A 54,430-nucleotide genomic window follows, 5' to 3' on the forward strand; every position below is an offset into this window, starting at 1 on the left:
TTTGACGAGATGAATGCGTTAGGCCATTTCGAAGCCTTCTGCTCCCTTAACGGCCCGCGTTTCTACGGTCTGCCGGTTAATGACACGTTCATTGAGCTGGAGCGCAAAGAAAGCCAGGTTGAAGCGTCGATTGCGCTCACCGACGATACGCTGATCCCCTTCCTGGCCGGTGAAACCGTAAGCTGGACGGTAAAAAGCTAAAAAATTGTCATCCCCCTGTTGTCAAACCGCCAATATAACTGTATAAATAAACAGTATATTACACAGGGGGGCATTTATGCGTATTGAAGTCACCATTGCCAAAACCACCGTCCTGCCTGCTGGCGCACTCGACGCTCTGGCGGGTGAGCTATCCCGACGTATTAACAGCACTTTTCCTGAAAACGATGGCGCCATAACGGTACGTTATGCGACAGCAAACCATCTTTCCGTCATTGGCGGCGCGAAAGAAGACAAAGACCGCATCAGCGAAATTTTGCAGGAAACATGGGAAAGCGCCGACGACTGGTTTATCACTGATTAAAATTTGCTCCCTCATTGTGTTTTTTTGCCGGGTCGCCCCGGCTTTTTTTCGTTTCGTCTCCTGAAAGTTCAAAATATTTCAGTATCTTCTTAGAAAATCGTGAACAAGATGACGTTTTATTGTTCGAACAATCCTAAAAAGCAGAAAAATGTGTTGCTACCCGTTTATTTTTTCCTGCGGAACCCTTATTAATTGATATACTGAAAAAGCTTTCAGAAAAACATGCATTGAACCTCAAAGTCGTTGTCTTCTAACACGCATTAAGGGGGTTATAATGGAAAAGAATAATGAAGTCATCCAGACCCATCCACTCGTTGGCTGGGATATCAGCACCGTAGACAGCTACGATGCGCTGATGCTGCGTTTGCACTACCAGACCCCGAATCAGCTAAACCGTGACGAAGCGGAAGTTGGACAGACGCTGTGGCTTACAACAGACGTCGCCCGTCAGTTTATTTCTATTTTGGAAGCAGGCATCGCAAAAATAGAATCTGGCGACTACCAGGAAAATGAGTATAAACGGCATTGACCTTATGCCCCTTTTCACTCAACAGGCACCCTCGCGGTGCCTTATTTATTTCGCTCTTGTATAAGCCCACATAGTTAATTACTCTGCTAACAAAGCGTTAGTAAAGAGAAGCCTATGAAATACGATTTGATCATTATCGGAAGCGGCTCCGTTGGATCTGCAGCCGGTTATTACGCTACGCAGGCGGGTCTGAATGTGCTGATGATTGACGCCCACCTTCCCCCTCATTCTGAAGGAAGCCATCACGGCGATACCCGTCTTATCCGTCACGCTTACGGCGAAGGTGAGCGCTATGTACCGCTGGTGCTTCGGGCTCAGACGCTGTGGGATGAGCTGGCCGCAGTCACCGAAGAACGCATTTTTGAGCGCACCGGGGTTATTAATCTGGGGCCCGCCAACTCCACGTTTCTGGCGACGATCGAGGAGAGCGCGAAAGCCTACCGTCTGGACGTTGAGCGTCTGGATGCGAACGACTTAATGGCGCGCTGGCCGGAAATTTCTGTCCCTGAAGACTACATTGGATTGTTTGAAGCCAATTCCGGGGTACTGCACAGCGAAACGGCCATTAAGACCTGGATTGATCTCGCCGCCAAAGCGGGCTGCGCACAGTTGTTTAACTGTCCGGTCACGGGCATCACCCACCATGCCGGGGGTTCAACCGTCACCACGTCTGAAGGTGAATATACCGCCGCACGCCTGCTGGTCAGTGCGGGAACGTGGGTGACGAAACTGCTGCCGGATCTGCCCATCCAGCCGGTACGCAAAGTCTTCTCCTGGTTCCAGTCTGACGGGCGTTACAGCAGCCAGAACAAATTCCCGGCGTTCACGGGCGAGTTACCTAATGGCGACCAGTACTACGGTTTCCCCTCGGAAAAAGACGCGCTCAAGATTGGCAAACATAACGGCGGACAGGTCATTTCCTCTGCGGAAGAACGCAAGCCGTACGGAGCCTATCCGCAGGATGGTTCCGAAGCCTTCACGTTCCTGCGTAATATTCTGCCGGGCGTAGGCGGGTTGCTTTATGGCGCAGCGTGCACCTATGACAATACGCCAGATGAAGACTTCATCATCGACACCCTGCCTGGGCACGACAACACCCTGATCGTAACCGGGCTCAGCGGTCACGGGTTTAAATTTGCCTCTGTGTTAGGTGAAATCGCCGCCCAGTTTGCTCAGGGGATTGCGCCTTCGTTTGATCTCAAACCCTTCGCGCTCTCGCGCTTTAGCCGATAATACCGCTACAGGCTCCGAATAACCGGAGCCTGATTTGCGAGAGGATCATGATGCGCAGACTGGTGAATTACCTTATCAATAACATCCGCGAGCATTTCATGCTCTACATTGTCCTTTGGTCGATGCTGGCGATTGTTGACGTCATCTTTATTGTATTCTTCTGAAAACTATCACTGACGTTTATTGACACTCCTTTAAAGTTATTTAACTTATAGTTTTTATAAAAAGTCATCTCAAATTTATTGAACGAAGCGATTGAAATACATTGCGGAAACATATTCAAATTCGCTGAAATAAAATAACTAAATAACATTATTCCTTTTTTTCAGTTGCATTATTTAATTAATCCGGCCATTTTTATTGCTCAGTCATTTGAGAACGGAAATTCATATGCAATGGCGTAACTCCTCCAGCCGCTACGGAATAATATCCATGTGTTTACACTGGCTATTTGCACTTGCTGTCTATGCCATGTTTGGTCTCGGCCTCTGGATGGTGACATTAAGCTATTATGACGGTTGGTATCATCAGGCCCCCGAATTGCACAAAAGCATTGGGGTTCTGCTGATGATGGGTCTGGTTTTTCGCGTGATCTGGCGACATCTCTCTCCGCCCCCTCCTGCCCCCAAAAGCCATGGCCGTCTTACCCGCATAAGCGCTGTTGGCGCACATATCGCACTCTATGCCCTGCTGTTCGCCATTCTGATCAGCGGTTATCTCATTTCGACCGCAGACGGCAAACCGATCAGCGTGTTTGGGCTCTTTGACGTCCCTGCCACGCTGGCTGACGCCGGTTCACAGGCTGACACCGCAGGTGTGGTTCATCTGTGGCTGGCATGGAGCGTGGTGATCCTGTCTGTTCTGCATGGCCTTGCGGCCCTGAAACACCACTTTATTGATAAAGACGATACGCTGAAGCGCATGCTTGGCCGTTCGTCAGTTGACTCTGGAGCATAAAATGAAAAAACGCCTGTTGGGTATCGCATTAGGTTCGCTGTTATTTACCACCGGTTCGGCCATTGCCGCCGACTATAAAATTGATAAAGAAGGCCAGCATGCCTTCGTCAATTTCCGTATTCAGCATCTGGGTTACAGCTGGTTATATGGTACGTTCAATGATTTCGATGGCACATTTAGTTTCGACGAGAAAAACCCTGCTGCCGATAAAGTAAACGTCACCATTAATACTAACAGCGTCGACACTAATCACGCCGAGCGTGATAAACATCTGCGCAGCGCTGAATTCCTGAACGTAGGCAAATTCCCGCAAGCTACTTTCGCGTCGACAGAAGTGAAGAAAGACGGTGATAAGCTCGCTATTACCGGTAATCTTACGCTGAATGGCGTAACAAAACCGGTAACACTGGATGCGAAATTAATCGGCCAGGGCGACGATCCGTGGGGCGGAAAACGTGCTGGCTTTGAAGCCGCCGGCAAAATTCATCTGAAAGATTTTAATATCACCACAGATTTAGGACCGGCATCGCAGGATGTAGAGCTGATTATTTCGGTGGAAGGCGTTCAGCAGAAGTCATAAAACAGGCCCGGCAGGCTTTTACGCCGCCGGGCAATGTTTTACTCCGGGTCCGGAATACCCAGTTTGGTATTCAGTCGGCCCCGGGATTTATTAAAGATCTTATTCCCGTTCTCGCGCCCGGCACGGCGACGACGTTGCTCTTCTTCAGGCAGGATACTCTCTTCACTGCACAGCTCGCTACAGCAGCCATTAAACTTCTCGGCACATGCAGGACACTGAATAAACAGAAGATGACAACCGTCGTTTTTGCAGTTGGTATGCGTGTCGCACGGCGTACCGCACTGGTGGCAGTGAGCGATTACGTCCTCTGAAATTCGCTCGCCCATACGCTCATCAAACACAAAGTTTTTACCGATAAAACGCACCGGTAACCCCTGCTCGCGGGCGCGGCGGGCATATTCAATGATCCCACCCTCAATATGCCAGACTTTATTAAAACCGTTGTGTTTCATCCAGGCACTGGCTTTTTCGCAGCGGATCCCCCCGGTGCAATACATAACGATCTTTTTGTCTTTATGCTCCTGCATCATCTCAACCGCTTTCGGCAGCTGTTCGCGGAAAGTGTCGGCAGGAATTTCCATCGCATTCTCGAAGTGGCCCACTTCATATTCGTAGTGGTTACGCATATCGATGAACACTGCATCCGGATCGTCGAGCATCGCGTTCACTTCAGCGGCCTTGAGGTACTCCCCCACATTCGCGGCATTGAAGCTCGGATCGTCGATGCCATCCGCCACAATACGCTCACGCACCTTCATGCGCAGCACCCAGAACGATTTGCCGTCATCATCCAGCGCAATGTTCAGGCGTAAGCCGTTAAGCGCCGGATCAAAACCATAAAGGAGATCGCGGAAGGCGCTGACTTTGCTTTCCGGCACGCTGATCTGCGCGTTAATACCCTCACGCGCCAGATAGACGCGACCAAACACGTTCAGGGTGGTGAAAGCCTGGTAAAGCGCATCGCGGGTCGCCTGTGGATCGTTGATGGTAAAATATTTATAGAAAGAGATCGTTGTGCGCGGTTCGGTTTCGGCCAACATACGCGCTTTCAACATCTCATTCGAAACGCGGTTGTGTAACACTGGCATGGTGTACAAGTCCTGCAATCGTTGAGAAATAAAAATCGGTCGGCATGATATAGCAAACAAAGACAATTTACATCCACACAATTTACGCTACATTTCAGTCAACCTGATTAATCAGACTTAACACTTGCATATTCTTTCATGTTTCGATGACAGACATTTTGGCTATGCCTCAAAAAATGAGACAATAGCCCTTCAGGACGTTAGAACACAGGACAGACATGACCCAGTTACCGAAATTTACTGCCGCGCTTTTACACCCACGCTATTGGTTAACATGGTCAGGCATTGGCTTGTTGTGGCTAATTGTACAGCTGCCTTATCCCGTAATTTTCCGCATGGGTAAAGGACTGGGCCGCATTGCTCAACAATTTATGAAGCGTCGCGCCAGGATCGCGTATCGAAATCTTGAGCTTTGCTTTCCTCAGATGAGCGAATCTGAGCGTCACGACATGGTGGTTAAAAACTTCGAATCTGTCGGCATGGGACTGATGGAGACCGGTATGGCCTGGTTCTGGTCGGATAAGCGCATGGCGCGCTGGACGGAAGTGGCCGGAACCGGCATGGATCCGGTGCATAATCTCCAGGCCAACCAGACTGGCGTCCTGCTGATTGGCGTTCATTTCCTGACGCTCGAAATTGGCGCGCGCATGTTCGGCATGCAGGCGCCGGGTATTGGCGTTTATCGTCCCAACGATAATCCGGTGATCGATTTGATACAGACCAACGGACGCATGCGCTCGAATAAAAGCATGATCGACCGCAAAGACCTTAAAGGGATGATCCGCGCCCTCAAATCAGGTGAAGTGGTCTGGTATGCCCCGGATCATGACTATGGCCCGCAATCCAGCGTGTTTGTCCCGTTCTTTGCGGTGGAAGATGCGGCGACAACCACCGGGACCTGGATGCTGGCGCGGATGTCCAAAGCGGCTATCGTGCCGTTTGTACCGCGCCGTAAACCAGACGGTTCAGGCTATCAGCTCATCATGCTGGAGCCGGAACTCACGCCGCCGCTGGATGATGCAGAAACCACCGCGCGCTGGATGAATGCTATTGTCGAGAAATGCATTATGCTCGCTCCCGAGCAGTACATGTGGCTGCATCGCCGCTTCAAAACCCGGCCTCAGGGCGTCCCTTCTCGTTATTAATCTGCATGCGGTCTTCCGGGCCGCAAGCTGTTTTAGCTTTAAAAGCTCCCCGTCATTGCGGCAATCATACCCCAGGCGCATAATTAGCAGGCTTATTACCTCACTGGTCACGGTGCCCTGCACCTCATTATGCGGATAGTTATGTCCTCCACAGATGCTCCCATAAACTGGAAACGCAACCTGACGGTTGCATGGCTGGGTTGTTTTCTTACTGGCGCCGCCTTTAGCCTGGTAATGCCCTTCCTGCCCCTCTACGTTGAACAGCTCGGCGTCACCGGCCATAGCGCACTGAATATGTGGTCCGGCCTGGTGTTCAGCATTACGTTCCTGTTCTCCGCCATTGCGTCGCCTTTCTGGGGTGGGCTTGCGGATCGCAAAGGCCGCAAAATTATGCTGCTGCGCTCCGCGCTCGGCATGGCGATCATAATGCTGTTGATGGGGGTGGCGCAGAATGTCTGGCAGTTTCTGATATTACGCGCGCTTCTGGGTCTGCTCGGGGGATTTATCCCCAATGCCAACGCCCTGATCGCAACCCAAATCCCACGCCATAAAAGCGGCTGGGCATTAGGTACGCTCTCCACTGGCGGCGTAAGCGGCGCACTGCTGGGTCCGCTGGCGGGCGGGCTGCTGGCCGACCACTACGGACTGCGGCCGGTATTCTTCATTACCGCCAGCGTGCTGTTCCTCTGCTTCCTCGTGACGCTTATCTGCATCCGCGAGAATTTCACGCCGGTAGCCAAAAAAGAGATGCTGCACGCCCGGGATGTGCTGGCCTCGCTGAAAAACCCAAAGCTGGTGCTGAGCCTGTTTGTGACCACCATGATTATTCAGGTGGCCACCGGTTCAATCGCGCCTATTCTGACGCTCTATGTCCGCGATCTGGCGGGAAACGTCAGCAACATTGCTTTTATTAGCGGCCTGATCGCCTCTGTTCCCGGCGTGGCCGCGTTGCTGAGCGCGCCACGGCTCGGTAGGCTGGGCGATCGCATTGGCCCGGAGAAAATTCTGATCTGCGCCCTGATCCTCTCCGTTCTGCTGCTGATCCCCATGTCGATGGTGCAGTCTCCCTGGCAGCTCGGCGTGTTGCGCTTTCTGCTGGGCGCAGCGGACGGCGCGTTGCTTCCGGCGGTGCAGACGCTGCTGGTTTATAACTCCACCAACCAGATTGCCGGACGTATTTTCAGCTACAACCAGTCGTTTCGCGATCTGGGTAACGTCACCGGGCCGCTGGTCGGCGCGGGGGTTTCGGCCAGTTTCGGTTTCCGGGCGGTCTTTATCGTGACGGCAGGCGTCGTGCTGTTCAACGCTGTTTATTCCTGGCTCAGCTTATCCCGGGCGCTACGCCCGGCGCGCATAACACAACATCGTGACGGCTAATTTACGCATTCATACTTGCACAATCATATAATCAGCTATTCTTTCCCTGAATACCTTCACGAAAAACAGGGAGACACCAATGACAATGTACGCCACGCTGGAAGAAGCTATCGATGCCGCTCGCGAAGAATTCCTCGCCGATAATCCCGGCATTGAGGAAGAAGATGCTGACGTGCAACAACTCAATATCCAAAAATACGTCCTTCAGGACGGCGATATTATGTGGCAGGCCGAATTCTTTGCTGATGAAGGTGAAGACGGAGAATGTCTGCCGATACTGAGTGGTGAAGGTGCGCAGGCGGTATTCGACGGCGACTATGACGAAATTGAGTTACGTCAGGAGTGGCTGGAAGAAAATACGCTGCATGAATGGGATGAAGGTGAGTTTCAGCTCGAACCGCCGCTGGATACCGAAGAAGGTCAGGCCGCAGCGGACGAATGGGACGAGCGATAAGCTCTCGTTACTCGTAAGGGCCGTGGCTGGCATCGATGGGCAGCAGTAGCGTGTCGAAAATCAGCGAAAATGGCAGATCGAGCACGGTGAGATAGCGCCATGCGGAATCACGGACATCCCACTGTACGCCGGGGTAGTACTGATTCCCGTGGCCCTGTCCGGGAATGGTGCGGCTGATGATGCTGCCGCAGCCGCTGAGCAGGCATGCCATCATGACAACAATGATTACTTTCATTTCTGACCTCTAAAAAAATACCGGCGATTAAGCCGGTATTTTATTTGGCGGGTGGCGCTTCGCTTACCCGCCCTACTTAACAACTTACTTCGCCTTCAGGGCCAGCGGATTCATCTTCACGTCCTTGTAGTAATTCACCCACGAAGAGTATCTCTCCGGAGAAGTCCACACGCGGTAGTGAAGCCGTGCCATCGTCACCGGATCGCTCAACAGCACCAGACGACGGTCGCGGTTAAGCTTTTCTGGCGTCTCATTCAGCGCCTGCTCAACGTGGCGATCGCGGGCGATCTCCAGCACCTGGCTGGCGCGGTGACGCGCAGTCGCCATCGCGGTTGCCAGCGCATTGAATGACGGGTTAAACACGGCGTGCATAAAGCCATCATCCAGCGTGCGTTTGCGGTTCTGCTCCAGATAGGTATCGGTATCCACCAGCACCTGCGGCGGAGAATACTCTTCCGGGATCAGGAACAGCTTCCAGCGTTTGGTACGCAGGCCCACCGTAGAACGGCTGGAGATCACCGACACAAATGGCGACAGGATCAGCGAGAAGACGATTGGCGCCAGCCAGAACAGGAAACGCAGATCCAGCCAGGCCATACCAACAGCCCACACCAGGCCCAGCAGCAGCTGAGAGCCGTGGCGCATAAAGGCTTCACTCCATGGCGTAGAGTCATCGTCACGCTGCGGTGAATTCCACACCACTTCCCATCCCAGGAACGCGCTCACCACGAATACCGTGTGGAACAGCATACGCACCGGTGCCAGCAGGACCGAGAACAGCACTTCCAGCAGCAGTGAAAGGGTTACACGGCAGAAACCACCGTACTCCTTCGAACCTTTACACCAGATCAGAATGATACTGAGCAGCTTAGGCAGGAACAGCAGCACCATGGTCGACGCGAACAGCGCAATCGCCAGCTCCGGACGCCACTGCGGCCACACCGGGAACAGCTGGCGCGGTTGCAGGAAGTACTGCGGCTCCGTCAGGGCATGCACAACCTGCAACGCGGTCGAGAGTGCCAGGAACATAAACCACAGCGGCGCAGACAGATAGGACATGACGCCCGTCAGGAACACCGCACGGTGAACAGGGTGCATCCCCTTCACCAGGAACAGGCGGAAGTTCATCAGGTTACCGTGACACCAGCGGCGGTCGCGCTTGAGCTCATCCAGCAGGTTCGGCGGCAGCTCTTCATACGAGCCCGGCAGATCGTAGGCAATCCAGACGCCCCACCCTGCGCGACGCATCAGCGCGGCTTCCACAAAGTCATGCGACAGAATGGACCCGGCAAACGATCCTTCACCCGGCAGCGGCGCCAGGGCGCAGTGCTCGATGAATGGCTTCACGCGGATAATGGCGTTGTGGCCCCAGTAGTGAGATTCACCCAGCTGCCAGAAGTGCAGACCGGCAGTAAACAGCGGCCCGTAGACGCGGGTCGCAAACTGCTGGCAGCGCGCATATAGCGTGTCCATACCGGACGCTTTTGGCGAGGACTGAATAATACCCGCGTTCGGATTGGCTTCCATCAGACGGACCAGCCCGCTCAGACAGTCGCCGCTCATCACGGAGTCCGCATCCAATACCACCATGTAGCTGTACTGGTTACCCCAACGACGGCAGAAGTCATCGATGTTCCCGCTCTTACGCTTAACACGACGACGACGACGACGGTAGAAGATCTGCCCTTCGCCCTGCACTTCAGCAATCAGCTCCATCCAGGCTTTTTGCTCTGCCACGCAGATATCCGGGTTGTAGCTGTCGCTCAGGATGTAGACGTCGAAATGCGCCGCGTTACCGGTCGCCTTTACGGACTCCCAGGTGGCACGCAGCCCGGCGAATACGCGGTCAACATCTTCGTTACAGATAGGCATGATCAGCGCGGTACGGTGCTCAGGATTGAGGGGTTCATCCCCGACCGTCGACGCAGAAATGCTGTATTTGTCACGCCCCATCAGCAGTTGCAGGAAGCCCATCAGCGCCGTCCAGAACCCGGCGGAGACCCAACAGAACAGCACGGCAAACAGCAGAAGGATGCCGCTCTGTAAAATATACGGCAGCAGCTGCATGAAGGAGACCCAGATATCCTGGCCAATCATGTCAGCAGGGTTAATCAATGCCCAGCCCTGGTACGGCAGAATAGTTTTCATGTACCAGGTGGCGACAACCGTCTGTGCCAGCGTCAGCAGCAGCAGAATGTAACGACGAATCGTTCCCACGGTACGCCATTTCTGCTCGGACGCCTGTTGTTCTTTGGTCAGACGTGACAGATAGCGCGGCGTCACGTCACGCCCACGCAGGCGATCCCAGAAGCGACCCACCGGGTTGGTGCGCCACGGATCGGGGAACATAGAGGAACGCGTGGCCTTCGGCATCGCCTGTAGCTGGTCACGCCCTTCGTCATCCTTGATTAACTGCCCTTCTGCCAGCGAGTCTGGCCATGCCTGCTCCAGACGTGCCTTCACTGACCCCAGCGGCGTATCATCATCACGGGAAAAGTGACGATGTTCACCATCCAGCGCGGTGTGAACCGCGCGGATGTCGCTCGCAGGGAGTGCCGCTTTTTCAATGTCCGTTAGCGGCATGGCATCAATATATTCAGATGTATTATTCATTGGCAGGTAGCTGATAGCTCCAGGTTTCACTCAGCGGCTTATCGTTACTGACCAGCGCGGCGCGCATTTCAGTGGTCTGTTTCGGATCTTTCACCTTCACGCGCAGGGTCAAACGCCACCCTTTGGTGACCGGATTGTAACGCACAGCGTTCTCAACGATTTCACCGTTATCGCCAATGCTGGCCTGTGCCGTCACGGCAGTATCCGGCGCCAGTTTTTTCATATCCTGCCCGGTGAAGTCCACGATAAATGCCAGCGTGCCATCCGGCTGACGAATCAGGTTGGACTGCTTCACGTCCCCCGTAGAACGACGCGTCTGCATCACATACGCGTTATCCGGTGCGTGCAGTTTGTCTTCGTCACGGCTGAAGGTGATCGCATACTTGAAGTTCATCTCTTTACCGGCTTCAGGCAGCTGATCCGGTGTCCAGTACGCCACGATGTTATCGTTGGTTTCATCATTGGTTGGAATTTCAACCAACTCAACCTTGCCTTTACCCCAGTCGCCTTTCGGTGTAACCCAGGCGCTTGGGCGCAGATCGTAGCGGTCGTCCAGATCTTCAAAGCGGGAGAACTGACGGCCACGTTGCAGCAGACCAAAGCCCTGCGGGTTTTCCATCGCAAAGCTGCTGACGGCGAGGTGTTTCGGGTTGTTCAGCGGACGCCAGATCCACTCGCCGTTACCAGCATGAATGGAAAGGCCATTAGAATCATGCAGTTGAGGGCGGAAGTTAGTCGCCGGAGACGGCTGATTCGGCCCGAACAGGAACATGCTGGTCAGCGGCGCGACGCCCAGTTTGCCCACTTTATCGCGCAGGTAAACTTTAGACTGCACGTCAACCACCGTGTCACGCCCTGGCATGATCACGAAGCGATAAGCGCCTGTCGCACGAGGGGAGTCCAGCAGCGCATAAATTGTCAGACGTTTGTCGGTTGGTTTTGGACGTTCGATCCAGAACTCGCGAAAACGTGGAAATTCTTCACCTGATGGCAGCGCGGTATCAATTGCCAGACCGCGCGCAGAAAGCCCGTATACCTGCCCCGCGCCAATCACGCGGAAGTAGCTGGCGCCAAGCATGCTGACGATTTCGTCGTTTTTATCTTTGCTGTTAATCGGGTAAAGCACCTTGAAGCCTGCGAAGCCGAGGTCTTTCACCGTGTCTTTATCGTGTTGCACATCGCCAAAATTGAAATAATCCGGGCTGTACTTGATTTTACGTACCGCGGTCGCCGTCACTTCATTGATGGCAACCGGCGTGTCGAAGTACATACCCTGGTGGTAAAATTCAAGCTTGAACGGGGTTTTAATATTGTTCCAGTACGCTTTATCGTGATTGAACTGGATCTGCTGATAGTCCGCGTATTTCATGTCGCGGAAAACGGAGGGCAGGTTACTTTTTGGCGCTTCGTAGCTCTTGCCCGCCATCGATTTAGCCTGTTTTGCGACATCATCGATGTTAAAGGCCAGTGCAGATGAGGTATACAGTGACAACAGCACTGCTACACCCAACCAACGCATTTTCATCATTTGTGGTTTATGTTTCATAATAAGTAAGCACTTCCCCCTTTGTGTGCTTATATCGATCCGATCCATTTTAATGGAAACTCAGGCAATCCGACAACATTATCACTGCTTTGTTCAGCTCGCTGGCTCATGGATTAAGCAAATGAAAGAACCCGCTTTTCACTTTGCGTGCTTATCCTGGAGACAGGGTGTCGGTCTTGGTGTAGGGTTGGCTCCGAATGTAACCATTATGAGCCTTAGGGATAAGGCGAAAAGTCTGAGAATGCGCAAAGTTATATGAGCACAACCCCTGTACAACGTGAATATTTCCTCGACTCGATCCGCGCATGGCTCATGCTATTGGGGATCCCTTTTCATATTTCACTGATCTATTCCAGCCACACCTGGCATGTGAACAGCCAGATGCCCTCCTGGTGGCTGACGCTGTTCAATGATTTTATCCATGCCTTCCGCATGCAGGTGTTTTTCGTCATTTCAGGCTATTTCTCTTACATGCTCTTCTTGCGCTATCCCCTCAAGCGGTGGTGGAAAGTACGCGTGGAGCGCGTGGGCATACCAATGTTGACGGCCATTCCGCTGCTGACGCTGCCGCAGTTCATCATGTTGCAGCATGTTAAAGGCAAGGCGGAAAACTGGCCTAATCTCTCGTTCTATGAGAAATACAACACCCTGGTCTGGGAGCTGATTTCCCACCTCTGGTTCCTGCTGGTACTGGTGGTGCTAACCACGGTGAGTTTGCTGATCTTCAGTCAACTGCGCCAGCGCGCGAGCGCCGCAACCTCGACCTTCTTCGCCAACATCACCCTGGGCAAGCTGTCGCTGCTGTTTCTTGCGCTGGGGGTCGCGTATGCCGCCGTCAGGCGTACGCTACTCATTGTCTACCCTCCCATTCTGAGCGATGGGCTGTTTAATTTCGTGGTGATGCAGACCCTGTTCTACATCCCCTTCTTCCTGATTGGGGCGCTAGCATTTATTCATCCCCGGCTTAAAGCGCTGTTTACCACCCCCTCCCCCTGGTGTGCGGTGGGTGCTGCGCTGGCCTTTGCCGCCTATCTTCTCAATCAGCGCTTTGGCAGCGGGGACGCGTGGATGTATGAGACAGAGAGCGTGATAACGATGCTGATGGGCCTGTGGATGGTTAACGTGGTGTTCGCCCTTGGCCATCGTCTGCTGAATTTTAAATCAAGTCGCGTCACCTATTTCGTTAATGCTTCACTGTTTATCTACCTGGTCCACCATCCGCTGACGCTGTTTTTCGGGGCGTACATTACGCCGCATATCAAATCGAATGCGCTGGGCTTCTTCACCGGTCTGGTCTTTGTGGTTGGCATTGCCATCGTGTTGTATGAAATCCACCTGCGGATCCCGCTTTTGCGTTTCCTGTTCTCAGGCAAACCTCAGGTTAAAGCGGGATAAAAAAACGGCGCCTCCAGAGCGCCGTTTTTGCTTTTCAGACATCAAAATGCCTGGCTGCGCGCGGTCAAAAGCCGCTGATACAGGTCGGCGGTGTGCTCATCGAAACAGACAAAAATGACTTTTTCCGGCATGGGTTTGAGGGAAAGGTAGTGATAAACGGTATTCACGGCGATCGTAGCTGCCGCTTCCTTTGGATAACCGTACACCCCGGTGCTAATGGCGGGGAACGCCATGGTCTTATAGCCGTTATCTGCCGCAAGCCGCAGGCAGTTACGATAAGCCTGCTCCAGAATCTCAGCCTCATGGCGGTCGCCACCGTGCCAGACAGGTCCAACGGTATGGATCACCGCTTTGGCCGGGAGATCGCCCGCAAGCGTAATAACAGCATGCCCCGGCGGGCACTCTCCCTGCTGCTGGCGCACGGTTTTGCATGCTTCAAGGAGCTGAGGGCCCGCGGCCCGGTGAATGGCACCGTCTACCCCGCCCCCACCCATCAGGGAGGAATTGGCTGCGTTGACGATCACGTCAACGTGCACCGTCGTGATATCGCCATGAATAACGTCGATTTGCGGTCTCATAAACACCCTCTGCAACCCGCCTTTTTCATCAGTGTATCGCAGAGGGAGAAGGAGAAAAACTGTCGCGAAAAAAACGGCGGTTAACGGTAATCCACCTGAACGACCGCAAGCGTTTTCTTTTCATTCAGATATTTCATGGTGACAGCGGCCAGCTCTGAGTGAGGATGATGGCCCCGGAGCGCCTCGTCATAACTGATGGTATGCGTTTTCATACGGTTATTTTCCGGGCAGGAAATTGCAAACTGCTGATGCCGGGGCGTGACTTCGCACGGGTCAGCGACCACCGCGCCACGAAAATGAATCACCCCACCATTCTCTATAGTTGCTGAATAAGCCGGAGGAAAAAAAGAGGACAGGATCAGTCCCAGACCAGAAATAATACACGCTGCGGATTTGAACATTATTTGTACTCCTCAATGAAATTCGTCCTTGAGGGGTAAAAACGCTCCGTTATGACGTATCAATTTAAGCAACCCGTTTGCTGGGTTCTTGATATCAGCATAGCTTACCTGTGCAGCGCCGCCACTTTATTAAATCATTGATTTTATGAATGATTAAAGCGTACTTGCCGGTGCGTTCCACTGCTGTGATAAATGAAGCGATTTTCCATCGGAAACGGTGACGATTATTTTTACCGCATCCCCTGAGCGAATATTTAAACTGATTCGCGTTAGATCAATCGGCTGATTAGCGGGTATAAAAAGAGTATTTTTCTGCCGCGATGTACTTTGTCCCCCCTGCCCCTGCCGGACAGATAACACCTCAACCTGACATTCGCAGGCGTCTGCCAGCGTGACCTGAGGAATAATGGTTGTCACATTTGCCTGCTGTGAGGTGCTGAACGTTATCTGGCTGGCAAGCGCGGCAAGGAGAATGAAGGTGCTCATGAGATCCTCCCGAAAAAAAACAGGGCGCATGCCCTGTTTTTTGGTACAGAAATGAATCAGTACTGGTGTGCGGTCGCGTTGTTGCCGAAGCCAACCTGGTGCACAGTCACCGTTGAGCCGGACGCTGTCTGGTCTACCGCCGCGCCGTTGCCGCCGCCGAACTGTTTCACGTTGATAACAGAATCTTTGCTATTCCACTGGTCGATGGTGGCGCTGTTACCAAAGCCTTTTTGCAGCAGATCGATAGAACTGTCATCAGAGCCCTGGCCAACGTCTGCGCCGTTACCGCCACCATGCTGGGTAATGGTCAATTCAGAATCTCGGGCGTCCGTCTGCAAAGCAAGCGCGGAGTTACCGCCGCCATACTGGTAAATGCTCAGGGTTGAGTCAGGGCCGTTATTGCCGCCACCCCAGCCACCACCGTGACCGCCGCCAAATTGTGGTACCGCACCTGCGAAAGCACTGCCAGAAACTACGATTGCTGCAATAACTGCCACTTTGAAAAGTTTCATGGTAAACCCCCATCGGATTGATTAAGGCGTCACACATCGCTAGCGTTGAATAACGCGAATAGCCATCTGCGACTGTCTCTGTACTACAACTGCTGTTTTCTGCGTACCATACTGCGTTATATTCGCCCTGTTACCCGAGCCTTTCTGGATAATCATGGCGGTGTTGCCAAAAGCGCCCTGCTTAATACTCGCATCGTTGCCGTTGCCGGTCTGATCGATATAAGCAAGGTTATACGTCCCTGACTGATCAACATTCGCGCGGTTATTCCCGCCCTCCTGGGAAATAACGGACAGCAATTTAGAACCGCCCTGGCGTACATCAGCATTATTTCCTGAACCCTGTTGACCAATAATGGCTGCCTGATTGTATGAAGCTTTACTTAATTCATTTATCGCAAAATTATATTCAGAACTGGCTAAATCTGAATCACCTGCGATTACAAACCCAGGCGCACCCAGTAATGTAAACATCATAAACAACGTTTTGTTTTTCATGCTGTCACCCTGGACCTGGCTATAAAAAAGGTATTCCTTACTCCGTTAACGCGATTCGTTTTGTTAACGCCGCGTTACGGAAAAGAGTATGTCTGCCGAAACATGTTTAATATCTCACCCGTGCGCCTTATTTTTATATTCCCCTTCACCTCAAAGTCGTAAATCTCGCCTGAAACGACGGGATACTCGCCTAAAGCAGAAACCAAAAATGTCTTCCTGCGCTTGTACAACAGCGAGACAGGCTGTCCAACCTGTACCGGCTGCTTCAGACAAAAACGACAATGCCCTTTGCCACGCGCGTGACACGAAGCAAGTTTTCTTAAGAAAAAATTCTGGTTTAGGTAAGTCTTATGTTTTTAGCAGAGTTCATACTTTTTACCGGCTGGCTTACAATAATAAAAAACCAGATAATACAAATCATTATAATATACCGTATGGTTTTTAAAATCTGTGCACGTTTATACACCTGTACAACTTTCCCCTTATCTTAAAATCTATTCACCCTGCAAAATACACAAATAAATATCGAATTTTACATTATGTTACACGATTAACACTTGCTTTAAAGTTTGCAATAGCTAGATTGAAAACAGCAGTACGTTATTTGTTTTTAATTTTACCGCCTCCTTTGGAGGAAGGTTTTTTAACTACACACAGCAGTGCCACACCTGCAGTACTTCTGGTGCCCTTTTCAATAATACGAGGGCAGCTGCCGGGTGTCATAAATAACGTGGGGTTTCATCATGTTTAATGAAGTCCATAGCTTACCCGTTCATACATTATTGTTGATCACAAAACCTTCCTTACAAGCGACAGCGTTATTGCAGCATTTAAAACAATGCCTGTCACTTAACGGGAAACTTCATAACATTCAACGTTCTTTTGATGATATCGCTCCTGGCAGCATCATTCTTCTCGATATGATGGAAGCGGATAAAAAACTGATCCATTACTGGCAAGATAATTTAAGCAGGAAAAACAATAATATCCGCGTGTTGTTATTGAATACGCCTGATGAGTATCCTTTCCGCGAAATTGAGAGCTGGCCGCATATTAACGGCGTGTTTTACGTTACAGAAGAAGAAAACCGTGTCGTGGAGGGTTTGCAGGGCATATTACGGGGGGAGTGTTATTTCTCGCAAAAACTGGCCAGCTACCTCATTACCCACTCCGGAAATTATCGCTATAACAGTTCGGAATCGGCCCTTCTGACGCACCGTGAGAAAGAGATCCTGAACAAACTGCGTATTGGTGCTTCAAATATTGAAATCGCCCGTTCGTTATTTATCAGCGAAAATACGGTTAAGACGCATCTTTATAATCTTTTCAAAAAGATAGCTGTTAAAAATCGCACGCAGGCGGTGTCGTGGGCAAACGATAACCTCAGGCGTTAATAGCATGAAACGCACCCTAAGTTGGATTGCCGCCGCAGGCATTATGCTTGCTGCCGGAAACCTTCAGGCTGTTGAGGTGGAAGTTCCTGGACTGTTGACCGACCACACCGTCACCTCTGTCGGACACGATTTTTATCGTGCCTTCAGCGATAAGTGGGAAAGCGATTATCCGGGTAATTTAACCATCAACGAACGGCCCAGTGCGCGGTGGGGAAGCTGGATCACAATAACCGCTAATCAGGACGTTATTTACCAGACTTTTTTATTCCCAACGAAAAGAGACTTCGATCAGAACGTCGCTTTCGCACTGGCACAAACAGAAGAAGCTATTAACCGCCTACAGTTAGATAAAGCCCTTTTGAGCACAGGCGATTTAGCAAAAGATGAGTTCTAGCAACGACACCTATTTCGGAGGCTGTAATGCGTCTCGCACACACAGTGATTTCGTTAATGCTCATTGCGCCGTTGAGTTGGGCCGGAAATATGACATTCCAGTTCCGCAACCCTAATTTTGGCGGCAACCCGAATAACGGAGCCTTTATGCTTAACCAGGCGCAGGCTCAAAACTCCTATAAAGACCCCAGCTATGACGATGATTTCGGTATCGAGACCCCGTCAGCTCTGGATAATTTTACTCAGGCCATCCAGTCGCAAATATTAGGTGGCTTATTAACCAACATTAATACCGGAAAACCCGGCCGGATGGTCACTAATGACTTTATCGTCGATATTGCCAATAAAGACGGGCAGCTTCAGTTAAATGTGACGGACCGAAAAACCGGTAAGACGTCGACAATCCAGGTTTCCGGTTTGCAGACCAGTTCAACTGATTTCTAAACAACTCCGAAATAAGGACAATTATCATGCAGCGCTTTTTTATTTTAGTTGCAGTGTGCTTATTAAGCGGTTGTTTAACTGCCCCGCCAAAAGAAGCCGCTAAACCCACCCTAATGCCCCGTGCCCAGAGCTATCGGGATCTGACGCATCTGCCGGGCCCTACCGGGAAGATATTCGTCTCGGTCTATAACATTCAGGATGAGACGGGCCAGTTCAAACCGTATCCGGCCAGTAACTTCTCCACGGCCGTACCGCAGAGCGCCACCGCGATGCTGGTTACCGCCCTGAAAGATTCGCGCTGGTTTATCCCGCTGGAACGCCAGGGGCTGCAAAACCTGCTTAACGAACGAAAAATCATTCGTGCTGCACAGGAGAATGGTACCGTTGGCGTCAATAACCGCATGCCGCTACAGTCTCTCACCGCAGCCAATATCATGGTGGAAGGCTCGATTATCGGCTACGAAAGTAACGTGAAATCGGGCGGCGCGGGTGCCCGTTACTTTGGTATCGGGGCCGACACGCAGTATCAGCTGGATCAGATTGCCGTCAACCTGCGCGTGGTTAACGTGAGCACGGGTGAAATTTTATCCTCCGTGACCACCAGCAAAACGATTCTCTCATATGAAGTGCAGGCGGGGGTATTCCGCTTTATCGACTACCAGCGTTTGCTGGAGGCTGAAATTGGCTATACCTCTAACGAGCCGGTCATGCTATGTCTGATGTCGGCCATCGAAACCGGGGTGATTTTCCTGATTAATGACGGCATCGATCGCGGCTTGTGGGATCTTCAGAATAAAAGTGACGTGAGTAATGCGGTGCTGGTGAAATACCGTGAGATGTCGGTTCCGCCGGAGTCATGATTGGCGGCGTATAAAAAGGCGAGATTTTCGTCTCGCCTTTTTTTTATTTACTTACCACAGGAACGTTCTGGCTCTTCTCGCGTCGGGCTGCAAGCCAGAGACCGCTGTTCTTCATAGCGTAGCCAAACAGTAATCCCAGCATGAGCGAAGGGACCACCAGCTTCCAGTCCCCCTGGCCTGCAAAGGTCGCGCAGGCACCCATGAACGTGCCGGGCACAAAGGACAACAGCAGATGTTTTGCCTGAACGCACATCAGGAAAGCCACAATACCGGTCATGACGTACCCCAGGATTTCCACATGCGGCGCCAGCGCGCTGCCCTTCATAATGATCAGCGCCCAGACCACGCCACTCAGTAACGTGCTGCCTGAAATAAAGAGCCCTTTAAAACCACCCTGCGGACAGGCGAAATAGGCCGTGCAGCCAAGAAAACCGGCCCAGCTCAACAAACCGAGAGATACCGCCACCCAACCCCAGAGGCCGGAGAGGATGCCAGTCGTGATTGCAATACAAAGTAATATGTTCATGGTGCGCATCTTAGCAGATGCGCACCCTAGAAATGAGATCAGAAGCACGTTACGTGCAAGTTGAAATGTATCGTTGCAGGATTTTTGTGATTTAAATCACTCTTCACTCTCTTCTTCCAGCTCATCCCACATGGCAGCGATAGCGTCACGCGTCAGCGGAGCCAGCGTTCTCCAGAACGGAGAGGTGGCGTGGGCTTCAACTTTACCCAGGAAGGTTCCGACCCACGGCAGCAGATACGTTTCGAACAGGGTTTCAATCGCCTCATTCTCATCATCACCTGCTTTATCTTCAATCCATGAGGCCGCCAGCAACAGGGTACCGATATGATCGGCAGGCATATCCGTCAGCGGCATGCCGCGTTCTGAAAGAAACGCCCGAACTTCCGCTTCGGTCGCACCTTCCTGCCAGGCAGAACGATACGGCGACACGCGACACTCTTCCCCCACGAACAGCGCGTTGTAATCCGTTGAAATCTGCTGCATATCGCAACTTTTTTGCAAGCGTTCCAGCAACTCATCCTGTTCCAGCGGCCAGCTCTGCGCCAGTTTACCTTCACGAATCAGGGTAAACAGCGGAACCAGCAGCGGATCCTGCGGCTGGCGGTAATATAAGGTGCCCAGCACGCGGCAAAGGATGGAAAACTCATTCATGTTTTTATTCCGTTATTAATTAAAGATCGGCAAATTCATCAATCGGCGCCATGCCGCGCGACTCAAGGAAGTCGAGCATACGACGCGGCGTGACGTTCAGGATCTGTTCTTCCGGGAAATTCACGTCCCGCAATATTTTCAGGCACTCGCTGAAATCACCCAGCGTGAAGGCCGTGTGTGAATCAGAGCCCAGCGCCACCATTCCGCCTGCGTCACGCACGGCCGCCGCAACGTCGCGGCAGTTGGCCTCACTGCCCTTACGCGAATGCACAAACGAGGAGTTGTTGATCTCCAGCGCCACGCGGTGCTTCGCTGCGGCCTGTGCCACGGCCTGAATATCGATCGGGTATTTCGGATTTCCCGGGTGGCTGATAATGTGCACATTGCCGCTGGCAATGGTGGCAATCATCGCCGCGGTGTTGGTCTCTTTATCCTGGGGCGCAAAGACCGGCTCGTGGAAGCCGGCGAGGATCAGATCTAACGAGGTCAGCATCGGGCCGGTGCAGTCAATTTCACCGTCGGTATTTTTGATGTTCGCTTCGATGCCTCGCAGTATCCCGATACCGTCAACCAGACGTGGCCAGATACGCATATTCACAAAATGCCAGTAGTGCGGCGCATCCGCCATATCCGGACCGTGATCGGTTATCGCAAACAGCTTGATGCCTTTCAGCTTCGCCTGAGCGATATAATCATGGAGGTTACTGTAAGCGTGAGTACTGGCGACGGTGTGCATATGCAGGTCAACGGGATACATCTTTCTCTCCTCTGCGGTTTTTCCAAAGGATAGCAGTTATCAGCGGCGAATATTAGCAAAAACCCGGCGAACGCCGGGTTTCTCTCAGTAGCCTCGCTGTCTGTCGACCTGTCCGGTCACCGCATTGCCCTTCTCTATTTCGCTGATGGTATGCGAGATATACGCCACGGCCTCCGCCGGTCGCGTCACGGCCGCAATATGGGGCGTCATCGCCACGCGTGGATGTGCCCAAAGCGGGCTGTCTGTCGGCAGCGGTTCGCGGCTATACACATCCAGCATTGCGCCTTTCAGTTTACCGCTATCCAGCGCTTTCAGCAGATCGTCTTCCACAACGTGTACCCCGCGCGCCAGGTTCATTAAGTAGCTATCTTCTGCCAACTGGTTGAGGAGCGTGCCATTGATAATGCCGACCGTTTCCGCCGTATTCGGCAGCAGGTTAATGAGAATGCGTGTCCCTTTCAGGAACGCCGGGAGTTCGTCCGTTCCGGCAAAGCTCTCGACGCCCGGATAATCCTTACGGCTCCGGCTCCAGCAGCGCAGTGGGAAGCCCCACGGGGCGAGCGCTTCGGCGACTTTCGAACCCAGCACACCCGCTCCGAGGATGCCGATGGTGAAATCTTCACGCTGATAATCCGGGAGCGGTTCCCAGTGGGATTGCTGTTTAAACGCCTGATAATCGTCGAAGCGGCGGAACCAGTGCAGCACCTGGCTTACGGCGTATTCCTGCATCTGCTCCCCCATACCGGTATCTTCCAGACGAAACAGGGGAATATCTTCCGGCAGCATTTCAGGGTGAGCCTTCAGCTTACTGAGAATGGAATCCACCCCCGCACCAAGAGCAAACACCGCCTTCAAACGGCGTCCCTGTAGCATTTCGACCGGGGGATGCCAGACCAGCGCGTAGTCGGCATGTTCATTATCGCCCTGTTTCCATTCGCGAACGCGTGCGCCAGGCAGTGCCGCCGTGAGCGCCTTAATCCAGTAAGCCGTATCAAAAGTGGGGTGATAGAAGATAATATCCATAGTCATTGCCTTTTAGTGCGCTGTTTTATTTTCATTTTCAACTGGCTTGTCAGCATAACAAATTTATCGCTAAACCGCGTTGCTGATAAAAGAGGCGCTTTTCGCACATTTCGAAATCAGGTTGCCTGAAGTTTGTCTAAACACGCTAAATTACTGAAAAAGTGGGTTGACGGCAGTACGGCTTTTCCTTACATTAGCGCCCGTCCCGACAACAACGGGATGACAATATGGTGAGGTGTCCGAGTGGCTGAAGGAGCACGCCTGGAAAGTGTGTATACGGCAACGTATCGGGGGTTCGAATCCCCCCCTCACCGCCATATTTGAAGAAGAGCTCGCATGAAAATGCGGGCTTTTTTTTTCGCATGTTGCACGACTGCGGGGGGGGATGAGAACCCCCGACCGGGGTTCGACAACTGGCGCAGCCAGTTGGACAGACTGAGAGTGAAGCGAACAGGCTGCCCGCAGGGCGAGCGAAGCGAGTCAATCCCCCCCTCACCGCCATATTTGAAGAAGAGCTCGCATGAAAATGCGGGCTTTTTTTTCGCATGTTGCAAGACTGCGGGGGGATGAGAACCCCCGACCGGGGTTCGACAACTGGCGCAGCCAGTTGGACAGACTGAGAGCGAAGCGAACAGGCTGCCCGCAGGGCGAGCGAAGCGAGTCAATCCCCCCCTCACCCTAACCCTCTCCCCGGAGGGGAGAGGGGATAGTTAGGTGCTCGCATTCAGTTGTCCCCTGGAAACGTTACTCCTCCACCATCCGGGCATATTCTTCGGTTAGAAAATCCACCAGCGTCCTGACCGATGGCAGCAGGCCGCGCCGGGAAGGATACACCGCATGGATCACTTCCCTTCTGGGTTCCCAGGCATTCAGCACCCGAACAAGCTCACCTGAAGCCAGCTGATCCTTCACCATCAAAATGGGCAACTGTACCACGCCCACGCCCGCCATCGCTGCCTCCCGCAGCGCCAGCATATCGGTAGTCACCAGGCGCGGCGTGAAGTGAATGTCTGCTTTCGCCCCCTCCGGCCCGCTCAGCTCCCATTTATGCAGGTGTTTACCAGCGCCCATACTTAAACCCGGCCATTCGCTGAGTTCAGAAGGCATCGCCGGGTTGCCCATCCGTTCAATCAGTGTCGGCCCGGCAACCAGACAGTGTCCCCTGTCCGCCAGCACCCTTAATACCAAATCGCTGTCATCAAACGGGCGCGGACGAACGCGGATCGCCACATCCACCCCCTCCCCCACCAGATCGACCCGGCGGTTGGTGGCTTCAAGCTGGAGGTTGATCCCCGGATAGCGCGCCATAAACCTCGCCAGCATGGGCCCCACGTGAACGTGCAGTAGGGTTACGGGGCAAGTGATCCTGACCATACCGCGCGGCTCAGCCTGTAAAGCAGCCACCGCCTCCTCCGCAGCTTCAGCCTCCACCAGCATGGCTTTACAGTGCTGATAGAACGTCTGCCCCACTTCAGTCACCGCAAACTGCCGCGTGGTACGTTGTATCAACCGAACACCCAGGCGTTCTTCCAGCTGCGCAATCCGACGGCTCAGTTTCGACTTTGGCTGATCGAGCGCCCGCCCCGCCGCCGCAAAGCCGCCATGCTCCACCACCTTCACAAACCATACGAAATCATTGAGATCCTGCATACGCCCCCATTGTTCTATTTAAGGAACAGTGAATGTCATTTTTGCTATCTACCGGGATATTAACCTTGAATATAAGCTAATTACATCAACAGGACATCAGGAGTTAATCATGAAAAACGTAACAGGCGTGTATACCGCACCTCGTCCGCACTGGGTCGGTGATGGTTTTCCGGTTCGTTCGATGTTTTCTTACCAGACGCACGGCGAACCGCTGAGCCCGTTCCTGCTGCTTGACTACGCCGGACCACATACATTCCCGGCGGATGGCGCAAAACGCGGCGTGGGCGAGCATCCTCATCGCGGTTTTGAAACGGTGACCATCGTCTACTCAGGCGAAGTTGAGCACCGTGATTCCACCGGCAGAGGCGGCGTTATTGGTCCAGGCGATGTGCAGTGGATGACGGCAGGCGCAGGCATTTTGCACGAGGAGTTCCACTCCAGCGCGTTCTCGCAGAAAGGCGGTGAACTGAAAATGATGCAGCTGTGGGTCAACCTGCCCGCCAAAGACAAAATGGCGACGCCTGGCTACCAGAGCATCACTCAGGCGGATATCCCGGTGGTCACCCTGCCGGATAACAGCGGAACAATGCGCGTGATTGCTGGCCGCTTTGGAGAGGTAACCGGCCCGGCGCATACCTTCTCACCGCTTAACGTATGGGATCTCGCGCTGCACCAGGGCAGCCACCTGACGCTCAATCAGCCCGAAGGCTGGAGCACGGCGCTGGTTGTTGTTGAGGGCAGCGTGACAGTGAACGGCACCACGCCTGCGGGTGAGGCGCAGCTGGTCGTGCTGAGTCAGAGCGGCGACAAGCTGCATCTCGAAGCCAGCAGCGATGCCAAAGTGTTGCTGATGGCCGGGGAGCCACTGAATGAACCCATCGTGGGCTATGGCCCGTTTGTGATGAACAGTAAAACCGAAATCGCCGAAGCTATTCGCGATTTCAACTCCGGCCGCTTTGGCCAAATCTAAACGTAATAAAGGAGCGCATTATGTCTACCCCTGCAAACTTCAACGGTGCACGTCCCGTTATTGACGTCAATGATGCCGTTATGCTGCTTATCGATCACCAGAGCGGATTGTTCCAGACTGTTGGAGACATGCCAATGCCTGAGCTGCGCGCTCGTGCAGCAGCGCTGGCAAAGATCGCCTCGCTGGCGAAGATCCCGGTGATCACCACGGCATCGGTTCCACAGGGACCGAACGGCCCGCTTATCCCGGAGATCCACGCCAATGCGCCGCACGCACAGTATGTGGCACGCAAGGGTGAAATCAACGCCTGGGATAATCCGGAGTTCGTGGCGGCGGTGAAAGCCACCGGACGCAAAACGCTGATTATCGCGGGGACGATTACCAGCGTTTGCATGGCCTTCCCGTCCATCAGCGCGGTGGCGGACGGATATAAAGTATTTGCGGTGATTGATGCCTCCGGCACCTACAGCAAAATGGCGCAAGAGATCACCCTGGCGCGCGTGGTGCAGGCAGGCGTGGTACCGATGGACACAGCGGCAGTGGCCTCAGAGATCCAGCGCACGTGGAACCGTGAAGATGCGGGAGAATGGGCAGAGGTGTACACACACATCTTCCCTGCCTACCAGCTGCTGATCGAAAGTTACAGCAAAGCGCAGGACGTCGTGAAAAACAGCGAAGTGCTCGATTCGCAGCGTTGATCCTGCGCGGTGCGCCATAAGCTGATTAAGGCTTAACCGAACAGGCACGAATGCAGAAAATCTGCTTGACCGCTTTCGCGCAACTCCCTATAGTAGCGCCCCGTTGCCCCCCAAGCGGTCAGGCAGCAAAACAATATGGTGAGGTGTCCGAGTGGCTGAAGGAGCACGCCTGGAAAGTGTGTATACGGCAACGTATCGGGGGTTCGAATCCCCCCCTCACCGCCATATTTTAAGAAGAGCTCGCATGAAAATGCGGGCTTTTTTTTTCGCATGTTGCACGTCTGCGGGGGGATGAGAACCCCCGACCGGGGTTCGACAACTGGCGCAGCCAGTTGGACAGACTGAGAGCGAAGCGAGTCAATCCCCGCCGGTGCGGGTGATACCGCCTCACCCATAAAAAAAGCCCGCGCATAAGCACGGGCCCGTTTTAAACTATTCCTCAGTTATTCAACTTCCCCGCCGGCTGCTTTCCTTCAGGAGAAGAAACCTGCCCCGGCAATCCCCCCTCTTCATCTCTGCGCTCCCCCAGCCAGTAATCCGCATTTTTAATCCCAAGCCGAACCGGATCAAACTGTGGATCAATTCCCTGCGCATTCTGGGTTTCATAATCCTTCAGGCTGGCAAAGGCTTTTTTATGCAAGAGGACAATGGCAATAATGTTGAGCCAGGCCATCAGCCCTACCCCGATATCCCCTAATCCCCATGCCAGATCCGCGGTGCGGATTGTGCCATATACCGTGGAAGCCATCAGACATAATTTAAGCAGGAATGTCAGCCACGGACGGTGAATTTTACGGTTGATGTAGGCGATATTGGTTTCAGCGATATAGTAATAGGCAATGATGGTGGTGAAGGCAAAGAAGAATAGCGCGATGGCGACAAAGTAATTACCAAAGCCCGGCATCATACTTTCCATCGCTGTCTGCACATAGCCAGGACCGGCCGCCACGCCTGCAATACCGGTATAAAGGGCTGCGCCGTCGACGCCCTGAACATTATAAAGCCCGGTGATCAACAGCATAAACCCGGTCGCGGAGCAGACAAACAGCGTGTCGATATATACGGAGAACGCCTGAACCAGCCCTTGTTTCACCGGATGACTTACGGCTGCTGCCGAGGATGCATGTGGCCCGGTGCCCTGCGCCGCCTCGTTGGAATAGACGCCGCGTTTAACGCCCCACATGATAGCCTGGCCCAGAATAGCGCCAAATCCCGCTTCAAGGCCAAAAGCACTTTTCCAGATCAGCAGGATAACAGCAGGCAGTTTTTCAATATTGATCGCGATAATAACGCAGGCAACAATAATATAGCCGAGCGCCATAAACGGAACGACCATACTGCTAAAGCTGGCGATCCTTTTTACACCACCGAAAATAATGAAGCTTAACAGTACAGCCAGTATTGCCGCCGTAACGTTTGGGTTAAGACCGAAGGCAATATCCAGGCTGGCGGCAATTGAGTTTGCCTGTACGCCCGGAAGTAATAAACCGCAGGAGAAAATGGTCACAATAGCAAATAACCATGCGTACCACTTCACCCCCAACCCTTTTTCAATATAAAAGGCAGGTCCCCCACGATATTCGCCGTTAATTTTTTCTTTATAAACCTGACCTAAGGTGGATTCAACAAAAGCAGAGCTGGCGCCTAAAAATGCCACTACCCACATCCAGAAAAGCGCACCGGGGCCACCAAAGGTAATGGCGGTCGCCACACCGGCGATATTCCCTGTCCCTACGCGGCCCGCCAGCGTCATCGTCAACGCCTGAAACGATGATACGCCGGCATCGGTAGCCCCGCCCTGAAACATCAGGGTAATCATATGTTTTATATGACGTAATTGCAGAAAACGACTACGCAGTGAGAAATAGAGACCGACACCCAGACATAAAAATATTAACGCAGGGCTCCAGATAACACCGTTAATTGCACTAACCAGTTCGTTCATGTATGACCCTCAGCGTGATGTTCCAGAGGAAACGATCCCCTGGTGTGTTTCTTCTTAGAATTTAATTTGAACAAGTACGAAACATAGATAATTACCCAAAAGACACCAACTTAATTTTTACTGCTTAGTCATGTTCTGTGACAACATTCACGTTTAATTTTCACCTAACAATTAGCGCGATCATTATATTTACAGGTATTTTGTGGGTATTGTAAATACATATCACATTTTTGCGACCTGTCTAAAAAGCGTTCGCAGCAAATTAACAGCAATATTATTATTACCGAAAAACGGTGCGTAAATCCCGTTGAATGCTATAGGAAATAAATATGATTAAAAAAAAGCCATGCGAACAGAGGGAATAAAAGAAGCTTCCCGGCATGACGCCGGGAAGAAATGACTTAAAATGTGAAATGATCTTAGTCGGAGTACACTTCCAGCGTTCGTTGACACAGCGCTGAGCGGACGCAGTCCTCTTTTGTGAAGCGGACCACCCCTATCATCTCATCTTCCTCAAAACGTGACATAGCATCGCTCAGGCCAGACTTCACGCCCGACGGCAGGTCACACTGGGTAATATCGCCGTTGACGATAACCGTCACGTTCTCCCCGAGGCGCGTTAAAAACATCTTCATTTGCGCAGCGGTCACGTTCTGAGCCTCGTCAAGAATAACGACCGCATTTTCAAATGTACGTCCGCGCATATAGGCGAACGGCGCGATTTCCACCTTGCCAATCTCTGGTCGCAGGCAGTACTGCATAAAGGAAGCGCCCAACCGCTTCACCAGCACGTCATAGACGGGCCTGAAGTACGGGGCAAACTTCTCAGAAATATCGCCAGGCAGGAAGCCCAGATCTTCATCCGCTTGCAGTACCGGACGGGTAACGATGATCCTTTCCACGTCCTTATGAATCAGCGCCTCCGCCGCTTTGGCGGCACTGATCCAGGTTTTCCCGCATCCGGCTTCCCCGGTTGCAAAGATGAGCTGTTTACTCTCGATAGCATTCAGGTAGTGCGCCTGAGCTTCATTCCGCGCCACTATTGGCGATGCATCGCGGCTGTCCCGCGCCATGCCAATGGATTCTACGCCGCTCATCTGCACAAGCGAGGTGACCGATTCTTCTTCACGCTGTTTATGGCTACGTGAATCCCGTCTCAGCACACGTTTTGCTTCGCGACGAGCTTTGATCACTGCTTTCTGTCTTCCCATGGATAGCACCTTGAGTTGTTGGTATTCATCACACGCGCCAGCATCGGCACGATTATGCGCACGAACATCAGAGGGTTGGCTTCCTTGTAAGCCATTGCTTGCATTACCGGATGACGATACAGAACGGCTACGCGCACCGTTATGCACGTCGGTAGAAATCGTATTTAGAGGTGGAGGGGAGAATTTTGTGGTGAGGAAATCGCTGCCGGAGTCTGAGCCTCCGCGCCGGGTGCTGCGGTTGATGTGTTTACCTTGTCCAGTACAGGACGCAACCATTCGCGATCTCCATAGTGAGTCAGTATCACTGCCGGGAACTACCGCTGTCTTATCTTAAGTACATCAGGAATTATCATAAATGCAACATTTATTTTACCTAGATGCAACCTTTAAGACTGCTCCTGCAGCGGAATCAGTCTCATATATGAATATTACAGAAATATAACAACAAGATAGTCATATGGAAAAATAATGTCCCCGCGAACTGTCGCAGGGACGATTATCAGGCTTCTATCAGACCCTGAGCGAGCCAGGTCTTCGCGTCACGCGCGCCGGGCAGGGCAAAGAAATAGCCGCCGCCGATGGGCTTGATGTACTCCTCCAGCGCTTCGCCGTTGAGCCGCTTCTGCACGGTGAGGAACCCTTTCTCCAGATCGTGCTGATAGCAGACAAACAGCAGTCCCATATCAAGCTGACCGGAATTGGTCACCCCCAACGAGTAGCTGTAGCCCCTGCGCATCATCAGGCTGGACTGGGTCTCTTTGGTGCGAGGATTGGCGAGACGAATATGGCTGTCCAGCGCGATGACATCTCCGTTCGGATCGCGGGCGTAGTCGGGTTCATCGTGCTCGTGCTTCATGCCGAGCGGTGCGCCGGTTTGCTTATCGCGGCCGAAGATCGTCTGCTGCTCTTTCAGCGGCGTGCGGTCCCAGAACTCCACGTGGAACTGAATGATACGCACCGCCTGATAGCTGCCACCCACCGCCCAGGCCGGTTCGCCCTGATCCGCCGTCACCCAGACCACGTTTTTCATCAACACGGTATTGCTGCTGTCCGGGTTGGCGGTACCGTCTTTGAAGCCCAGCAGGTTGACCGGCGTCTCTTTCCCTTTACTGCGCGCGGCGTGGTCAGAGATAAAACCTTCCCGCTTCCAGCGCACGCTGAGCAGATCCGGGGTGTGCTTGATGATATCGCGCAGGGCGTGGATCACCGTATCCTGGGTATTGGCGCAGATCTGCAACAGCAGATCGCCGTGGCACAGCGCCGCGTCGAGAGAGTCATTCGGGAATCGCGTCATTTTTTGCAGCGCTTTCGGCTTCTGCTTCGCCAGACCGTAGCGATCATCAAACAGCGATTCCCCCACCGACACGGTGATGGTCAGATTATCGGGAGCGATAAACGCCCCGAGGATCCCGGAATCCATCGGCGGCAGGCGCGGATTCGGTGTTTCCGGTGCCGGACCGCCCGCCGTAAGGAAGGCAATGCGCGTGGTCAACAGCCTGAACAGACGCTCAAGGTCAGCCTTATCACTCGCCAGCGAATCGAAAGCCACCAGCATCATCGAGGCCTGCTGCGGCGTCAGGATTCCTGCCTGGTGCTCACCATAAAATGGCTGCGTTTCCATACGCGCATCCGGGGAGAGCGTGCCGGGGGCGCTTTGTGGTTTTGCCGCATGCGCCACCGGACAGCCGCCCGCCAGGGCAAACGCGCCGCCCAGCGCCCCTACCCCTTTTAACAACCGACGTCGGGAAGGTTCCGCCACGTCGTACTCATCATGCTTGTTCATCGCTTAGTCCAGACCCAGAACGCCACGCAGCAGGGAGAGATCTTCCGCCAGCGTCGTAATCGGGCCTTTCAGCGCGTTACGGTCAGCATCGGTCAGCTTGTCGTAGGTTTCGAACCCGTCTTTGGTACGGTATTTCGCCAGGATGGCGTCAACTTTCTTAAAGTTGGCATCCACTTTCGCCAGCAGTTCGCCGTTCTCTTTTTGCAGCTGGGGCCGCAGCAGATCGACAATTTTCTGTGCGCCGTCGACGTTTGCCTGGAAGTCCCACAGGTCGGTGTGGCTGTAGCGATCTTCTTCACCGCTGATTTTGCTCGCGGCCACTTCTTCAATCAGACCCGCTGCACCACCCACCACTTTCGACGGCGGGAAGGCCAGCTCGCTGATGCGTTTTTGCAGCTCCAGCACGTCGCTATTGAGCTGATCGGCGTATTTTTCCATCCCTTTGGTGGAGCTATCGCCAAACAGGGCTTTTTCCAGGCGGTGGAAGCCGGTGAATTTCGGATCGGCGGCCTTCTGCTCGTAGTCATCTTCGCGGGCGTCAATGCTGCCATCGAGGTCAGAGAACAGCTCGGCAATCGGCTCGATGCGCTCGTAGTGCTGACGTGTAGGCGCATACAGGGATTTCGCTTTTTCGATATCGCCCGCTTTCACCGCGTCGGTAAAGGCTTTGGTGCCTGCCACCAAGTCAGCCGTCTCTTTGGTGACGTAGGCTTTATAGGCGGTAATGGCGTCGCCGAGGCTCAGCAGCGCGGTGCCTTTGGCCGCGTCCGCCGTCGCTGCGCCTTTGACGATCAGCTTACCTTTCGGGTTAGTCAGCAGGCCGCAGGTCATGTCATATTCCCCCGGCTGAAGATTAGCGGTCATTTTCTGGCTGAAGCCAGGCGCGATATTTTCACGCTCTTCCACCACCATCACGCCTTTCAGTATCTCCCACTCCAGCGCCTTCTGGCTGTGGTTCTGAATAATAAACTGGGTTTTACCGCTGTTAACCGTGATGGTCATCGGCTCGCACTGTTTATCGTTGACGGTGACTTTTACCTGCGGAATATCTGCTGCCTGAGCGGCGAAGGCAGACGCGAACAGCGCTGCCACACCAACCTGTAACGCGCTACGACGGAATTGAATAGCCATGTCTCTTCCCTTTAAAGTATGTTGTAACTAAACAAAGCGCTTCACGGCGCAGTACGCGACGGCTGAGCGCTGGGGCGCGATGGCATGAAGAACAGCACCAGCGCCGGAATAAGATAGATAAAGTACATCGCCACCTCGCTGACGCTCGGCGTTTCCTGATAGCCGAAGATACCTTCAAGGAGCGTGCCGGTCAGTGAGTGGGTGGAGAGAACGTTACTAAGATCAAACGCCACGTCCTGGAAGTGGTTCCACAGGCCCGCTTCATGGAAGGCGCGGATCGCCCCTGCCGCCAGCCCCGCGGCCACCAGCAAAATAAACAGGCTGGTCCACTTGAAGAACGCGCCCAGGTTAAGACGAATGCCGCCCCAGTAGAGCAGGAAGCCAAGCACAACCGCCGTGGCCAGCCCAAGCATCGCGCCCAGCGGCGGCCAGATGCCCACGTCCTGCTGAAAAGCCGCGAGCAGGAAGAACACTGACTCCAGGCCTTCACGCGCCACGGCGAAAAAAACCATCATGATCAGCGCCCAGCCGTGTTGGTTGCCTTTTTGCAGGGCGTTATCCACCGCCTGCTCCAGCTGTACCTTCACGTTACGGGAGACCTTGCGCATCCAGAACACCATCCAGGTGAGGATCACCACCGCTATTACGGCAACAATGCCTTCAAAAAGCTCTTGCTCTTTCTGAGGAAATTCACCGGTGGTTTCGTTGATAAGAATACCCAGCCCCAGGCAAAGCGCCGCGGCCAGGAAGACGCCAACCCACATCACGCCGATCCAGCGTCCACGCTGGGTGCGCTTCAGATAACTGGCGATAAGGCTAACAATCAGGGCCGCTTCAAGGCCTTCACGTAACATAATGAGAAAAGGAACAAACATGCAGACACCTTAAATGTTTATCGCGGTCAACTGATGCAAAGAAAGGTAAATTCTTGTGATAGTGATTATCATTACGGCTACAAGAAAAACAAGCGAAATATGTGGAGTTTTGATGACCAGATGTAAACGCATTGCGGAATAATAATTGCCTGAGTAACCGTTGCGTTTATAAGGTATAACGAAAATGCCCATTTACGGTTAACCGGGGCTGTGGCTAAATGTCCGCCTCGAAAACCAACTGAAAATAAACCATGTTTAAAATTGTCCATTTCCTGCTGGCGCTGGTGATTATTCTTGCACTTGCCTGGCTGGTGAGTTTCGACCGCCGAAAAATTCGCATTCGTTTCGTTTTACAGCTGATCGTGATTGAAATCGCGCTGGCATTCTTTTTTCTGCATGCAGAAAGCGGCCTGTTCATTATTAAACATGTCTCCGGTTTCTTTGAATCACTGCTTAAATTCGCTGCCGAAGGGACGAATTTTGTCTTTGGCGGGATGGGTGAAAAAGGGCTGGCGTTCATTTTCCTTGGCGTGCTCTGCCCCATTATTTTTATCTCGGCTCTGATTGGTATTCTGCAGCACTGGCGTATTCTGCCGATCTTTATTCGGGTTATCGGGACGCTGCTGTCAAAACTGAACGGCATGGGCAAGCTGGAATCCTTTAACGCGGTGAGCTCACTGATACTCGGTCAGTCTGAAAACTTCATTGCCTACAAGGGCGTGTTGGGCGATCTCTCCTCACGCCGCCTGTTTACGATGGCTGCAACGGCGATGTCGACGGTTTCGCTGTCGATTGTCGGTGCCTATATGACCATGCTCGACGCCAGATTTGTCGTCGCGGCACTGCTCCTGAACATGTTCAGCACCTTTATTATCCTTTCGGTCATTAACCCGGCCCGCCCGGAAGCCGAACCCGATATCAAACTGGAAAAGCTGCATGAATCCCAGAGCTTCTTTGAAATGCTGGGCGAATATATTCTGGCCGGTTTTAAGGTGGCGATGATTATTCTGGCGATGCTGATTGGCTTTATCGCCCTTATTAGCGCCGTTAATGCCCTCTTCTCCAGCGTATTTGGCCTGAGCTTCCAGCAGATTCTGGGTTACGTGTTTTATCCGCTGGCGTGGCTTATTGGTATTCCGCTGAGCGATGCCTTAAGCGCGGGCAGTATTATGGCAACCAAACTGGTGGCGAATGAATTTGTGGCGATGATCGAGCTGCAAAAAATAGCCCACCAAATGTCACCGCGCGGGCTGGGCATTTTGTCAGTGTTCCTGGTGTCGTTCGCTAACTTTGCCTCCATTGGTATTGTGGCGGGGGCAATAAAAGGCCTGAACGAGCAACAGGGTAATGTGGTGTCGCGGTTTGGTTTACGCCTGGTGTACGGGGCAACGCTGGTGAGCCTGCTGTCGGCGAGCTTTGCGGGGTTGGTGCTCTGATGCAATGCCGGGTGGCGCTTCGCTTACCCGGCCTACAAAACAACAACGGCGGGAATTCCCGCCGTTCTCATTAAAACTGCACGCACACCGGCTGGTCGACCCGCATCACCGATTCCTGCGCGAAACGAGACTTATAGATCCCGCGCAACGCTTCGATGTTCTTCTCGCTCTGCGCGTCTTTACCATGGATGAGCATTAACGCTTTGCTGGGTTCACGCGCCACTTTTCCGTCGTTCCCCAGCCACTGCCCGCGGGCATCAACCACCGTTAAGCCATCGCGAAAACGCGGCGTCACGTCCTGGTCGACAAACTGCTGCCACTCGCTGCCGGTAATCTGCGCCCCTGCCGGGCGATTCAAGCCAAAATAGAGCGTAGTCTGCTGCATCTGGTTATCCGCTTTGCAGGTCTCCACCGCCGCATGCTGCGTGGGAGCGTTACACCCCGCCAGCAGCAGTAATGCTGCCATCATCAACCCTGTTTTAATCATCATTCTCATCTCGAACGGGTGAACGGTCTGTCCCCTCTCCCCTTTGGGGAGAGGGTTAGGGTGAGGGGGAAATTACTCAGCCTGGAGCTTAGACGGCGGCGCTGAGTGGTAATGCGCATCCGCTTCCGCAAAGCGCTTCTGCATAGATGCAGACGGCGCTTTACCCAGCAGGCTAAACACCACAATACCGAGGCTGCCGAAGATGAAGCCCGGGATAATTTCGTACAGGCCCAGCCACGCGAACTGTTTCCAGACGATAACGGTAACCGCACCGATAATCATCCCCGCCAGCGCGCCATTGCGGGTCATGCGTGACCACAGAACGGAGAACAGCACCACCGGACCAAATGCGGCGCCAAAGCCCGCCCACGCGTAGCTCACCAGCCCCAGCACGCGGTTTTCCGGGTTAGCCGCCAGCGCAATCGCCACCAGCGCCACCAGCAGCACCATAAAACGCCCTACCCACACCAGCTCTTTCTGGCTCGCGCCCTTACGCAGGAACGCTTTGTAGAGGTCTTCGGTGATGGCACTGGAGCACACCAGCAGCTGACAGCTCAGGGTGGACATGACTGCCGCCAGGATCGCGGAGAGCAGGATACCGGCAATCCACGGGTTGAACAGGATCTGCGCCAGCTCGATGAACACGCGCTCGGCGTTCTGGTTCACCGCGCCCGCCTGCGCCGGGTTGTTGTTGAAGTAGGCGATACCGAAGAAACCGACCGCGCATGCCCCCGCCAGACACAGGATCATCCACGTCATGCTGATGCGGCGCGCGTGAACGATGGTGTGGTGAGAATCCGCCGCCATAAAGCGCGCCAGAATGTGCGGCTGACCGAAGTAGCCCAGGCCCCAGCCCATCAGGGAGACGATGGCCACGAAGTTCAGCCCTTTCAGCATATCGACGTTTTCGATGCTCTTCTGCTTGATCACTTCCAGCGATTCACCAAAGCCGCCGACGGTAAAGATCACAATTATCGGGGTCAGGATCAGGGCGAAAATCATCAGACTCGCCTGCACGGTATCGGTCCAGCTTACCGCCAGGAATCCGCCCACGAAGGTATAGAGGATGGTCGCGGCCGCACCGGCCCACAGCGCCGTTTCATAGCTCATGCCGAAGGTGCTTTCGAACAGGCGCGCGCCCGCCACAATGCCGGAGGCACAGTAGATGGTGAAGAACAGCAGGATCACCACCGCAGAGATAATACGCAATATGCGGCTGTTATCTTCAAAGCGTCCGGTGAAGTAATCCGGCAGCGTCAGGGCGTTGTTGTTGGCTTCGGTATGCACACGCAGACGGCCTGCTACCAGCTTCCAGTTAATCCACGCGCCAACGGTCAGGCCGATGGCGATCCAGCTTTCGGAGATACCGGAGATGAAAATCGCGCCCGGCAGCCCCATCAGCAGCCAGCCGCTCATGTCGGATGCGCCCGCTGAGAGTGCGGTGACCATCGGGCCCAAGCTGCGCCCGCCGAGGATGTAGTCGTCAAAGTTTTTAGTGGAACGCCATGCCAAAAACCCTATCAGGATCATGCCAAAAATATAAACGAGAAATGTCACCAGCATCGGTGTGCTAATAGCCATTCAAATTCTCCAAAATGTCGAGCGACAGCCGTCCGGGCTGCCTTGTTATGTCATCACCGGAACGTAGTGATGTGTGTATGTGTTTCCGTTGGGCGCGCTATCCTGCCGTATACGCATCCCACTGACAAACGATTTAACACTGCATTTACATGAATTTCATCCCTGGTTTTATACGTCTTTCCTATAGGTTGCACTCGCTCACGCTTTTACGGGTTGCACCTTTAAAAAGTGTTAAGCACCGCATAAAAACTGGGCTCAGAAACCGCCGCGCGTTCTTTTTCACAGCTAACTAATCGTTAACAATCCATTCATTTTCCAGCTTGCAGACCAGGTCACATTTAACACGGTTGCACAAAGTTGCAACATGGTGGATATTTCACGCTATCAACAGAACGCTATTACAGAACAACAGGAGTTTTGGCATGGGGATGACCACCATGGGGGTTAAGCTGGATGACGCTACCCGCGAACGGATTAAAACCGCTGCGACCCGTATCGACCGCACGCCGCACTGGTTAATCAAGCAGGCGATTTTTAACTATCTGGAAAGACTGGAGAGTGAAGAAGGTCTGCCGGAGCTGCCTGCCCTGCTGGCGGGCGCTGCGAACGAAGGCGAAGAGGCCGCGACGGCCGCTGATGAGAACCACCAGCCGTTCCTGGAATTTGCCGAGCAGATCCTGCCGCAGTCCGTCAGCCGCGCCGCCATTACCGGCGCCTATCGCCGTGCCGAAACCGACGCCGTGCCGATGCTGCTGGAGCAGGCGCGCCTGCCGGAAGCCGTTGCCGCTCAGGCGCACAGCCTGGCGTATCAGCTCGCCGACAAGCTGCGTAATCAGAAAACCGCCAGCGGACGCGCCGGCATGGTGCAGGGTCTGTTGCAGGAGTTCTCCCTCTCCTCGCAGGAAGGCGTGGCGCTGATGTGTCTGGCGGAAGCGCTGCTGCGTATTCCGGATAAAGCCACCCGCGATGCCCTTATCCGCGACAAAATCAGCAACGGCAACTGGCACTCCCACATTGGCCGCAGCCCGTCCCTGTTTGTGAACGCCGCCACCTGGGGCCTGCTGTTTACCGGCAAGCTGGTCTCCACCCATAACGAAGCCAACCTGTCGCGTTCCCTGAACCGTATTATCGGCAAGAGCGGCGAGCCGCTGATCCGCAAGGGCGTAGACATGGCGATGCGCCTGATGGGCGAGCAGTTCGTCACCGGGGAAACCATTGCCGAAGCGCTGGCGAACGCCCGTAAGCTGGAAGACAAAGGCTTCCGCTACTCCTACGACATGCTGGGTGAAGCGGCGCTGACCGCCGCCGACGCGCAGGCCTACATGGTCTCTTACCAGCAGGCGATCCACGCCATCGGTAAAGCGTCCAACGGTCGCGGTATTTATGAAGGGCCAGGCATCTCTATCAAGCTTTCCGCCCTGCACCCGCGCTACAGCCGCGCGCAGTACGACCGGGTGATGGAAGAACTCTATCCGCGCCTGAAGTCCCTGACCCTGCTGGCGCGCCAGTATGACATCGGCATCAACATCGACGCCGAAGAGGCGGATCGTCTGGAGATCTCCCTCGATCTGCTGGAAAAACTGTGCTTCGAGCCGGAGCTGGCGGGCTGGAACGGGATTGGTTTCGTTATCCAGGCCTACCAGAAACGCTGCCCGTTCGTCATTGACTACCTGATCGACCTGGCCAGCCGTAGCCGTCGCCGCCTGATGATCCGTCTGGTGAAGGGTGCCTACTGGGACAGCGAAATCAAACGCGCCCAGATGGAAGGACTGGAAGGCTATCCGGTCTATACCCGCAAGGTCTACACCGACGTCTCTTACCTCGCCTGCGCGAAAAAACTGCTCGGCGTGCCGAACCTGATTTATCCGCAGTTCGCCACCCACAACGCCCACACCCTGGCGGCGATCTACAGCCTGGCGGGTCAGAACTACTATCCGGGCCAGTACGAGTTCCAGTGTCTGCATGGCATGGGTGAACCGCTGTACGAGCAGGTGACCGGTAAAGTGGCCGACGGCAAGCTGAACCGTCCGTGCCGTATTTATGCCCCGGTAGGTACACACGAAACCCTGCTGGCCTACCTGGTGCGTCGTCTGCTGGAGAACGGGGCGAACACCTCCTTCGTTAACCGCATCGCCGATACCACCCTGCCGCTGGACGAACTGGTGGCCGATCCGGTACAGGCCGTAGAGAAGATGGCGGCGCAGGAAGGCCAGATTGGTCTGCCGCATCCGAAGATTGCCCTGCCGCGCGAGCTGTATGGTGCAGGCCGCGCCAACTCGGCGGGTCTGGATCTCGCCAACGAACACCGTCTGGCGTCGCTCTCTTCTGCCCTGCTTAACAGCGCATTGCAGAAGTGGCAGGCCAAACCGATCCTTGAGCAGTCCGTTGAAGACGGTGAAATGCAGCCGGTGATCAACCCGGCAGAGCCGAAGGATATCGTCGGCTACGTGCGCGAAGCCACAGAAGCGGAAGTGGATCAGGCTTTGGAGAGCGCGGTGAACAACGCGCCAATCTGGTTTGCCACCCCGCCGCAGGAGCGTGCCGCCATTCTGGAACGCGCGGCGGTGCTGATGGAAGATCAGATGCAGCAGCTTATCGGCATTCTGGTGCGTGAAGCGGGTAAAACCTTCAGCAACGCCATCGCCGAAGTGCGTGAGGCGGTCGACTTCCTGCACTACTACGCCGGTCAGGTGCGTGATGATTTCGACAACGAAACGCACCGTCCGCTCGGCCCGGTGGTCTGTATCAGCCCGTGGAACTTCCCGCTGGCAATCTTCACCGGCCAGATTGCCGCGGCCCTTGCCGCAGGCAACAGCGTGCTGGCAAAACCGGCAGAGCAGACTCCGCTGATTGCCGCTCAGGGCATTAACATTTTGCTGGAAGCGGGCGTACCGGCGGGCGTGGTGCAGCTGTTGCCGGGGCGCGGTGAAACGGTGGGTGCCAAACTGACCTCCGATAACCGCGTGCGCGGCGTGATGTTTACCGGTTCGACCGAAGTAGCCTCCCTGCTGCAACGCAACATCGCCACCCGTCTAGATGCGCAGGGCCGTCCAACGCCGCTGATCGCTGAAACCGGCGGCATGAACGCCATGATCGTGGACTCCTCCGCGCTCACTGAGCAGGTCGTCGTTGACGTGCTGGCCTCTGCCTTCGACAGCGCGGGTCAACGCTGTTCCGCCCTGCGCGTGCTGTGCTTACAGGATGACGTGGCTGACCACACGCTGAAGATGCTGCGCGGTGCGATGGCGGAATGCCGCATGGGCAACCCGGGCCGTCTCACCACCGATATCGGGCCGGTGATCGACGCGGAAGCCAAAGCCAACATCGAAAACCACATTCAGACCATGCGTGCCAAAGGCCGTCCGGTGTTCCAGGCGGTGCGTGAGAACAGTGAAGATGCCCGCGAGTGGCAGACCGGCACCTTCGTGCCGCCAACGCTGATTGAGCTGGCAAGCTTCGACGAGCTGAAAAAAGAGGTCTTCGGTCCGGTACTGCACGTTGTGCGCTACAACCGTAACAACCTCAACGAGCTGATCGATCAGATCAACGCCTCGGGTTACGGCCTGACGCTTGGCGTGCATACCCGTATCGACGAAACCATTGCCCAGGTGACCGGCAATGCTAAAGTCGGCAACCTGTACGTCAACCGTAATATGGTCGGCGCAGTCGTGGGCGTGCAGCCGTTCGGCGGCGAAGGCCTCTCCGGCACCGGCCCGAAAGCGGGCGGTCCGCTCTATCTGTACCGTCTGCTGGCAAACCGTCCGGAAAATGCGCTGGGCGTGACGCTGGCGCGTCAGGACGCGGACTATCCGGTGGATGCGCAGGTGAAAGCCGTGCTGACCCAGCCGCTGGACGCGCTGATTAAGTGGGCTGAAAATCGTCCCGAGCTGCATGCGATTGCACAGCAGTACGGCGAGCTGGCGCAGGCGGGAACACAGCGTCTGCTGCCGGGTCCAACCGGTGAGCGCAACACCTGGACGCTGATGCCGCGCGAGCGTGTGCTGTGCGTGGCGGATAACGAGGAGGATGCGCTGGTGCAGCTGGCAGCCGCAACGGCAACGGGCTGTGAGGTGCTGTGGCCGGAAGATGCCCTGCATCGCGACCTCGCCAAACAGTTGCCAAAAGCGGTCTCGGCTCGCATTCGCTTTGCGAAGGCCGATGCCCTGCTGACCCAGCCGTTTGACGCGGTGATCTACCACGGTGATTCCGACCAGCTGCGCGAACTGTGCGAGCAGGTGGCGGCCCGCAGCGGCGCGATTGTCTCGGTGCAGGGCTTCGCCCGCGGGGAAACCAACCTGCTGCTGGAGCGTCTGTACGTGGAGCGCTCGCTCAGCGTCAACACCGCGGCGGCAGGCGGTAACGCCAGCCTGATGACAATCGGTTAATCGTGTAAACTTTCCCCGGTGACGCTACGCTTACCGGGGCTACAAAATCACCGTAGGCCGGATAAGCGCAGCGCATCCGGCTTTTTTACACGGAGGGAATGATGAAAAGAGTATTTCTCGCAGGTGCAGCCCTGCTGCTCAGCGCCAGTGCGCTTGCCGACGAGTGCGACAAAGCGACCACCCAGACAGAACTCAGTGCCTGTGCGGCAGAGCAGTACCAGGCTGCGGATAAAAAGCTCAACCAGACGTACCAGGCCGCCATCAAACGCGCGGCAGCCCCTCAGCGCGACCTGCTGAAAAAGGCGCAGCAGGCGTGGATCGCCCTGCGTGACGCAGACTGTAAATTGATGGGTTCAGGAACCGAAGGTGGCACTATTCAGCCGATGATTATCAACCAGTGCCTGACGGAGAAAACAGCGGAGCGCGAAGCCTTTCTGGCCTCGTTGATGCAGTGTGAAGAGGGCAATTTAAGCTGCCCTTTCCAACCGGCTGATTAACGCACGCGGATCCCTTCAATAATCATCCGCTGCACGTTTTCCAGGGTGCTCTGGAAAAACGCCTCGTCCTGGAGCGTTTTACCGGTTACCGCCTCGACCTGGACCGCGAAGTCAGCGTAGTGCTGGGTTGAGGCCCAAATCATGAAAATCAGATGCTGCGGATCGACCGGGGCCAGCTTTCCGCTGGCGACCCATCCGGCAATAATCGCCGATTTATCGTCCACCAGCTGCTTTAGATCTCCCGTCAGCTCCGCCTGCAACAGCGGCGCGCCCTGCAACATCTCCAGGCAGAACAGCCTTGATGCCTGCGGGTAATCACGCGATACCTCCAGCTTCAGGCGTATGTACTCCTCTATCGCCACCAGCGGGGCCAGCTCTTCGCGAAACGCCTTGAGAGGTGCCAGCCAGATATCGAGGATCTGCTGCATCACCGCGATATAGAGCGCCTCTTTTGACGGGTAGTAGTAGAGCAGATTGGTTTTGGACACCCCGGCCTGCTCCGCCACCTGCTCAAGGCGCGTACCGTGAATACCAAACTGCGAAAATGTCTCCAGCGCGGCGCTGAGGATCGCCTGTTTCTTGGCGCTCACCGCCTGCGAACGTTTACCGGGTGTTTTCACTGCGCCTTGTGTCATTTTCGCTCTCCATTTTCTGTCCTGCGCTCAGCATAGCAAAACCCCCGTCTCGCCACGACCTTCTGCACCCTCAGCGCGCATGAGTGCCTGTTTTCTGTGCAATGATTTTGACCACTTAGTCCACATTTTCGTTGTTAAATTTAACAACCACCAGTTAACACCCTAATAACAAAGTATTTTTCAAAACTGGCACTCCCTTTGCAAAAACGTCGTGACACCTGCGACGTAATGAAGAGAGGTTCGTGATGAAAATTGGCGTATTTGTACCGATCGGCAACAACGGCTGGCTTATCTCGACCACGGCCCCGCAATACATGCCGACCTTTGAGCTGAATAAAGCCATCGTGCAGAAAGCGGAGCATTACCACTTCGACTTTGCGCTCTCGATGATCAAGCTGCGCGGTTTCGGCGGTAAGACCGAATTCTGGGACCACAACCTGGAGTCCTTTACCCTGATGGCGGGCCTGGCGGCGGTAACCTCGCGCATCCAGATTTACGCCACCGCCGCCACCCTTACCCTTCCCCCGGCAATCGTGGCGCGGATGGCCTCCACCATCGACTCCATCTCCGGCGGGCGCTTTGGCGTCAATCTGGTCACCGGCTGGCAAAAGCCGGAGTACGAGCAGATGGGGATCTGGCCGGGTGACGATTACTTCTCCCGTCGCTACGACTACCTGACTGAATACGTGCAGGTGCTACGCGATCTGTGGGGCACCGGCAAAAGTGACTTCAAGGGTGACTTCTTCACCATGAACGACTGCCGCGTCAGCCCCCAGCCGTCGGTGCCGATGAAGGTGATTTGCGCCGGGCAGAGCGACGCGGGGATGGAATTCTCCGCCAAATACGCCGACTTCAACTTCTGCTTCGGCAAAGGCGTTAACACCCCTGTCGCCTTCGCGCCCACCGCGGCACGCATGAAAGCGGCCGCCGACAAAATCGGGCGCGACGTGGGCTCCTACGTGCTGTTTATGGTGATTGCCGACGAAACCGACGACGCCGCGCGCGCCAAATGGGAACGATACAAGGACGGCGCCGACGAGGAAGCCCTGAGCTGGCTGACCGAGCAGAGCCAGAAGGATACCCGCTCCGGCGCGGACACCAACGTTCGCCAGATGGCCGACCCGACGTCTGCCGTCAATATCAACATGGGCACCCTGGTTGGCTCGTATGCCAGCGTCGCCAGAATGCTCGACGAAGTGGCTGCCGTGCCCGGCGCCGAAGGCGTGCTGCTGACCTTCGATGATTTTCTCACCGGCGTGGAAACCTTCGGCGAGCGTATTCAGCCGCTGATGCAGTGCCGTGCCCACATCCCTGCCGTGACGAAGGAGGTGGCGTAATGACGACCCTCAACGCTCGCCCGGAGGCCATCACCTTTGACGCGCAGCAGAGCGCGCTGATCGTGGTGGATATGCAAAACGCCTATGCCAGTAAAGGCGGGTATCTGGATCTGGCCGGGTTCGACGTCTCGGCCACGCAGCCGGTGATTGAGAATATCAAAACCGCCGTGAGCGCCGCGCGTGCTGCGGGCATGCTGATCGTCTGGTTCCAGAACGGCTGGGACGACCAGTACGTCGAAGCTGGCGGTCCCGGCTCACCCAACTTTCACAAATCCAACGCCCTGAAAACCATGCGCCAACGGCCTGAACTCCAGGGCACGCTGCTGGCGAAAGGCGGCTGGGATTATCAGCTGGTGGATGAGCTGGTACCGGAAGCTGGCGATATCGTACTGCCGAAACCGCGCTACAGCGGCTTTTTCAATACCCCGCTCGACAGCCTGCTGCGCAGCCGGGGCATTCGTCATCTGGTCTTTACGGGCATTGCCACCAACGTCTGCGTGGAGTCCACCCTGCGCGACGGCTTCTTCCTCGAGTATTTTGGCGTGGTGCTGGAAGACGCTACCCATCAGGCCGGGCCGGATTTTGCCCAGAAAGCCGCCCTGTTCAATATCGAAACCTTTTTTGGCTGGGTCAGTAACGTCAATGATTTCTGCGACGCGCTGGATCCCCCGCTCGCCCGCATCGCCTGAGGAGAACCGCTATGCCGAAATCCGTGATTATTCCGCCGGGCACCAGCACCCCTATAGCCCCGTTTGTCCCCGGTACCCTCGCCGACGGCGTGGTGTATGTCTCAGGCACGCTGCCGTTTGATAAAGACAACAACGTGGTGTTTATCGATGACCCAAAGGCGCAAACCCGCCACGTGCTGGAGACGATCAAAACCGTGATCGAAACGGCGGGTGGCACGATGGAGGACGTGACCTTCAACAGCATCTTTATCACCGACTGGAAAAACTACGCCGCGATTAACGAGATCTACGCGGAGTTTTTCCCCGGCGATAAACCGGCGCGGTTTTGCATCCAGTGCGGGCTGGTAAAGCCTGAAGCGCTGGTTGAAATTGCCACCGTTGCGCACATCGCGAAGTGAGGCCGCCATGAAACTGTCCATTTCCCCGCCCCCCTTTGCGGGCGCGCCCGTGGTGGTGCTGATTGCCGGGCTCGGAGGCAGCGGGAGCTACTGGCTGCCTCAGCTCGCCGTGCTGGGGCAGGAGTATCAGGTGGTGTGCTACGACCAGCGGGGCACGGGGAATAACCCGGATACCCTGCCGGAAGACTACACCCTCGCACACATGGCCGACGAGCTCGCGCTGGCGTTAGCCGGGGCCGGGATCGCCCGTTACTGCGTGGTCGGCCACGCGCTGGGGGCGCTGGTCGGCCTGCGGCTGGCTATCGATAAGCCTGACGCCCTCACCGCGCTGGTTTGTGTCAACGGCTGGCTGACCCTCAATGCCCATACCCGACGCTGTTTTGACGTTCGCGAACGTCTGCTGCATGCGGGCGGGGCTCAGGCGTGGGTAGAGGCACAGCCGCTGTTTCTTTACCCGGCAGACTGGATGGCTGCCCGCGCTCCGCGGCTGGAGGCCGAGGAAGCGCTGGCGCTGGCCCATTTCCAGGGCAAAGCCAATCTGCTGCGCAGGCTGCATGCGCTGAAACAGGCCGATTTCAGCCGCCACGCTGCACGCGTTCGCTGCCCCGTGCAGATTATCTGTTCCACCGACGATCTGCTGGTGCCGGCCGTCTGCTCCGCGGAACTGCACGCCGCCCTCCCGCATGCCCGCAAAACGGTCATGCGCCAGGGCGGGCATGCCTGCAACGTGACCGCGCCGGACATCTTTAACACGCTGCTGCTGAACGGGCTTGCCAGCCTGCTGCACAGCCCTGAACCCGCTTTGTAAGGAGCCTGAATGAGCGAAGCCATCACGCCCGCCGCGCTGGAAACGCTGTTTACCGGCGCACGTACCCATAACGGCTGGCTGGATATACCGGTCAGTGACGAGACGCTGCGCGAGATTTATGACCTGATGAAATGGGGGCCGACGTCCGCCAACTGTTCCCCGGCGCGCATTGTCTTTGTGCGAAGCCCGGAAGGAAAAGAGAAGCTGCGCCCGGCGCTCTCCAGCGGCAACCTTGAGAAAACGCTCACCGCCCCGGTCACGGCAATTGTCGCCTGGGACAGCGAGTTTTATGAGCGCCTGCCTGTACTGTTCCCGCACGGCGATGCCAGAAGCTGGTTTACCTCCAGCCCCGCACTGGCGGAAGAGACCGCCTTTCGCAACAGCTCGATGCAGGCCGCGTACCTGATTTTCGCCTGCCGCGCGCTCGGGCTCGACACCGGGCCGATGTCCGGCTTTGACCGGGAAAAAGTGGACGCGGCCTTTTTCACGGGCACGCTGCTTAAAAGCAATCTGCTGATTAACATCGGCTATGGCGATATGAGCAAAGTCTATGGGCGCTTACCGCGTCTGACCTTCGAAGACGCCTGCGGGCTGGCGTAAGGAGCCATCATGACGACACCCGATCAACAAACCTTCCGTGATGCCATGGCCTGCGTCGGTGCGGCGGTCAATATCATCACCACCGACGGCCCTGCGGGAATGGCGGGCTTTACCGCCAGCGCGGTATGCAGCGTGACCGATTCCCCGCCCACTCTGCTGGTTTGCCTCAACCGTGGCGCGTCCGTCTGGCCGATTTTCAGCGAGAACCGCACCTTGTGCGTTAACACGCTTAGTGCCGGACAGGAGCCATTATCCAACCTGTTTGGCGGCAAAACGCCGATGGCGGACCGCTTTGCCGCTGCCCGCTGGCAGACAGGCGACACGGGCTGTCCACGTCTGGAAAATGCCCTGGCCTCTTTCGACTGCCGCATCAGCCAGGTGGTTAGCGTCGGCACCCACGACATTCTGTTTTGCGACATCGTATCCATCGTTCGCCACCCGGCACCGCAAGGGCTGGTGTGGTTCGACCGCGGCTATCACGCACTTATGCGACCCGCCTGTTAATCCGCATTCAGGAGACAGAACATGTTCGGACTTCCCCACTGGCAGTTGAAATCGACCTCCACAGAAGCAGGCGTGGTCGCGCCGGATGAAAAGCTCCCGCTCGGGCAGACAATGGTGATGGGCGTGCAGCATGCGGTCGCGATGTTTGGTGCGACGGTGCTGATGCCCATGCTGATGGGGCTGGATCCTAACCTCGCCATTTTGATGTCGGGTATGGGTACCCTACTGTTCTTTTTTGTCACCGGCGGGCGCGTGCCCAGCTATCTGGGCTCCAGCGCCGCCTTTGTGGGAGTCGTTATTGCAGCGACCGGGTTTAACGGTCAGGGCATTAACCCCAACCTGAGCGTGGCCCTCGGCGGCATTATCGCCTGTGGGCTGGTCTACACCCTGACCGGTCTGGTGGTGATGAAAGTCGGCACGCGCTGGATCGAGCGGATGATGCCCCCCGTCGTCACCGGGGCGGTGGTGATGGCGATAGGCCTGAACCTCGCGCCGATTGCGGTGAAGAGCGTATCCGGCTCGCCGTTTGAAAGCTGGATGGCGGTGATTACAGTGCTGTGCATCGGCGTGGTGGCGGTCTTTACGCGCGGGATGATCCAGCGGCTGCTGATTCTGGTCGGGCTGATTGCGGCCTGTCTGATCTACGCGCTGCTGGCGAACGTGTTTGGTCTCGGCAAGCCAGTTGATTTCACACTGATTCACCAGGCCGCCTGGTTCGGCATGCCGCACATGACCTCGCCCACCTTTAACGCTCAGGCGATGATGCTCATCGCGCCTGTCGCGGTGATTCTGGTGGCTGAAAACCTGGGCCACCTGAAAGCCGTAGCGGGAATGACCGGGCGCAATATGGACCCGTATATGGGGCGGGCGTTTGTGGGAGACGGTCTGGCGACCATGCTCTCCGGCTCGGTCGGCGGCAGCGGCGTGACGACCTACGCGGAAAACATCGGCGTGATGGCAGTGACCAAAGTCTACTCGACGCTGGTCTTCGTGGCGGCGGCGGTGATGGCGATACTGCTCGGCTTTTCCCCAAAATTCGGCGCATTGATCCACACCATCCCGGCACCCGTGATTGGCGGCGCCTCGATTGTTGTATTTGGTCTGATTGCCGTCGCCGGGGCACGCATCTGGGTGCAGAATCATGTTGATCTGAGCCAGAACGGTAACCTGATCATGGTGGCGGTCACGCTGGTGCTGGGCGCAGGCGACTTCGCCCTGACGCTGGGCGGGTTTACGGTGGGCGGGATTGGCACGGCGACCTTCGGCGCGATCCTGCTCAACGCCCTGCTTAGCCGCCGCAAAGGGGATGAAGCGCAAGCGGAACCCATCACCCCCTGAACCTGAAATAGCCGGGTGACGCTACGCTTACCCGGCCTACATGCCAATTGTAGGCCCGTGCAAGCGAAGCGCCGCCGGGCAAAACGGGCAGCGTGCGCGTTGTTAGCTATCTGCCCCTTGTTCAGAGCCCAACCCGGCAATCGACTTACGTCGTTTTTTTAACTTTAACTCGCTCACCAGCACCCCGGCGACAATAAATGCCGCGCCCACCAGCGCCAGCAACGGCAGACGCTCCCCGGCGAGTCGCCCGAAAATACCCGCCCACACCGGTTCACCGGTATAGATGACCGTCGCCCGTGTCGGAGATACGCTGCGCTGCGCCCAGTTCATGGTGACCTGAATAATGGCGCTAAAAACGCCCAGCCCCAGCGCCACGACGATAAGCCCGGTAGACATCGGCGGGACGGACTCCCCTGCCGGCACCATCGTCGCGAACGCCACCAGCGACGCGGTGGCAAGCTGCACGACCGTCACCCGCTTGACGTCCACTTTTCCTGCCCAGGCGCTAATCAAAATAATTTCTGCCGCAATGGCAACGGCCCCCACCAGCGTGATGATCTCTCCCGGCCCCAGCGCCAGCAGATTATTTTCCGGCCCAGCTAATAAAATGAGGCCGATGAACGCCAGCATGATACCAATGCACGACATCAGGCCCGGTATTCTGCCCAGGCACAGCCACTGCAACAGCGGCACCAGCGGTACGTACATGGCGGTGATGAAGGCGGATTTACTGCTGGAGATAGACTGGAGCCCCCACGTTTGCAGGCTATAGCCCATGGCAATCGCCACGCCAATAGCGACACCCGCTTTAAGCTCTCTCAGGGTCAACCCGCGCAGGGTTTTCAGCGAAATAAGCGCCACGGCAACCGCCGCGGTTGCAAAACGCAGCCCTACAAAGAAAAACGGATCGCTCATCGTGACCGCGTACTGAACGGCAAGAAAGGTTCCGCCCCAGAACATGGTGATCAAAATCAGGATGGCTTCCTGAGGCTTAATGGAGAAAGTAAAACGGGAAACGGACATGGGACACCAGCACGAAGAATCAATCCTGTAGTGTGCGATGCCTTTGATTACAGTTCAATGTAGCAGACATAAAAAAACCGCCGGGAAACCCGGCGGCAGAGAGTTAACCCGGCGTACTACTTGTTGCTGCCGTGGCTATTTTTACCCCCTTTTTTGCCAGCCTCTGATGCGCGCTGAGGGTCGTTTTTAAAATTGCCCCCGCTAGACTGGCCACCTTTACGACCTGCTTCTGATGCTCTTTCACGGTCTTCAGCGAAATTACCTGAACCACCACGATGGTTTGCCATCTCTAACCTCCAGAGTGTGAAACATTAGACATCATATTGCATTCAGTAAAAGAGGATTCTTTCACCTCGCGGCTCAAGGACAGTGCCTTTATCTGTGCCGCGTGAATCTAAGCTTAGTGTAATGCGGCTATCCGGCAAGCGAGAGGTAATATTCTGCAACATGATCTCAGCCTTTCGTATGAAATATTGAGGAGGTCATCCATAAGCCATTCTTATATTTTGAAAAATCAGCGCTGCTAAAGTTGTTTCATTTTGCTACAAAGCACATAACGAAAAGATATTGTTATATATCAAATAAATGCCGTTCATTTTTGCAGTCTGGCCGTGATGTCATATCTTTAAAGTAACGCAGCGATCCGCTGTAAGAAAAACCAACGAGGAGTGATGCAAAATGGCAAAAGTTCTGGTGCTCTATTATTCCATGTATGGACACATTGAAACCATGGCTCACGCAGTTGCAGAAGGCGCAAACAGAGTAGACGGCGTTGAGGTTGTGGTTAAACGCGTACCGGAAACCATGCAGGCGGAAGCCTTCGCCAAAGCCGGGGGAAAAACACAAAACGCCCAGGTCGCCACCCCGCAGGAGCTCGCGGACTATGATGCCATTATCTTCGGCACCCCGACCCGCTTCGGCAATATGTCCGGCCAGATGCGCACCTTCCTCGACCAGACGGGCGGGCTCTGGGCCTCCGGCGCGTTATACGGCAAGCTGGCCAGCGTGTTCAGCTCTACCGGCACAGGTGGCGGCCAGGAGCAGACGATCACCTCAACCTGGACTACCCTTGCACATCATGGGATGGTGATTGTGCCGATTGGCTACGGCGCGCAGGAACTGTTTGATGTTTCCCAGGTTCGTGGCGGGACACCGTATGGCGCGACAACCATTGCCGGTGGGGATGGTTCACGTCAGCCAAGCAATGAAGAACTTTCGATCGCCCGCTATCAGGGCGAATACGTCGCGGGTCTTGCCAAAAAACTGAACGGCTAACCCAACAGGAGGACAAGTATGCCAACTCAAGAATCCAAAGCTCACCACGTGGGCGAATGGGCAAGTTTACGCAATACCTCTCCGGAGATTGCAGAAGCCATCTTTGAAGTCGCCAGGTATGACGAAAAGCTGGCTGAGCAGATTTGGGAAGAAGGCAACGATGAAGTGCTGGTTCGCGCTTTCGAAAAAACCGACAAAGACTCGCTGTTCTGGGGCGAGCAAACCATCGAACGTAAAAACGTCTGAATGTTCCCCCGCCCGCGCGGGGGGTTTTCTTCTATTTCGCCGCGTTGTTCATCACCGCATTGAATTTATCGATCGGACAGAAGCCGTTGCCATCTACCGGACAGCCCTTCAGCTCCAGCGTCACGCGCTGCGCAGGAGATTGCAGCGACAGCACGCTGGCATTACGCAACTGCTCAGAACTCTGGTAGACATACTCAATTTTCATCAGCTCCTGGTTAGTGTTTTTGTCATGCCAGCGCTGGAAGACAATTTTACCGCCAATCGGGGTTCGTTCCTGCTGGTCGTGCAGCTGATACGGCCTGAAATCCAGCGCGGTCAGCAGCGAGGCAATGTTGGAGTCGTGCCCCACCAGCAGGGTAATTTTTGGCGCTTTGGCCTGTTCGGTCACCAGCGCTTTATCAATGTACTTCACCAACGGTTTAGCCACGTTCTGCGCCACGTCCGTCGAGGTAAACAGCGAGTCCTGGTAGCCGTTTTTCAGCTTCGACAGCACGCGCCACTGCTGATCGGTTTTGATTTCCCCCCATGCCACCTGGTCTGCCGGGAATCCTTCGTAATACTGTAGGGTGAACGCATCCACCAGCGAGTTACCCACTTTCAGCGGCCCGGAGACGCCCGGCTCTTTTTCATAATCGGCGCTGAACGTATCTTTCGCCTCCGTCAGGGAACAGACTTTTTTCTCCTTGCAGGACGGCGAGTCGCTATAGTTTGTCAGCTGCTCCAGCAGTTTGTAGCTTTCATCCAGCTGCATTTTCTGCCGTTCTGTCTCCATCGCTTTCAGCGCTTTCTCACGAAACTCAGGGGAATTATCGGTAATGACCGGATTGAAGGTGGGGTCCATGGTGCCCATTTTTTCCTGATGATGCACAGGCACATCGCACCCCGGGAACGCGCCGGTGATAAAGAACTGCGCGGTCGCCACGGTGCGCTGGAGGCTGTTGGCGTAGGCATAGACGGTATCCGCTTGCGGGCATTCACCCGTCTTCACCATCCCCTGCTCTGCCAGCCACTCGCGTATATAGTGACCCATATACACTTCCAGTACGCCCCCTTTGGTGGTGAGCTGTCCACCCGGGACGTCCCACTCCGGCCACTGCTTCGGCGTGGACTGCTCCAGCACGCTGCCGTTATTGGCGAGCGGTGCACGCAGGTTGTGGCGGCTCATGATGAGTACCTGTTCCAGCTGATAGCCGTCCGGTGTGTCCTGCGCCTGTGCGCCAAAGGTCACGGCAAGGGTACCTGCCACGGCAACTGCGAGTAGTGCTTTTCTCATCCCTAATTCCTCACACGTTTTTTTAATGTCGCATTGAGTGTGACAGATTCGTGACAGGTTTTTCGGGAAGCATTTCTCAAACTGATGAATACGTGACTCGCTGATTCAGAGGCTGATGCCGGTGACGATGCCGACATACAGCGCCGCCCATGCGCAGGCTGAAAGCAGGCTGATGGCGTAAACCTTTATCGCGCTCAGCCTGAGCATGCCCGCCGCCAGCGGCACGATATAGCGCAGTACCGCCAGGAAACGCGAGGTGAACAACACCAGCAGGCCATTTTTATGCAGCTGGTGCTGTACCCGCAAAAACTTCCCGGCATGTTTTGCCGTGAAGCGTGACACTCGCCGGGTATGCCCCATCAGCTGGCCGATATGGTAATTCAGTACCGATCCTGCCGTAGCGCCCATCACCACCGCCAGCCACGTCAGCGCCGGATGCATACTCGACTGGCTGACGGCAATCCCCGCCAGCAGCATGACCGATGCGGGCGGGAGCACGGAAGAGATCAGTACCGTTGATTTACTCAGTGCCATAACAACGAGCAACGCGAAGAGATGCGTTGGATAATGCGCAAAATGATCCAGCAGCGTGTCCAGCCATGCCATTTTACTCTCCCCGGTAACATCAGAATTCCCCATTAGAAGTGAAAATAGTTAAATAAAACGTCAACATTCATTCAATAATATTCATTTAAACCATACTTAAACATTATTTAAATTCCTCAGCGGCCATTTTAAATAAGCGTATTATCCCTCACGTTTTACAACGATCTCGTTATGGCGAGGCTCCTGTACAAATACACGTTATCGCTCTGGTGGGTTCGAGAGAACCGGCACAGGGTAAAACAGGCACTGTCGAATCAAGGCTTTGCCAGTATAACTTCCCTTACGGGATACGGTGTACAGTGCTGAACCCAGGACGTGGGGATCTCCTTTCCGACATGCCCTGTCTTGCTCGCCCCTGAGAGATTTTATTATTCAAAGGGAAGTTACAATGTCTTACGCTATTCACAACCAAAATCTGGCTTTTAACGACAGCGCCATCGCGCAATATATGAATACCGATTTTATCGTTATTGATATTTCATTATGCGTGGCTCTGGCACGCGAGCAGTTCTTTGAAAAATTAAAAGATGATGATATTCCGTCACATATTTTTATCGAAGACAACGGTCGCCTCGCGGGTTTGATTGCCGTACGTAAATTATTGCAGGCCACGGATACCGTACAGCCCGTTAAGGGGCTGATGATATCGGATTTTATCCAGCTTAAACCGGAAGATGAGCGGGCGGATGTCGCCGGGTTGCTGGCGCACGCAGGTGCGGATGTCGTACCGGTGGTGACCCACGGCAAGCTGGTGGGCTGCCTTACCGAGCGTGAAATCGCCCATCTGCTGGAAGATGACGTTACTGAAGATGCCCAGCTTCAGGGGGCAACGCTGCCGCTGGAGAAGCCCTATCTGGAAACCAGCGCCTTTAGCCTGTGGAAGAAACGCTCCGTCTGGCTGCTGCTGCTGTTTGTCGCGGAAGCGTATACCAGCTCGGTGATCCAGCATTTTGAAGAGGCGCTGGAATCCGCCATTGCGCTGGCGTTCTTTATTCCGCTGCTGATTGGCACCGGCGGAAACAGCGGGACGCAGATTACCTCGACGCTGGTGCGCGCCATGGCGCTGGGTGAAGTCCACCTTCGCGACGTGGGTCGCGTGCTGCGCAAAGAGATGAGCACCTCGTTAATGATTGCCGCCACGCTGGGCCTGGCGGGCTGCGTTCGTGCCTGGATGATGGGCATTGGGATGGAAATCACGCTTATCGTCAGCCTGACGCTGGTCTGCATTACGCTGTGGAGCGCCATTGTCTCATCGGTGATCCCGATGGTATTGAAACGTTGCAAAATCGACCCGGCGGTCGTTTCCGCGCCGTTTATCGCCACGCTGATCGACGGTACCGGGCTCATTATCTACTTCAAAATCGCACAGTATACGCTGGGGCTGGAATAACGAAAAAACCCTGCGATATTGCTATCGCAGGGTTTTCGAATTTGGCGGAAGCGTAGAGATTCGAACTCTAGAACCCTTTCGGGTCGCCGGTTTTCAAGACCGGTGCCTTCAACCGCTCGGCCACGCTTCCAAAGTGAGGCGCACTATAAACATCTCTGAGCATGATGTAAAGCAGGAAATTGCATTACGTTGAGCTTCTTGCGTCATTCCCTTCCGCTCCGATCACTTCTTCGTCATCGGCTGGCTAAAATGTAAACATTTATTTTTACATCACATAAACTTATTAGAATGAAAGTTTGTGATCTAGACTCTTTTTCATACACCGCAGCTTATCCGTGCAACATTGCCACCTCAATATGCCCTTGTAAGACCCTATTCACGCAGGTCACTGCGATAAGAGATTTTCCATGAAATTATTCGATACCGATAACTACAGACTTATTCTCTGGCGTAAATTTCTGCCGTGGCTGATCCAGAACGGTGCGCAAAAAAACAACCCGCATGACTATTTTCTGGTGTACTTAAAAGATGCCGACAATACGCGTTATATTCTGAAGAAGCACGAAAGCAGCAACGTTGTGCTCTGCCCGATGCATAAAAGCGAAGATGTCAGTATGAGCGTGGAAGATATCAGCGAAATGCAGGCTGAAATCATTCACTATAAGCGCAATGGGTTTCAGGCTTACAAAGGCATTATCCCGTTTGCCTTTGACCATTATACGAAAATCATCACCTTAAAAACGGCCCTTGCTCGTCTGAAAGGGCGCTGTATTTCTGGCCTGAAATCTGATTCAGAAACCATCAGCCGGGACCGTTACAACTTGCTCAGGCTGCTGGTGACCGACTACGTCAACCAGCGCCCTTCGCGCGTTTCGTCTGGTTTCACCCAGCGGGAAGTGATCGCCATGCTTTACGGCACACTTTGGTATAAACATATCAAAAATGAGTCGTTTAGCAGAAAAATCGCGCTCTTACTTGAGTCGCTCGTGATCACGGGCGATCTCAGCGAAGAGGGTAAGGTGTACTACGTGCAGGGCCAGGCTATTACCACCATGGTCGAGTATGAAAAAGAGGACCAGCGGGTAACGCATCAGCAAAAAATGCAGAAAAAAATTACGCGTTTTATGTTTGCGATAACGCTATCTACGCTGCTGATTATTCTGGTTCTGCTGTCGATGGCCGGGGTCGTCGACCTCGCCGCTGTCTGGCAGAAAATACTACAGATTAAGCCGCTTAGATTTTTAATGAATTTTATCTAATACCCTGCCCATTAATTATGAATTTTATTTTTATCAGCGATAACTATTATCTTTGCCACGGTGTCTCAAGCTCACTGACATCTACCCATTTGATTCGCGATGAGGAGGATATTCACCATCTTTATGAGGTCGATCCTGAGCTGGATTTTATCATTGCGATTGAACAGGATAAGTTACGCAATAAAACCATTCAGCAGGTCAAAAA

The 54,430-nt window shown here is 54.6% G+C and carries 58 protein-coding genes, 3 tRNA genes, 1 other RNA gene, 1 pseudogene and 1 riboswitch (1 of these 64 cut by a window edge); of the genes and pseudogenes, 36 read left to right on the forward strand and 27 right to left on the reverse strand.

The genetic code is table 11. The annotated features are described in order from the left end of the window. The 7 genes and pseudogenes from ACOTX2_RS05630 to ACOTX2_RS05660 form a co-directional block, all read left to right on the forward strand. Positions 1–201, forward strand: a pseudogene (locus ACOTX2_RS05630) (dihydroorotase); the annotation flags it as partial. Positions 202–277: 76 nt separating this feature from the next. Further along, complete coding sequence (gene dinI / locus ACOTX2_RS05635; protein ID WP_022647715.1) at positions 278–523, forward strand: DNA damage-inducible protein I; 246 nt, start codon at positions 278–280, stop codon at positions 521–523. Positions 524–797: 274 nt separating this feature from the next. Further along, a complete protein-coding gene (gene bssS, locus ACOTX2_RS05640) occupies positions 798–1,052 on the forward strand; it encodes a biofilm formation regulator BssS (RefSeq protein WP_023299782.1) in 255 nt (84 codons plus the stop codon). Positions 1,053–1,166: 114 nt separating this feature from the next. Beyond that, complete coding sequence (solA, locus tag ACOTX2_RS05645) at positions 1,167–2,285, forward strand: N-methyl-L-tryptophan oxidase (RefSeq protein ID WP_063147636.1); 1,119 nt, start codon at positions 1,167–1,169, stop codon at positions 2,283–2,285. A gap of 50 nt (positions 2,286–2,335) precedes the next feature. Continuing rightward, complete coding sequence (locus ACOTX2_RS05650) at positions 2,336–2,449, forward strand: YceO family protein (protein WP_063147637.1); 114 nt, start codon at positions 2,336–2,338, stop codon at positions 2,447–2,449. Between the two features lie 226 nt (positions 2,450–2,675). Next, positions 2,676–3,242, forward strand: coding sequence for a cytochrome b (locus ACOTX2_RS05655; protein WP_022647712.1), 567 nt, complete (start codon positions 2,676–2,678; stop codon positions 3,240–3,242). Between the two features lies 1 nt (position 3,243). Continuing rightward, a complete protein-coding gene (locus tag ACOTX2_RS05660) occupies positions 3,244–3,822 on the forward strand; it encodes a YceI family protein (protein WP_022647711.1) in 579 nt (192 codons plus the stop codon). 38 nt (positions 3,823–3,860) lie between these two features. Here ACOTX2_RS05660 and ACOTX2_RS05665 read toward each other — a convergent pair whose 3' ends face one another. After that, positions 3,861–4,910 (reverse strand): rhodanese-related sulfurtransferase, encoded by a 1,050-nt coding sequence (locus ACOTX2_RS05665; protein WP_046618367.1) that lies wholly within the window; start codon positions 4,908–4,910, stop codon positions 3,861–3,863. A gap of 218 nt (positions 4,911–5,128) precedes the next feature. Here ACOTX2_RS05665 and ACOTX2_RS05670 point away from each other — a divergent pair, with 218 nt between their 5' ends. The 3 genes from ACOTX2_RS05670 to ACOTX2_RS05680 all read left to right on the forward strand — a co-directional run bounded on the left by ACOTX2_RS05670 (position 5,129) and on the right by ACOTX2_RS05680 (position 7,886). Then, on the forward strand, positions 5,129–6,055 hold the full coding sequence (locus ACOTX2_RS05670; protein WP_023305852.1) for a Kdo(2)-lipid IV(A) acyltransferase: 927 nt from the start codon (positions 5,129–5,131) through the stop codon (positions 6,053–6,055). Between the two features lie 141 nt (positions 6,056–6,196). Then, positions 6,197–7,432: a multidrug efflux MFS transporter MdtG gene (mdtG, locus tag ACOTX2_RS05675; RefSeq protein ID WP_046618369.1), complete on the forward strand. Its 1,236-nt coding sequence runs from the start codon at positions 6,197–6,199 to the stop codon at positions 7,430–7,432. Positions 7,433–7,511: 79 nt separating this feature from the next. Beyond that, on the forward strand, positions 7,512–7,886 hold the full coding sequence (locus ACOTX2_RS05680) for a MysB family protein (protein ID WP_003858026.1): 375 nt from the start codon (positions 7,512–7,514) through the stop codon (positions 7,884–7,886). A 7-nt stretch (positions 7,887–7,893) separates the two neighbouring features. Here the strand turns inward: ACOTX2_RS05680 and ACOTX2_RS05685 are convergent, their stop codons facing one another. The 3 genes from ACOTX2_RS05685 to mdoG all read right to left on the reverse strand — a co-directional run bounded on the left by ACOTX2_RS05685 (position 7,894) and on the right by mdoG (position 12,280). Then, positions 7,894–8,121 (reverse strand): YceK/YidQ family lipoprotein, encoded by a 228-nt coding sequence (locus ACOTX2_RS05685; RefSeq protein WP_003858030.1) that lies wholly within the window; start codon positions 8,119–8,121, stop codon positions 7,894–7,896. Positions 8,122–8,205: 84 nt separating this feature from the next. Continuing rightward, positions 8,206–10,734, reverse strand: a complete 2,529-nt coding sequence (gene mdoH / locus ACOTX2_RS05690) for a glucans biosynthesis glucosyltransferase MdoH (RefSeq protein WP_063147638.1) — start codon at positions 10,732–10,734, stop codon at positions 8,206–8,208. Then, positions 10,727–12,280 carry a glucans biosynthesis protein MdoG gene (gene mdoG, locus ACOTX2_RS05695; RefSeq protein ID WP_032622136.1) on the reverse strand — a complete coding sequence of 518 codons (1,554 nt, stop codon included), beginning with the start codon at positions 12,278–12,280 and terminating at the stop codon, positions 10,727–10,729. Before mdoG ends, mdoH begins: the two co-directional genes overlap by 8 nt. 255 nt (positions 12,281–12,535) lie before the next feature. On the opposite strand from mdoG, the gene mdoC reads away from it, so the two are divergent. Next, the gene (gene mdoC / locus ACOTX2_RS05700; RefSeq protein ID WP_022647705.1) at positions 12,536–13,675 is read left to right on the forward strand and encodes a glucans biosynthesis protein MdoC; all 1,140 of its coding nucleotides are present in this window, start codon (positions 12,536–12,538) and stop codon (positions 13,673–13,675) included. A 41-nt stretch (positions 13,676–13,716) separates the two neighbouring features. On the opposite strand, the gene ymdB is transcribed toward mdoC, so the two are convergent. The 5 genes from ymdB to csgB all read right to left on the reverse strand — a co-directional run bounded on the left by ymdB (position 13,717) and on the right by csgB (position 16,147). Beyond that, positions 13,717–14,253, reverse strand: a complete 537-nt coding sequence (gene ymdB, locus ACOTX2_RS05705) for an O-acetyl-ADP-ribose deacetylase (protein WP_038415816.1) — start codon at positions 14,251–14,253, stop codon at positions 13,717–13,719. A gap of 80 nt (positions 14,254–14,333) precedes the next feature. After that, positions 14,334–14,654 (reverse strand): type 1 fimbrial protein, encoded by a 321-nt coding sequence (locus tag ACOTX2_RS05710; RefSeq protein WP_063146125.1) that lies wholly within the window; start codon positions 14,652–14,654, stop codon positions 14,334–14,336. A gap of 153 nt (positions 14,655–14,807) precedes the next feature. Then, positions 14,808–15,140, reverse strand: coding sequence for a curli assembly chaperone CsgC (csgC, locus tag ACOTX2_RS05715; RefSeq protein ID WP_023299776.1), 333 nt, complete (start codon positions 15,138–15,140; stop codon positions 14,808–14,810). Between the two features lie 56 nt (positions 15,141–15,196). Further along, a complete protein-coding gene (csgA, locus tag ACOTX2_RS05720) occupies positions 15,197–15,652 on the reverse strand; it encodes a curli major subunit CsgA (RefSeq protein WP_003858043.1) in 456 nt (151 codons plus the stop codon). 39 nt (positions 15,653–15,691) lie between these two features. Next, positions 15,692–16,147: a curli minor subunit CsgB gene (gene csgB / locus ACOTX2_RS05725; protein WP_023299774.1), complete on the reverse strand. Its 456-nt coding sequence runs from the start codon at positions 16,145–16,147 to the stop codon at positions 15,692–15,694. An 88-nt stretch (positions 16,148–16,235) separates the two neighbouring features. Between csgB and ACOTX2_RS05730 the strand changes: the two genes are divergently transcribed. The 5 genes from ACOTX2_RS05730 to csgG all read left to right on the forward strand — a co-directional run bounded on the left by ACOTX2_RS05730 (position 16,236) and on the right by csgG (position 19,238). Further along, the gene (locus ACOTX2_RS05730; protein WP_127341665.1) at positions 16,236–16,592 is read left to right on the forward strand and encodes a hypothetical protein; all 357 of its coding nucleotides are present in this window, start codon (positions 16,236–16,238) and stop codon (positions 16,590–16,592) included. A gap of 298 nt (positions 16,593–16,890) precedes the next feature. After that, positions 16,891–17,541, forward strand: a complete 651-nt coding sequence (gene csgD / locus ACOTX2_RS05735; protein WP_063147639.1) for a biofilm master transcriptional regulator CsgD — start codon at positions 16,891–16,893, stop codon at positions 17,539–17,541. Between the two features lie 4 nt (positions 17,542–17,545). Further along, positions 17,546–17,935, forward strand: coding sequence for a curli production assembly/transport protein CsgE (csgE, locus tag ACOTX2_RS05740; protein WP_003858052.1), 390 nt, complete (start codon positions 17,546–17,548; stop codon positions 17,933–17,935). Between the two features lie 26 nt (positions 17,936–17,961). Then, positions 17,962–18,378, forward strand: a complete 417-nt coding sequence (gene csgF / locus ACOTX2_RS05745) for a curli production assembly/transport protein CsgF (RefSeq protein ID WP_003858054.1) — start codon at positions 17,962–17,964, stop codon at positions 18,376–18,378. A 26-nt stretch (positions 18,379–18,404) separates the two neighbouring features. After that, positions 18,405–19,238, forward strand: a complete 834-nt coding sequence (gene csgG / locus ACOTX2_RS05750; RefSeq protein WP_023299773.1) for a curli production assembly/transport protein CsgG — start codon at positions 18,405–18,407, stop codon at positions 19,236–19,238. A gap of 43 nt (positions 19,239–19,281) precedes the next feature. Here the strand turns inward: csgG and ACOTX2_RS05755 are convergent, their stop codons facing one another. The 4 genes from ACOTX2_RS05755 to ghrA all read right to left on the reverse strand — a co-directional run bounded on the left by ACOTX2_RS05755 (position 19,282) and on the right by ghrA (position 22,195). Next, positions 19,282–19,764: a DUF1097 domain-containing protein gene (locus ACOTX2_RS05755; RefSeq protein WP_072202167.1), complete on the reverse strand. Its 483-nt coding sequence runs from the start codon at positions 19,762–19,764 to the stop codon at positions 19,282–19,284. A gap of 96 nt (positions 19,765–19,860) precedes the next feature. Continuing rightward, positions 19,861–20,415, reverse strand: a complete 555-nt coding sequence (locus tag ACOTX2_RS05760; protein WP_022647698.1) for a TorD/DmsD family molecular chaperone — start codon at positions 20,413–20,415, stop codon at positions 19,861–19,863. A gap of 19 nt (positions 20,416–20,434) precedes the next feature. Further along, the gene (locus ACOTX2_RS05765) at positions 20,435–21,172 is read right to left on the reverse strand and encodes a phosphatase (RefSeq protein WP_022647697.1); all 738 of its coding nucleotides are present in this window, start codon (positions 21,170–21,172) and stop codon (positions 20,435–20,437) included. An 84-nt stretch (positions 21,173–21,256) separates the two neighbouring features. Beyond that, on the reverse strand, positions 21,257–22,195 hold the full coding sequence (gene ghrA, locus ACOTX2_RS05770) for a glyoxylate/hydroxypyruvate reductase GhrA (protein WP_063147640.1): 939 nt from the start codon (positions 22,193–22,195) through the stop codon (positions 21,257–21,259). A 229-nt stretch (positions 22,196–22,424) separates the two neighbouring features. Between ghrA and ACOTX2_RS05775 the strand changes: the two genes are divergently transcribed. Together ACOTX2_RS05775 and ACOTX2_RS05780 are read left to right on the forward strand one after the other, a co-directional pair. Continuing rightward, positions 22,425–22,512, forward strand: a tRNA-Ser gene (locus ACOTX2_RS05775). A gap of 47 nt (positions 22,513–22,559) precedes the next feature. Then, positions 22,560–22,696: non-coding RNA, RtT sRNA (locus ACOTX2_RS05780), on the forward strand. Positions 22,697–22,939: 243 nt separating this feature from the next. Here the strand turns inward: ACOTX2_RS05780 and ACOTX2_RS05785 are convergent. Next, a complete protein-coding gene (locus ACOTX2_RS05785; protein ID WP_023299771.1) occupies positions 22,940–23,845 on the reverse strand; it encodes a LysR family transcriptional regulator in 906 nt (301 codons plus the stop codon). 109 nt (positions 23,846–23,954) lie between these two features. Here ACOTX2_RS05785 and ACOTX2_RS05790 point away from each other — a divergent pair, with 109 nt between their 5' ends. The 3 genes from ACOTX2_RS05790 to ACOTX2_RS05800 all read left to right on the forward strand — a co-directional run bounded on the left by ACOTX2_RS05790 (position 23,955) and on the right by ACOTX2_RS05800 (position 25,738). Then, positions 23,955–24,815: a pirin family protein gene (locus ACOTX2_RS05790; RefSeq protein ID WP_022647694.1), complete on the forward strand. Its 861-nt coding sequence runs from the start codon at positions 23,955–23,957 to the stop codon at positions 24,813–24,815. A gap of 20 nt (positions 24,816–24,835) precedes the next feature. Beyond that, positions 24,836–25,513: an isochorismatase family protein gene (locus ACOTX2_RS05795; RefSeq protein WP_003858068.1), complete on the forward strand. Its 678-nt coding sequence runs from the start codon at positions 24,836–24,838 to the stop codon at positions 25,511–25,513. Between the two features lie 137 nt (positions 25,514–25,650). Beyond that, positions 25,651–25,738: transfer RNA gene (locus tag ACOTX2_RS05800), tRNA-Ser, on the forward strand. A 214-nt stretch (positions 25,739–25,952) separates the two neighbouring features. Here ACOTX2_RS05800 and ACOTX2_RS05805 read toward each other — a convergent pair. The 5 genes from ACOTX2_RS05805 to efeU all read right to left on the reverse strand — a co-directional run bounded on the left by ACOTX2_RS05805 (position 25,953) and on the right by efeU (position 32,458). Further along, on the reverse strand, positions 25,953–27,458 hold the full coding sequence (locus tag ACOTX2_RS05805; protein ID WP_022647693.1) for an alanine/glycine:cation symporter family protein: 1,506 nt from the start codon (positions 27,456–27,458) through the stop codon (positions 25,953–25,955). A 419-nt stretch (positions 27,459–27,877) separates the two neighbouring features. Next, positions 27,878–28,669 (reverse strand): phosphate starvation-inducible protein PhoH, encoded by a 792-nt coding sequence (gene phoH, locus ACOTX2_RS05810; protein WP_017384762.1) that lies wholly within the window; start codon positions 28,667–28,669, stop codon positions 27,878–27,880. Between the two features lie 499 nt (positions 28,670–29,168). Beyond that, positions 29,169–30,452, reverse strand: coding sequence for an iron uptake transporter deferrochelatase/peroxidase subunit (gene efeB / locus ACOTX2_RS05815; protein ID WP_023305843.1), 1,284 nt, complete (start codon positions 30,450–30,452; stop codon positions 29,169–29,171). Positions 30,453–30,455: 3 nt separating this feature from the next. Further along, entirely contained in the window at positions 30,456–31,583 is a 1,128-nt protein-coding gene (gene efeO / locus ACOTX2_RS05820) for an iron uptake system protein EfeO (protein WP_022647690.1), read from the reverse strand. A 41-nt stretch (positions 31,584–31,624) separates the two neighbouring features. Then, on the reverse strand, positions 31,625–32,458 hold the full coding sequence (gene efeU / locus ACOTX2_RS05825; RefSeq protein ID WP_032624499.1) for an iron uptake transporter permease EfeU: 834 nt from the start codon (positions 32,456–32,458) through the stop codon (positions 31,625–31,627). A gap of 251 nt (positions 32,459–32,709) precedes the next feature. On the opposite strand from efeU, the gene ACOTX2_RS05830 reads away from it, so the two are divergent. Further along, positions 32,710–33,894 carry a NupC/NupG family nucleoside CNT transporter gene (locus tag ACOTX2_RS05830; RefSeq protein ID WP_063147641.1) on the forward strand — a complete coding sequence of 395 codons (1,185 nt, stop codon included), beginning with the start codon at positions 32,710–32,712 and terminating at the stop codon, positions 33,892–33,894. A gap of 70 nt (positions 33,895–33,964) precedes the next feature. Here ACOTX2_RS05830 and ACOTX2_RS05835 read toward each other — a convergent pair whose 3' ends face one another. Together ACOTX2_RS05835 and putP are read right to left on the reverse strand one after the other, a co-directional pair. Then, on the reverse strand, positions 33,965–34,384 hold the full coding sequence (locus tag ACOTX2_RS05835) for a DUF3574 domain-containing protein (protein WP_045307917.1): 420 nt from the start codon (positions 34,382–34,384) through the stop codon (positions 33,965–33,967). Between the two features lie 69 nt (positions 34,385–34,453). Beyond that, on the reverse strand, positions 34,454–35,962 hold the full coding sequence (putP, locus tag ACOTX2_RS05840) for a sodium/proline symporter PutP (protein ID WP_022647686.1): 1,509 nt from the start codon (positions 35,960–35,962) through the stop codon (positions 34,454–34,456). A 422-nt stretch (positions 35,963–36,384) separates the two neighbouring features. Between putP and putA the strand changes: the two genes are divergently transcribed. Then, positions 36,385–40,347 carry a trifunctional transcriptional regulator/proline dehydrogenase/L-glutamate gamma-semialdehyde dehydrogenase gene (gene putA / locus ACOTX2_RS05845; protein WP_063147642.1) on the forward strand — a complete coding sequence of 1,321 codons (3,963 nt, stop codon included), beginning with the start codon at positions 36,385–36,387 and terminating at the stop codon, positions 40,345–40,347. Between the two features lie 101 nt (positions 40,348–40,448). Continuing rightward, positions 40,449–40,844 (forward strand): lysozyme inhibitor LprI family protein, encoded by a 396-nt coding sequence (locus ACOTX2_RS05850; protein WP_022647684.1) that lies wholly within the window; start codon positions 40,449–40,451, stop codon positions 40,842–40,844. On the opposite strand, the gene rutR is transcribed toward ACOTX2_RS05850, so the two are convergent. Continuing rightward, positions 40,841–41,479: an HTH-type transcriptional regulator RutR gene (rutR, locus tag ACOTX2_RS05855; RefSeq protein WP_063147643.1), complete on the reverse strand. Its 639-nt coding sequence runs from the start codon at positions 41,477–41,479 to the stop codon at positions 40,841–40,843. The genes ACOTX2_RS05850 and rutR overlap by 4 nt on opposite strands. A 245-nt stretch (positions 41,480–41,724) precedes the next feature. Here rutR and rutA point away from each other — a divergent pair, with 245 nt between their 5' ends. Genes rutA through rutG form a run of 7 tightly spaced genes read left to right on the forward strand, consistent with a single transcriptional unit; the run spans position 41,725 to position 47,153 of the window. Next, positions 41,725–42,816 (forward strand): pyrimidine utilization protein A, encoded by a 1,092-nt coding sequence (gene rutA, locus ACOTX2_RS05860; protein ID WP_063147644.1) that lies wholly within the window; start codon positions 41,725–41,727, stop codon positions 42,814–42,816. Then, on the forward strand, positions 42,816–43,505 hold the full coding sequence (rutB, locus tag ACOTX2_RS05865) for a pyrimidine utilization protein B (protein WP_022647681.1): 690 nt from the start codon (positions 42,816–42,818) through the stop codon (positions 43,503–43,505). The genes rutA and rutB overlap by 1 nt, the downstream gene beginning before the upstream one ends. Before the next feature lie 11 nt (positions 43,506–43,516). Further along, positions 43,517–43,903, forward strand: coding sequence for a pyrimidine utilization protein C (gene rutC, locus ACOTX2_RS05870; protein WP_015570870.1), 387 nt, complete (start codon positions 43,517–43,519; stop codon positions 43,901–43,903). Between the two features lie 7 nt (positions 43,904–43,910). Beyond that, positions 43,911–44,711 (forward strand): pyrimidine utilization protein D, encoded by an 801-nt coding sequence (rutD, locus tag ACOTX2_RS05875; protein ID WP_063147645.1) that lies wholly within the window; start codon positions 43,911–43,913, stop codon positions 44,709–44,711. 9 nt (positions 44,712–44,720) lie between these two features. Next, on the forward strand, positions 44,721–45,311 hold the full coding sequence (locus ACOTX2_RS05880) for a malonic semialdehyde reductase (protein ID WP_022647679.1): 591 nt from the start codon (positions 44,721–44,723) through the stop codon (positions 45,309–45,311). Between the two features lie 9 nt (positions 45,312–45,320). Continuing rightward, positions 45,321–45,815, forward strand: coding sequence for an NADH-dependent FMN reductase RutF (rutF, locus tag ACOTX2_RS05885; RefSeq protein ID WP_058676850.1), 495 nt, complete (start codon positions 45,321–45,323; stop codon positions 45,813–45,815). Between the two features lie 21 nt (positions 45,816–45,836). Then, entirely contained in the window at positions 45,837–47,153 is a 1,317-nt protein-coding gene (gene rutG, locus ACOTX2_RS05890; RefSeq protein ID WP_063147646.1) for a pyrimidine utilization transport protein G, read from the forward strand. Between the two features lie 102 nt (positions 47,154–47,255). Here the strand turns inward: rutG and ACOTX2_RS05895 are convergent, their stop codons facing one another. Both ACOTX2_RS05895 and ACOTX2_RS05900 read right to left on the reverse strand, forming a co-directional pair. Beyond that, a complete protein-coding gene (locus ACOTX2_RS05895; RefSeq protein ID WP_063147647.1) occupies positions 47,256–48,176 on the reverse strand; it encodes a DMT family transporter in 921 nt (306 codons plus the stop codon). Between the two features lie 116 nt (positions 48,177–48,292). Then, positions 48,293–48,463: a general stress protein gene (locus tag ACOTX2_RS05900; protein WP_001273664.1), complete on the reverse strand. Its 171-nt coding sequence runs from the start codon at positions 48,461–48,463 to the stop codon at positions 48,293–48,295. A gap of 391 nt (positions 48,464–48,854) precedes the next feature. On the opposite strand from ACOTX2_RS05900, the gene wrbA reads away from it, so the two are divergent. Then, positions 48,855–49,451 (forward strand): NAD(P)H:quinone oxidoreductase, encoded by a 597-nt coding sequence (gene wrbA, locus ACOTX2_RS05905; protein WP_022647675.1) that lies wholly within the window; start codon positions 48,855–48,857, stop codon positions 49,449–49,451. A gap of 18 nt (positions 49,452–49,469) precedes the next feature. Further along, the gene (locus tag ACOTX2_RS05910; protein ID WP_022647674.1) at positions 49,470–49,697 is read left to right on the forward strand and encodes a YccJ family protein; all 228 of its coding nucleotides are present in this window, start codon (positions 49,470–49,472) and stop codon (positions 49,695–49,697) included. Between the two features lie 31 nt (positions 49,698–49,728). Here ACOTX2_RS05910 and agp read toward each other — a convergent pair whose 3' ends face one another. Continuing rightward, positions 49,729–50,970, reverse strand: a complete 1,242-nt coding sequence (gene agp, locus ACOTX2_RS05915) for a bifunctional glucose-1-phosphatase/inositol phosphatase (RefSeq protein ID WP_045622221.1) — start codon at positions 50,968–50,970, stop codon at positions 49,729–49,731. Positions 50,971–51,075: 105 nt separating this feature from the next. Further along, complete coding sequence (locus tag ACOTX2_RS05920; protein WP_045308873.1) at positions 51,076–51,576, reverse strand: DedA family protein; 501 nt, start codon at positions 51,574–51,576, stop codon at positions 51,076–51,078. A gap of 158 nt (positions 51,577–51,734) precedes the next feature. After that, positions 51,735–51,904, forward strand: a riboswitch (M-box (ykoK) riboswitch). A gap of 60 nt (positions 51,905–51,964) precedes the next feature. Between ACOTX2_RS05920 and ACOTX2_RS05925 the strand changes: the two genes are divergently transcribed. After that, on the forward strand, positions 51,965–52,966 hold the full coding sequence (locus tag ACOTX2_RS05925) for a magnesium transporter (protein WP_003858115.1): 1,002 nt from the start codon (positions 51,965–51,967) through the stop codon (positions 52,964–52,966). Between the two features lie 42 nt (positions 52,967–53,008). Here the strand turns inward: ACOTX2_RS05925 and ACOTX2_RS05930 are convergent. Further along, positions 53,009–53,096: transfer RNA gene (locus tag ACOTX2_RS05930), tRNA-Ser, on the reverse strand. Between the two features lie 277 nt (positions 53,097–53,373). Here ACOTX2_RS05930 and ACOTX2_RS05935 point away from each other — a divergent pair. Then, entirely contained in the window at positions 53,374–54,225 is an 852-nt protein-coding gene (locus ACOTX2_RS05935; protein WP_023299756.1) for a hypothetical protein, read from the forward strand. A 17-nt stretch (positions 54,226–54,242) separates the two neighbouring features. Then, a protein-coding gene (locus ACOTX2_RS05940; RefSeq protein WP_023305829.1) for a helix-turn-helix domain-containing protein crosses the window boundary here: on the forward strand, positions 54,243–54,430 show its 5' end (the start). It continues 340 nt past the right edge of the window; only the first 188 of its 528 coding nucleotides appear in the window; the start codon lies at positions 54,243–54,245; its stop codon lies off the right edge, out of view.

Origin of the sequence: Enterobacter cloacae complex sp. IR5412 (assembly GCF_049237385.1) — a bacterium.
Taxonomy (GTDB): Bacteria; Pseudomonadota; Gammaproteobacteria; order Enterobacterales; family Enterobacteriaceae; genus Enterobacter; species Enterobacter intestinihominis.

Coding starts and splice junctions, on each gene's coding strand:
- dinI (WP_022647715.1), top strand. CDS start 278: ATGCGTATTGAAGTCACCATTGCCAAAACCACCGTCCTGCCTGCTGGC.
- bssS (WP_023299782.1), top strand. CDS start 798: ATGGAAAAGAATAATGAAGTCATCCAGACCCATCCACTCGTTGGCTGG.
- solA (WP_063147636.1), top strand. CDS start 1,167: ATGAAATACGATTTGATCATTATCGGAAGCGGCTCCGTTGGATCTGCA.
- ACOTX2_RS05650 (WP_063147637.1), top strand. CDS start 2,336: ATGCGCAGACTGGTGAATTACCTTATCAATAACATCCGCGAGCATTTC.
- ACOTX2_RS05655 (WP_022647712.1), top strand. CDS start 2,676: ATGCAATGGCGTAACTCCTCCAGCCGCTACGGAATAATATCCATGTGT.
- ACOTX2_RS05660 (WP_022647711.1), top strand. CDS start 3,244: ATGAAAAAACGCCTGTTGGGTATCGCATTAGGTTCGCTGTTATTTACC.
- ACOTX2_RS05665 (WP_046618367.1), bottom strand. CDS start 4,910: ATGCCAGTGTTACACAACCGCGTTTCGAATGAGATGTTGAAAGCGCGT.
- ACOTX2_RS05670 (WP_023305852.1), top strand. CDS start 5,129: ATGACCCAGTTACCGAAATTTACTGCCGCGCTTTTACACCCACGCTAT.
- mdtG (WP_046618369.1), top strand. CDS start 6,197: ATGTCCTCCACAGATGCTCCCATAAACTGGAAACGCAACCTGACGGTT.
- ACOTX2_RS05680 (WP_003858026.1), top strand. CDS start 7,512: ATGACAATGTACGCCACGCTGGAAGAAGCTATCGATGCCGCTCGCGAA.
- ACOTX2_RS05685 (WP_003858030.1), bottom strand. CDS start 8,121: ATGAAAGTAATCATTGTTGTCATGATGGCATGCCTGCTCAGCGGCTGC.
- mdoH (WP_063147638.1), bottom strand. CDS start 10,734: ATGAATAATACATCTGAATATATTGATGCCATGCCGCTAACGGACATT.
- mdoG (WP_032622136.1), bottom strand. CDS start 12,280: ATGAAACATAAACCACAAATGATGAAAATGCGTTGGTTGGGTGTAGCA.
- mdoC (WP_022647705.1), top strand. CDS start 12,536: ATGAGCACAACCCCTGTACAACGTGAATATTTCCTCGACTCGATCCGC.
- ymdB (WP_038415816.1), bottom strand. CDS start 14,253: ATGAGACCGCAAATCGACGTTATTCATGGCGATATCACGACGGTGCAC.
- ACOTX2_RS05710 (WP_063146125.1), bottom strand. CDS start 14,654: ATGTTCAAATCCGCAGCGTGTATTATTTCTGGTCTGGGACTGATCCTG.
- csgC (WP_023299776.1), bottom strand. CDS start 15,140: ATGAGCACCTTCATTCTCCTTGCCGCGCTTGCCAGCCAGATAACGTTC.
- csgA (WP_003858043.1), bottom strand. CDS start 15,652: ATGAAACTTTTCAAAGTGGCAGTTATTGCAGCAATCGTAGTTTCTGGC.
- csgB (WP_023299774.1), bottom strand. CDS start 16,147: ATGAAAAACAAAACGTTGTTTATGATGTTTACATTACTGGGTGCGCCT.
- ACOTX2_RS05730 (WP_127341665.1), top strand. CDS start 16,236: ATGTCTGCCGAAACATGTTTAATATCTCACCCGTGCGCCTTATTTTTA.
- csgD (WP_063147639.1), top strand. CDS start 16,891: ATGTTTAATGAAGTCCATAGCTTACCCGTTCATACATTATTGTTGATC.
- csgE (WP_003858052.1), top strand. CDS start 17,546: ATGAAACGCACCCTAAGTTGGATTGCCGCCGCAGGCATTATGCTTGCT.
- csgF (WP_003858054.1), top strand. CDS start 17,962: ATGCGTCTCGCACACACAGTGATTTCGTTAATGCTCATTGCGCCGTTG.
- csgG (WP_023299773.1), top strand. CDS start 18,405: ATGCAGCGCTTTTTTATTTTAGTTGCAGTGTGCTTATTAAGCGGTTGT.
- ACOTX2_RS05755 (WP_072202167.1), bottom strand. CDS start 19,764: ATGAACATATTACTTTGTATTGCAATCACGACTGGCATCCTCTCCGGC.
- ACOTX2_RS05760 (WP_022647698.1), bottom strand. CDS start 20,415: ATGAATGAGTTTTCCATCCTTTGCCGCGTGCTGGGCACCTTATATTAC.
- ACOTX2_RS05765 (WP_022647697.1), bottom strand. CDS start 21,172: ATGTATCCCGTTGACCTGCATATGCACACCGTCGCCAGTACTCACGCT.
- ghrA (WP_063147640.1), bottom strand. CDS start 22,195: ATGGATATTATCTTCTATCACCCCACTTTTGATACGGCTTACTGGATT.
- ACOTX2_RS05785 (WP_023299771.1), bottom strand. CDS start 23,845: ATGCAGGATCTCAATGATTTCGTATGGTTTGTGAAGGTGGTGGAGCAT.
- ACOTX2_RS05790 (WP_022647694.1), top strand. CDS start 23,955: ATGAAAAACGTAACAGGCGTGTATACCGCACCTCGTCCGCACTGGGTC.
- ACOTX2_RS05795 (WP_003858068.1), top strand. CDS start 24,836: ATGTCTACCCCTGCAAACTTCAACGGTGCACGTCCCGTTATTGACGTC.
- ACOTX2_RS05805 (WP_022647693.1), bottom strand. CDS start 27,458: ATGAACGAACTGGTTAGTGCAATTAACGGTGTTATCTGGAGCCCTGCG.
- phoH (WP_017384762.1), bottom strand. CDS start 28,669: ATGGGAAGACAGAAAGCAGTGATCAAAGCTCGTCGCGAAGCAAAACGT.
- efeB (WP_023305843.1), bottom strand. CDS start 30,452: ATGAACAAGCATGATGAGTACGACGTGGCGGAACCTTCCCGACGTCGG.
- efeO (WP_022647690.1), bottom strand. CDS start 31,583: ATGGCTATTCAATTCCGTCGTAGCGCGTTACAGGTTGGTGTGGCAGCG.
- efeU (WP_032624499.1), bottom strand. CDS start 32,458: ATGTTTGTTCCTTTTCTCATTATGTTACGTGAAGGCCTTGAAGCGGCC.
- ACOTX2_RS05830 (WP_063147641.1), top strand. CDS start 32,710: ATGTTTAAAATTGTCCATTTCCTGCTGGCGCTGGTGATTATTCTTGCA.
- ACOTX2_RS05835 (WP_045307917.1), bottom strand. CDS start 34,384: ATGATGATTAAAACAGGGTTGATGATGGCAGCATTACTGCTGCTGGCG.
- putP (WP_022647686.1), bottom strand. CDS start 35,962: ATGGCTATTAGCACACCGATGCTGGTGACATTTCTCGTTTATATTTTT.
- putA (WP_063147642.1), top strand. CDS start 36,385: ATGGGGATGACCACCATGGGGGTTAAGCTGGATGACGCTACCCGCGAA.
- ACOTX2_RS05850 (WP_022647684.1), top strand. CDS start 40,449: ATGAAAAGAGTATTTCTCGCAGGTGCAGCCCTGCTGCTCAGCGCCAGT.
- rutR (WP_063147643.1), bottom strand. CDS start 41,479: ATGACACAAGGCGCAGTGAAAACACCCGGTAAACGTTCGCAGGCGGTG.
- rutA (WP_063147644.1), top strand. CDS start 41,725: ATGAAAATTGGCGTATTTGTACCGATCGGCAACAACGGCTGGCTTATC.
- rutB (WP_022647681.1), top strand. CDS start 42,816: ATGACGACCCTCAACGCTCGCCCGGAGGCCATCACCTTTGACGCGCAG.
- rutC (WP_015570870.1), top strand. CDS start 43,517: ATGCCGAAATCCGTGATTATTCCGCCGGGCACCAGCACCCCTATAGCC.
- rutD (WP_063147645.1), top strand. CDS start 43,911: ATGAAACTGTCCATTTCCCCGCCCCCCTTTGCGGGCGCGCCCGTGGTG.
- ACOTX2_RS05880 (WP_022647679.1), top strand. CDS start 44,721: ATGAGCGAAGCCATCACGCCCGCCGCGCTGGAAACGCTGTTTACCGGC.
- rutF (WP_058676850.1), top strand. CDS start 45,321: ATGACGACACCCGATCAACAAACCTTCCGTGATGCCATGGCCTGCGTC.
- rutG (WP_063147646.1), top strand. CDS start 45,837: ATGTTCGGACTTCCCCACTGGCAGTTGAAATCGACCTCCACAGAAGCA.
- ACOTX2_RS05895 (WP_063147647.1), bottom strand. CDS start 48,176: ATGTCCGTTTCCCGTTTTACTTTCTCCATTAAGCCTCAGGAAGCCATC.
- ACOTX2_RS05900 (WP_001273664.1), bottom strand. CDS start 48,463: ATGGCAAACCATCGTGGTGGTTCAGGTAATTTCGCTGAAGACCGTGAA.
- wrbA (WP_022647675.1), top strand. CDS start 48,855: ATGGCAAAAGTTCTGGTGCTCTATTATTCCATGTATGGACACATTGAA.
- ACOTX2_RS05910 (WP_022647674.1), top strand. CDS start 49,470: ATGCCAACTCAAGAATCCAAAGCTCACCACGTGGGCGAATGGGCAAGT.
- agp (WP_045622221.1), bottom strand. CDS start 50,970: ATGAGAAAAGCACTACTCGCAGTTGCCGTGGCAGGTACCCTTGCCGTG.
- ACOTX2_RS05920 (WP_045308873.1), bottom strand. CDS start 51,576: ATGGCATGGCTGGACACGCTGCTGGATCATTTTGCGCATTATCCAACG.
- ACOTX2_RS05925 (WP_003858115.1), top strand. CDS start 51,965: ATGTCTTACGCTATTCACAACCAAAATCTGGCTTTTAACGACAGCGCC.
- ACOTX2_RS05935 (WP_023299756.1), top strand. CDS start 53,374: ATGAAATTATTCGATACCGATAACTACAGACTTATTCTCTGGCGTAAA.